Source organism: Pseudoalteromonas sp. HM-SA03 (genome assembly GCF_002289345.1).
Taxonomy (GTDB): Bacteria; Pseudomonadota; Gammaproteobacteria; order Enterobacterales; family Alteromonadaceae; genus Pseudoalteromonas.
The window spans coordinates 59,029-116,699 of the sequence record NZ_NSDG01000099.1 but is presented as its reverse complement, the minus strand read 5'-3'; the positions used below and the strand labels follow the sequence as shown (position 1 = coordinate 116,699).

The window sequence follows — 57,671 nt, the reverse complement described above, 5'->3', positions numbered from 1 at the left end:
TTCATCACTCACCACAATATTATTAAGCCCATATATCATTTTGATTGCTTCTATCATCTCAACTTTATTTGATGATTGCTCAACAATTGACTTAGCGTGCTTAAGAGTGGAAGGATCAGCATCTTGGTTTAGCTGCTCATATACCAAGCCCTTCACCTTTCCCAAGTTAATAGGCTTCTTACTCGATAACTTGTCTATAATACTGAGGAAGGAGTTCTTCCTTAGTATTATATTAAAGTGAATGGTAGCTCCTGTTTTGGAACCAGCATCTAGAGCATTCTTAATAAGCTCATAGAATGCAATAATGTCTGAACTAATTAATTCCGAGCCAAGCTCCAAAACAGTTCTTGCAGATATTCTAAACACTCATAAATCCTTAATTATTTATGGCAGATGTTACAAGCTCCATTACCCTCATCTGCAAAATACAATTCATCCATATCCAGTTCTAAACCTACATGTAGTGGATTCACCGGTTTGTTCTTTTTCTCGCGCATCTTCCTAGCTTCGTAGTCAGATTTGATTTGTGCTATTCGCTGTGGTTTTTCTAGATCTTCTAAAGACTCTCCCTGGCTCCATAAAAATGGAGACTGGTTCTCTATCGCTTTTTTTTCATATGCTTTTGCTTCTTCAAATGCTTCGGGGTGTCGCTCCTTTAGATTCACCCACTCTATTTTTTGCTGGAAAAAGCAAAAAGTACAACCACTTCTAGAGCGCCACTCATAGTATTTTGGAATTCCCAATCCTGAAGATTCGAGTAAATCAAAAACCGCAGCTTTATTGTAGTTATCCGTTCTAAACGGCATTTCAATCTTTAAATTTGGGTGATGTGATGTATAACCTTCTCGGTGCTCTTCATCTGCTCTTATTGCAACATAACTGTATACAACATCACCTTTACTTAACATTGTATTCACCCAGCGCTTAAATGGAAGTAATTTTAGTTGTTTTGTACACCACCTTGTTTGAGCAGAAGGTAAAAAGTTGCCGTATTCTTCCAACCAAAAGTCAAAACCTCTTTCTGCATTAAGCCGCTTGATCCGTTTACCTAAGAACCCTTCTAGTTTACCTAGATACGCATATACCTCAGGCAGCTCTTTTCCGGTATCAGTAAAAAAGTATTCAATATCTAATTCTGGATAATAAAGATTCATATAAATAGCCAGTGCAGCGCTATCTTTTCCGCCGGATAAACCTAGTACATGTCTGCTAGCCATGATTATCTCCTGCCTTTAACGCTTCAAGCGCTTGAGCTAATACAGCGAGTTGTGCATCTTTGCTTAACTCAGAGCCAGATAATGTTTTAACAAATTCATCAGATAACTCTCTGCATTTGGGCGCTTCTTCAGCAAATACATCGAAACGTGTCACAAAGTCTCGATCTGAAGAAGAACCGTAAACGATTGCTAACGCTTCACGTGACGAATCCCTTTTATTTACAGAGGCGATCACCTCAAGCTCTCTAAACTCTCTCGACATAACTGCAAGTTTGTTTTTAGCTTCTTGCACATCATAGTCATTCCAGTCGTCAGAAGACTTCGCGATTAACTGGCCATAAATTTCCAGAATAGCTTTGTTTGAACCATCGTTTTCTACTAAACGGTTAATAAATGCGTTAACTAACGGTTTTCCAGTATCTTTTACATTAAGTGCTCTAGTCCGTAACTTATCAAACTCATTGTGCTTGATATTTAATTGACCGCACAATAAATCCAATAACTCTGCCATTAGCTTATGATGCATAGTGGTTAGCTCAGAGAGCGAGTCTCGCAGAGCTTCTACTAATTCATCTACAGTGGAAGTTTTGAATATCCCTTGCAATTCATGAAATAAGACTTTATGTGGATCAGAAGCTTGCAAGATACAATCTCTGAACCTCATTGTTTTTAGAGATAGCTTCCTTGTTTTTTTTACCCAACCTGGTAAACCATACACTATGCGCACAAGCCCTTTTGCAACACTCAAAGCATCATTCAAGGGGTGTGCACCTATAAATTCTTGTATCACATCAGTAATTGCATTGAGTAACTCTAAGCGTTCTTCTGTAAGCTCAATACCCTTAAGCTCGAATTTACTGATATTCTGCAAACTTACATCAATATCTAAATCCGTTGGGTCTGGTAAGTAATAACCCTCTTTATACAAAGCCAACTTATCTTTATTCGATAAAATAAGTGCCCAAAGAAGAATTGGCATTAAGCCCGATTTAATACCATATGGAGGAGCAGCCCATAACTTATAAATATCATCACACGAGACGGAGTTGCTTTTGTTCGTTACCATTTCAATTGCAGCATTCCATGCTGGAAGTAGGTTTCTGTCATCTGCATTAGGTTCGCTAAGGCACCAAAACTCAGAGCTCGGCTCTCTTTTATGTATACCAGTAGCAAGTAAACAGGTCAGATATAAACCTTTTTCTGCAGGAAAGCCGTCAATGCTAAGGCTCTCTTGCTGTTCACTTGAAAGCATCCTATACATAAGGTCTTTACGAGCTTTTACGCTACTTGTGGACAAATTATCTCTGTTAACTAGCTCACTATGTATTCTTGGCGTATTGGAATAGAGCGTATCAGCAAAAGTCGATGCTAATTTAGACAGGTTACCTTCACCATTTTTAATAGCTTTCCCTTCGTGCACCCATGTCGTATTTTCTGTCGCATGAGACAATTCCGTTTCGAGCGAGTTTCGGACTGCTGATAACCTGGACTCTACCTCTTTTCTAGCTACTGGGTCTCCAGCTAACTCAGGTCGCTTATTGACTTCACCCAATGCTATAACTTCTCTAGAAAGTTCCAGAATCTCTTTTCTTCTATCAGGTACACCCAATGCAAATATAAACTCTTTTGACTCTTTCAGTTCTGAAACTTTGCAGGATAATTTTGCCAAGCTTTTATTATCCGAGTCTATCAAGAAAATGAACTGTCCAAACTCCCCAGAAGAAGGTTTGTAATTCTTTATATATTGAATAAGGCTGTTCGAGTCACAAATAGCCATACCCATCCAACGTGATGTTCCAGTCTGGTATAGATGCCTTTTCGCGATGATCGGATAAAAACGAGCCATCTCCGAGGCCTTTTTCGCCTCCAGTGATGGTGCATTCTTTATCTCTTGAGTAATAGCAGCCTCAATATCAAAATCGCTGCCCTCAAAAATGGACCAAGCACTGTTAAACTTCCTGTAAACAATCACCTTCCAAGATGAAAGCTCGCTTAAAGCTGAATCAATCTTACTGGGCTTAACATCAGGATAAATGGTGTACAAAAGAGTATTATCAGCAGCCAATCCAGACCCATTCTTAAACAAGTCAATGATTGCAATACTTTTTAGTAAAGAGGCATGAAAATGCTCACCTTTTGCTTCTACACGTTCCAATGCTTCTACGGCAATACTCCATCTATGGCTATCCAAAGATGATATGATCGCTGGCTCGACGTTTGCTTTCAAATAGTCCCAGTAATGCTCAGGTGTATAACTATGTTGAGATGTTGCTTCTGTTACCCTCAAGAATTCTTGGAAGCCATAGGGCTCCAAAGAGCCTAAAAAACCGAAAATACTTCTTTCGTTTTGTCCAAACTGTCTTTTTGATACAGGGCCTAATAACAAGGTTGTTATTGGGTGAAGAGGCCAGCATGATGAAAGAGCTTCAGCTAAGCTATCACTGACAGCGGGTCTTCTTTTGTTCAGTTCTTTACATACTAATTCACTTAATAAGCCTTCAGGCTGTATCTCTACTGGTGCATGTATTGCGTTGCCAATAAGCTTAACGACTTCATCGGCAGACGTCACAAAGGGCAAATCGACGAAACGCCCCTGAACTTTTGCCCAATCATTTTGCGTCTTCTCAGCCAGCTTTTGTGTTCTTGCATATTGCTTGAAAGCTTGGTGCAAGATCCCAATTAAAACACAATTCCCTGTCACACGAGATGACAGCTCGGCAAGCTCTTGAAAAAAGAAAATATCATCGCCTGCAGATTCAGACGACTCTAAAAACTTACCCATTTCATCTATAACGATTAAAACACCATCATATTTTGATGAGTCTGATAAGTCAGATAAATTTTGTAAAAGCTCTCTAGATGAAGAAGATTGAACACCTGTTATTTTATTAAGTGTTTCTGACAGCACTTTTGATGCAGAAGCATTTGTCCCAACAATAGGTAAAACAAGCCAGCCTTTATCCGTTACAGGAAATGCATTATCAAACTCTTTGATATCTTGAGTTTCAAGTCTATTACATGCATCAACCCTTTGCTTTTCACAACTACCAATTGCAGAAGCCAACGCCAATGATAAAATTGATTTACCTGTTCCAAAAGGGCCTGTCCACGTAAAGGCTCTTTGATTACTGTGAGTTATTTGGGTGGCCATGCTCTCTAACAGTTTTTTGGCTGTCTCATGACAAACATAACCCGAAATCGCATCTGAGCTGTCAAGGTCACTATTTATTAAAACCGATCGCTGATAATACGGCGATATCTTAACTACATCACTAAGTTTATCAGTCATACGCTTTCCTCAACATTTCTCCCATCAGTGCCTCAAAGTCAAAATCAGTTTTTGATAACTGCTTGATTCCCGCTGTATCCGTCCATTTTATTCGGCCACTTGTTAATTGTTCTAATTCAAGTAACCTCTCTATAACGGAGTCTTCATCTAGTTTAAACACCTTTCCTGGAGAAGAATCTCCATACACAACCTCATCTAATGAAATTGTATTAGAAATCTCTTTAGAACGCCCCCAATATTCTAGAAGTGCATAAGTAAATGCAGCTTTATTGAGTGAAGGCTTCGCGCCTCGATTAAATGAGTAGTGTCCAGGCTTGTCATTGCTCAACAAGTTCAGTTCCGAAAATATAGGGTCTGCGGCATCTTCATGTTTGTTGCCAGCTCTTGATACATAACCTCGTAAATTAGTGTCTATGTCTTTGCTTAATGACGTGAGTGAGACAACTTTTGATTCTTTTTCACACATAGACACGAGTTGTTCTTGTAACTCTTGTTTTGAAAAGGTGGGCGTATTAATACGGTTAAACACCCAGTAGAGCGTTGTAGCTTTTGATTCGCGTTGAGCCAGCTTCCAGTGAACTAACCAAGTTGTAGTAGGGTGTTCAGAATACGGATCTAACCCTTGCAAGCCAAAAATTTTACTTCCAAAATCAGAAACTGATACATAGCCATTTGATTTTTCTTGAATTACTTCACAGCAATGCGCCCAATGCCTCATTGAGGCAAGCATGTTTTTTCCTACACCTAACTCGGCAATTAATCTTGCATCTGAGAAACTTTTCTTTAAGATATCTCCGTTATTGTCCGCAATATCAACAACTTTCTTTAGCCACATTTGGCGGAGAGGGAAAGTTTCATGTCCACTAAATGCAAGAGTAGGTCTTTTATTATTTGTTGGTAAATTCATCATCATCCTATTGCTGGACAAATTCTCCAGATAAAAATTATTCTACTGGATATGATAGCCAGATAAAAGAAATACGCCTGGAAAAATACTCCAGTAACGGAAATATAGTCTATTTTCTCTAAAAACTGTATATATAAACAGTAAACTACTAATCGGCTATTTCTCTAGTTCTTTTAATAAACGATGCTTCCACTTTTCTAGCTGCTCCTCAGAAAATTGATTATTCCCGCTGCGGGGATGAGCAACTTCAGAATTCATAAGGGTATATTTGTTGAAGAATGATTTGTCAGGCCAATGAATGGATTTCTTGACAACCATCAGGAGTATCTTCTCTATACAATCTTTATGGCTAACTCCTGCTTTGATTTCAAAAACTTTCGTCGATAGAGAGTCTCTGTCAGAGGTATCTATTTCTAATGCATATCTTACGCGCCCATCATCTATGATTAATTTAGCTAACATGTAATGCCGTGGAGTTCCATCATTAAGTGCATGAAGCGTACATCTATTAACCTTAGGTAATGGTGCGATTTTCATTCCCTCAAAGTGAATTGATGGATAATCTGAGACGCGTTTGATTATCTCAATAAATAACAGAAATCGATCTCTTTGCTCCTGTGTTGGATTGTCTCCATCATCTAATTGATCTATGTCCCCTGGTGTTCCTGTACCACCAGTCACATCTTCACCAAGGCTAGTATCGGTAGACTCTGCATCTCCATCACTTACTACCAAACTCTTTTTTCCTGTGCGCCCCTTGCTTTCACCGCTGTACCCTAATCTCGCTTCGATAGGGTGACTATAGCCAAGTCCTTCAAGCGGCAATTGAATCAAATCATGTTGCTTATCTTCATCAGACTCTTCTTCAAGGTCTACTTCAATGCCATCATTTTTTCTAAGACGTTTTCCACCAGGACCTCGCTCATTGGTTACTGGCCTCTTTATGCTAGGATGGAAAAACTGAACTTTATTAGAAACGGAGTTAGGTAACTTTGGAATGGATGCAATTTCCCATACAAGCAGCTCATTGGACTCTCGATCGTATGGTCCAATAACATCAATTGAGACCCCACCTATTTCATAAGGTGGTTCAAAATTAAATTGCCAGCGAGAATACCCTGGAGTAACTTTGCTCTCACGGTTGAGACATTGCCAAATAGATTCATAGGACTTTTTTATACCAGGGTTTAGCAGTAGCCAAGAGAACAGATTTCGATAGCCCCCCTGAGCTATCAACTTTGCAGATATCCCTGTTTTTGGCATCGTACTGATCCTGGTTTCACCCGACTCTTCGTCTTCCTCTACATTGAAAAGCATCTCTAGACCATTAGGAACACACGCGGCACTTGCCAATTTATTCGTATGGAAAAACAACTTTCTCGCCAACTCAAATTTAGGTAGCCATACTATCCAACCATCACTCTCAAAAACAAAACATTTCTGATTGGCAACTTCTGGGACATGACAATACTTTTTGGGCATTCGGCCACATAACCCTAATGGTCTCTCCAACCAAGATTCAACGGGTGGAAGGGTGATAGGACGACTAAATGTCATGGTTTCGTAAGGCTTGTCATCTCGCTGGACAAACTTACGCCCTATACCTAGTAAACATAAAGCCTCAATGCCAAGAGAAATATCTTTATCACTGCCATCTTCTAGTCTAATTGTACTACCTATTTTCCACTGGCTACCATGAATGTTGGGGCGATAAAGGTTACCGATTGCCAACAATTTTGCCTTCTGAGGAATTTGCTTAAAAATTATTTGCATGTCTCTTTACTTCTATCCATGATAAAAACTGCTCGGTGAGTTCTGGTAATTTTTTTCTATCGAGGCCACATGCTCTTTCCAGCTCCCAGCGGGAACCATAAGTACCAGTTTGCCTAGATGAAACCAAGCGCTCCATAACCCGCCTGATCTGGTATTCAGGAATAGTCTCGGTGTATCTTTCAAAAAAGCATCTGCACAAATTGAGCTTATCAATGTGATTTTCGACTGACGCTCTATGTGGCAGCTTCAGCAAAAACCAATTCCGACTCATCCTCGGTATTCCAGAAATGCTCTGCGCTTTATTTTTAATTTTAAGCAGCCTACGTACTAACTTACGGTCACGATCTCGCCAATCGGTACAGCTGTGGTTTTCTTTAGGGAGGTGATACTTCTTATTTATTTCAGTTAGCCACTCTCTATCATATCGAAATAGCCAAGCATAAAGGCCTCCATATCCATTATTACGATGGAACTTGATACCGTTCTTGCTTTTACTAAGTACATTAACCCAAATTGACCGGTTTCTTTTTCGTTCATCTAAAGGGCAAAACTTAACTTGATTTACAGCATGGATTTTTTCAGCAGGTTCTTGATTTACAGCATCGATGATCTCTGTTATCGAGTCTGTAGGACTGAATGCGACCCACGCAAGTATATGTTCAAGGTAGCTAAACGACTTTCTATGCTTTCTGAAAAGCGATTTTAGCCAATGTAAACTCCTATTGGCGTCTATGAGTCCGTAATTTTTTAAATAGTCAGTTGAAAAATGACGAGTAAAACGATTCACCAATAATTCATGGTTGATATATTCACCTTTGCGCGCATTTACTGTTTGAGCCAAATCATGATAAAAGTGACTCCATTGCATATAATTTGGAGATGGAATATCGCCTAGTTGCAGTAGCTGTTTAATAAAATAGATAACTAATCCATGCGCAGGTAATACAGATACTTTCTTAATTTGATTTGCGCATATATCCGGAGTTGCAGGTGTAAACTCATGTCGATGCTGAGATCGAAAAGGTACTTTCGAATCCAATAGCTTACAATTATGATTCAAGCAGATTTCAACACCTCTTACTTGCCAAAGCCTAGGCCAATAGAACTCACCTAACGTCTCTTTCATATCCTTCAAACAAATAGGACAAATGCGAAACCATCTAGGTGGTTTGATTCTACCAGCACTAATCCCTGACCTTACATGAAGACTTTCGCCATGGTTCTCTTTCATAGTTTCAATTAAAAGCGACTTCCTATCACTTGGAATGAACGGTATAAATAATGGTAACAAAGTATGTTTGTATATTAGTTCCTCGATTCCCAACTTCTTTAAACTGGAGCTATTAGAAACCAAATCAATTAAATGTGAGGGTAAATCTGGTACAGCGGTTACCTTATCATCAGAAAAGTACATTCTTAAAAAGACTTTCTGATCCGCGATACCAAGGTGTACTCTGCATCGTGCCAACAAGCTGTATAGCAACTCATCAGGATACGGATTAGGGCAGTAACCAACCATCCTATTAACTTTCCTTGGCATATAGGGCTTTCAAATCGAAGACAAGTCCTCGCTTTTTCAACCCTTCATAAACTTTGTCATCTTCAACCTCAGCATAGATCCGTCTTACATCACCTGACGGTAAGTTTATCCACTCCGAACGCTTTATCTTATTTGGCTTACTCTCTAAATTTGGCTTTCTCACCTGATATTCTGTGACTTTATGCACCAAGGCGGTTATTGGTAGATCTGGGTACTCAGCCACCACACGGTCAACCATTGGAATCGCTATATCCAATGGTATTTCCATCTGTTCCATGAGCGCCAAAAGCTTTTTAACTTTGTCTGAACCTCTAACAGGTTCAGGTTTTTGCTCAATTTCCTCTTCCAAAGAAGCAACCATACTAAGCATGTTTGCTTCTATTTCTGGCATCATCAAGTCGTCATACTTTTCAATGAGATCAGCACGGCCACTCCTCAAGGCAGCAAGCATTGGATGAACAGGCTTTAGCTCGTCTTTGTAAACACGCTGTAGTAACAGTGGTGTGATTCGTTCTGCTCCTGTAACTATGGCGCGAACTTGAGCAAGTGCGAATAACTTTATGACTATATCCATAACTCCTTGAGTCAAGTCATACATTGTTTCCTCAAGCTCTTCAGTAATAGGCTCTGCTTTTTGCAGCCACTGATATTGCCATAACTTTTCAAGTAATATATTCCACTGAGTATCTTTGGGTAACCTGTCCCATAAGAGACTACCAAAGCCAGATATACGACGAGCATTCCTGAAAGTCCTACTAAAAAATTTGCTCGCTCGATGAGTGCCAACTTGAATAACTGGAACCCCAATAATGTTCACCAAAGAAACGAAAAAATTATGCATTTTCTCAGCACCGCCAGAGCGTGCTTCATTTAAGTTTTGCACCTCATCAATGATCAAAAGTCCCAAAGCATGGATATTGGCAACCTGTGCCATGTGACCCATTAAACGCGTAGGCCCCAACTTCTTTTTTCCATGAGTAACGCTATAGCGAGTCCCAAGTTTCTTATCAACGGCACTAAAAAAACTCAAGCACAACTCAACCAAATCTCCATCAGCAGGACAGTCTAGGCGCAAGTAGGTTAGCTGCGTAATATTGTATTCAGGATGGTGAATAGCCTGTCGATACATTTTTAGCACCCTTTTTAGGGCTTCAGTCTTGCCACATCCAGAGCACCCAAATAGAGAGAGACTCGTTGCAGTTGAATCTACGTCACCAAAAGCATATGCCTCAATATCTTCTTGTATTACTCTTTGAAAGCCGTTCTGTAAGTGAGAATAATAACTACCGTCAGCAGGGTTTCGACCTAAGTAGCCCTGTCGAAGCATTAGCGAAATTTTTATCTCCAGTTCCAGATGATGGTTTAGTGGTTGGAAAAAAGACCTCAATATACGGGCTATTGCATGGACTCGAGTACGGCCGTCTAGCTGTATTTCTGAAGTATCAAAGTGCGGCTTACCGCGTAGCTTAGATATGACTTCTTTAACTGAATACAATGGAGGCAAACACGACACTAATGGGTTGTTTTTGTACTCATCTAAACCTGGATCATCATAAACTGCTTCCGGTATTCCATTAAAGCTACTTTGGCTCATCGTCATCCTCGAACAAAAGGTTGCTCATATCTGGAAATGCATAGTCTTCTTCACTTTCTCCGTTGAACGGAATGACTTTACCCTGAGACTTATCAACTTTAGTTGAACCAAGCTTGAATGCTGTTCTTTGTCTTTCTTGCGCTTTTTCGGCCTGTTTATTGTTTCTAATTTGCATTCCAAGGTCCTTCTGACTTAACCCTTGTTTATCAGGCTTTGCTAACTCCGCTTTAGCAGAGATCGACTCAACCTTTTCAAGTAGTTCTCCCTTAGTAAAAGCAGAGCCCAACTTTGCGTCAGCATCAGCTTTGCGCTCCTCACGAGTGATAGCCCAAACGTCCCAAAAAGTCATTCCCCGAAAACGCCGACTGCGCTCAGTTAACTCACACACCCAGTAATCTTTAAGGCTATTATTTGGTCTTAGATAAATTCGTTCAGCATTCCGTGGATCGTAGGAAACCAAAACTTTTTCAGGCCTTGCTCCATCCATTCTATGGAACCAACCAAGCTTAAGAGCTTCACTACAAGTATAGAAACAACCGAATAAGCAAAATCCTACGTCTGACAGGGTCGCCACATCGTGTGGCATGAGGTTTACTCTAACAAGATCTTTAGGCGCGGTTCTGAGCTTACCTGTTAGGTTGGCTATACCCCAGTTCCAAAGATGAATTGGAACAGCAGGAATGTGTGTTGGCATAGATTCGCATCTATCATATTTGCTCAATGTTTGGTGATTGTTATGCCACAGTACAGAGTATATGATCATCTCTGTAAACTTACTCAATGTCATAGTAGCGTCTTGGCGATAATCATGCCCCCCTCGCTTTTTGCTCAACTCAGGCTCCACTACACCCGCCACATAGGGTTTAAACTGATCTTGTACAGTACGAAAATATCGTTCAACAATCCCCTTTGCGTCTCCTCTTCTGGCTGGGGCATTTGCTATTTCCACTGCAAATGCCTCACAAAGAGCATGAGCTTTGGTGCCATTCAACTCACCCTTATCAGCCAAAATTACATCTGGTAAGCCTTGAACAGCCCAATCTGATTCGTTGATTTCAACATCGAACTGGCGGCAATACTCAACTTTGTTTTCAATCGTATTAGCTAACGCCATCATAGCGCTGACCCAAGAAGGCCCCTCAAAGCCAACATAAAGACCCGTAATCATACGACTGAAAACATCCTTAACAACATACACGACTGGGCGGCCAACAATTTTGCTCCTATCATGCTCAGCCAGCAGATAAATATCACCAATTGTCGCGTCGATCTGATAGCGGTAACCTGGCCCCAACGTGTCGGCTGTTGAAGTGCCCATAATTGGCCTTTTATCTTTAGCAAACTCGGTTGGGTGTGTTTGTTTTTTAAGAACAGTTACATCATCGTATTCTCTTTTATAAAAATATCGAAACTGCTCAACTGTAGGCACATCAAAAGGGGTAAGGTTTGGGTTAGTAGCTTTAATTAAGTTCAAAGCACTTGCGTGAGCATCAGTAACTGACTTGTATTTTTGATTGAGTAACTTAGCCTCTATGACTTGGCGAAAAATTCGCTCGTAATCGGGGGTGATATTGCTTCCTATACCAGACCGAGTTGAACGCGGCCGACCAAGCTTTTTGTTATTTGGATTGCGTTTCTTACCCGCTCCTCCTGATTTGTTATAATCTGGAAGAAGCGCGTTTTTACACATTCCCCTTTGCCAATACCGTCGGATTAAACGGTTGGCTGTTTGATGAGTGATGCCACTGCGCTCCATGATCCTTCGAACAGCTTTACCTCTTTGTGCTGAATAAAACAGTTCAGGATTATCGATTTCATCTTTAATAGCATTCCATGCGTTCTCTCTTTTCTCCCAATGTACACTCCCTTCATCGACCTCCCTCAGTGTCGACTCAACACATGGATCATCAATTCTTATTAAATCACGGCTAATGAGTTGCGATTCTATGTCTTCGATTGTAATTGATTGAGGCCAAGCCTTGTTATCATCTATATCAATCCAAAACACCGTATCCTTAGCACACCAAAGCAGCCGTAAACGTCTATCCTCTAGCTGAAAGACTTGATTAACCGGGAACATGTATAACCTCCTCTTTACCTTCATCATGGTTGTTCAAAGTCAGCATTGAAGCTTTGACTTTTCGATAGTGAAGGCGTAAGTCGAAAAGAAAATAATGTCGGGCTAAGAGGTTTCTTAGCCAGTAGAGCGACTCTCCAGGTTCACTGTCATAAGCGACATCTAGGCTTTGCGCAACTTCGGTCATAAGTGCATTAGGTTTTTTAGAAAAGGCATAAACAAATAGGTCGAAGTAATTTTGAAGTACCTCAGGGTCCAACTCTTCAGATTGAGCAGGGTATAGCCATTGAATGTTAATAAACACTATTTTAGAAATGTCTAACTCAGTGATAATAGCCCATGGAATTTCTTTCTCTTCCCAATACTTTTGCTCGAGCGCTAAGCGCTCTATGGTGCCTGGCTTTTTTAAATCTGAACTATATTTGGCTTGAAAGGCCATCTGTGGCTTATCTGGGTCGTCAAAATCAACTAAGAAGTCGGAAGTTAAAACCTGATGCACGCCCTTGAATTTGCGATGTGATATACCATTGCAGCTAGCGATACGCACAGTGTCGTCAACACGCAAAGGAAACTGCTCACGTATATCATAAACCTGAGGAAGCCAATCTAAAGTCAGAAACACTGCTAACTCTAAATCAGATAGAAGGTGATGAATACGCTTTGATTTGTAACCAAATATGCGATGAGAACGGCCAAGTGAGGACACTTCCCATGTGTAGATGAAGGGTTTGTAATTACAACCTAGACCTTGACCGCGCCCTTCTTTAATCCTCTTATTAATCTGAGACTGGGTGAGGCCTTTAAAATTTCCTGGCATGATAAAGCGATATCAACTGATGGTATTTTGAGCATAGTCCATACCGCTATATGATGAAAGTATATTTTCAATGATGAAACTTTATTTTACGTGATGAAACTCTATTTTAATCCCACATCTGAGGCGCTTGCGCGCCTTTTCTTATTCTACCGTTACACTCTTTGCCAGATTTCTCGGTTGGTCAACATCGGTGCCTTTGATCACGGCTACATAGTATGAAAGTAGCTGTAGTGGGATGGTGTAAACCACTGGGGCGATGATGTTTTCTATGTGGTTGACGTTCATTACTCGCATGGTGTCGTCTGAGGCAAAGTTTGAGTCTTTGTCCGCGAATACATAGATGATACCGCCGCGTGCGCGTACTTCTTCAACGTTTGATTTGAGCTTTTCAAGCAGCTCGTTGTTTGGTGCAACGACGATGATAGGCATGTCTGCGTCGATAAGCGCGAGCGGGCCGTGTTTTAGCTCGCCTGCCGCATAAGCTTCGGCGTGGATGTAGGAGATCTCTTTAAGCTTAAGTGCGCCTTCCATTGCGATTGGGTATTGTGAACCACGGCCTAGGAACAATGAGTGATGTTTGTCGGCAAATTCTTCTGCAAGTAGCTCAATACCATCCGCCATCGTTAAGGTTTCTTCAAGCTTGGTTGGCAGGGTTTTGATAGCGTTGACGATTGCACTTTGGTCACGGCCTTTTTCCTGCGCGATTGACGCAGTTAGCATCAATAAGCCGACTAATTGAGTCGTAAAGGCTTTAGTTGATGCCACCCCAATTTCAGCGCCTGCTTTGGTCATAAAGGCAAGATCTGACTCACGTACAAGTGATGAGCCTGGTACGTTACAGATGGTCATCGATGCCATATAGCCTTGCTCTTTGGCAAGACGCAGTGCCGCAAGCGTGTCTGCAGTTTCGCCTGATTGTGAAATGGTTACCAGTAGGCTGTTTTCATGCACGAATGAGTCGCGGTAGCGAAACTCTGAGGCAATTTCAACGTTACAGCTTACGCCTGCAAATTGCTCTAGCCAGTAGCGCGCCACCATGCCTGAGTGGTAAGACGTACCACATGCGATGATCTGAACGTGTTTTACATCTTTAAAGATTTCATTAGCTTTGTCGCCAAATGCGTCGATACTGACGCGATCGTTGTCTAAACGGCCTTCAAGTGTATTACGTACGGCCATTGGCTGCTCGTAGATTTCTTTTAGCATGTAGTGGCGATATTCACCTTTGCCCGACGCATCCTGAGTAATGTTAGACTCAACCACTTCGCGCTCTACAGGATTGCCGTTAATGTCGAAGATTTCTACCGTTTCGCGAGTAATGCGTGCTACATCGCCTTCTTCTAGGAAGATAAAGCTGCGGGTTACAGGTAATAGCGCAAGCTGATCAGAGGCAATAAAGTTTTCACCAAGGCCAAGACCGATCACCAGTGGGCTGCCAGAGCGTGCCACAATGATTTCATCTTGATTGGCTTTATCAAATAATACCGTACCGTATGCACCTTCGAGCTGTTTTACCGCTGCTTGCACGGCAGCGAGTAATGTAGTGTGTTGCTGTCTGAGTTGATGGATCAGGTGCACCATCACTTCGGTGTCGGTGTCAGATAAAAACTCGTAGCCGTCTTCTTTTAATGCCGCGCGCAAACCTTCGTGGTTTTCAATAATACCGTTGTGTACCAGCGCAATTGCGCTGTTAGAAATATGCGGGTGCGCGTTAGCTTCTGTTACGCCGCCGTGTGTTGCCCAGCGCGTGTGCGCGATACCGGTAGTACCTTTTACTTCGGCATTTTCAAGGGCTGACTCTAGGTTCACCACTTTACCTACGGCTTTCACGCTGTTGAGTGCACCGCCTTCGCAAAGTGCGACACCCGCAGAGTCATAACCACGGTATTCAAGGCGTTTTAGACCTTCGATAAGAATTTTGTTTACTGGACGCTCAGCAACAGCGCCTACGATTCCACACATAATCTCTCCATTATTTGCACGTTGTGTGTAGTTCAGCACAGATAAGTTGTATACCACGCGCTTCGATCGCTTGGCGGAGGTCATCGGCCAAGTTGTTGTCGGTGATCAAAGTGGTGATCTGTGCCCAAGGTATTTCTAAATTTGGAATTTTACGGCCAATTTTGTCGGATTCGACCATCACAATCACTTCACGGGCTGACTTTGCCATCACACGGCTAAGCCCAATTAATTCGTTGAATGTGGTTGTGCCGCGCTCTACATCAATGCCATCGGCACCAATAAAAAGCTGATCAAAGTCATAGGATTGCAGTACTTGCTCTGCTACTTGCCCTTGAAAGGATTCTGAGTGCGGATCCCACGTTCCGCCGGTCATCAATAAAGTTGGCTCATTTTCAAGCGATAACAATCGATTAGCGATATTCATCGCATTGGTCATCACGACTAAACCACGCTTTTGTGCAAGCTCAGGAATTAGGGTTTCAGTGGTTCTGCCGCTATCGATAATGATGCGATTGTGATCTTTAATCAGCTCGGCGGCCGCTTTGGCAATGGCCGTTTTACGTACCGAGTCTTGCTCGTCTTTACCTGATGCGGTGATCTCCTTAGGAAGAGCTATCGCACCGCCATAGCGGCGTAGTAACAGGCCGCTTTTTTCTAGTGCTGTTAAATCCTTACGAATCGTAACTTCTGACGTTTCAAACTCAGCGGCGAGTGATTCTACGCTTACTTCACCGTATTCATTCACCCATGAAAGAATGGTATGTCTGCGCTGTTGAGTGTTTCGTTTAGTCATTAAATAAGTTTCGTTTCGAAATTTAAGGCGATTATAGTCGAAACTTCAAAACCTAAACAAGTTAAATTTTGCACTGAACAAATTTTAACTGGAAATATTATGAACATCAGGATACATTTCCGAATTGAGGTACTTAAAAGGATAATTAAATGAACAAAAACTTAATAACATCAATGCTTTGTTGTTCACTATTACTAGCAGGATGCGGCGGTTCAGGCGGTGACACTACACCAGTCAATCAGGATAGCGGCAAAAATGGAAATAATGGCAACACGGATTCAAATAACGGCAACACAGATTCAAATAACGATAATACAGATTCTGGAACGGATACCACGACTAAGCCAGTCGCTAAAATTCAGGCAAGTGCCTTTGGGGAGACTGGCAACGTCATTCAGCTTAGCACTACGGGAAGTGCGATCCCTGAAAATGCTGAAATAACATGGCAGTGGCAAGCCAAACCCCAAGGCAGTAACGCTCAGTTTTCTAACCCCAACGCTAAGCAAACGTACTTTACCGCTGACGTTGCAGGTATTTACATTCTAGGGCTAACAATCAAGTCAGGTAGTAACGAATCGACAACACAGTTTGAGATCCGTATAAAAGAAAAAACTACACCAAGTGTGAACACACCTCCTGTCGCCGACTTCACACTCACAAAACAGGAAATTGCCATCAACGAGCATCTACAGTTAGATGCGAGCAACAGCTCAGACTCAGACGGCGATAATCTCAGTTATAAATGGCAAGTTACTGCACCTGCTAATGTTGATGAATACACATTGGTAAGCCCTAACAATAACCTTGCCTCTTTCGCCTCTAAATTTGCGGGTGAATACACCATTACTTTAACCGTTTATGATGGTAAATCGTCACATAGCAAATCAGAAAAAGTCATCGTTATAGATAACCAACCAGCTCTTAAAGCGGTTATTTCAGCGCCTTCAGAGGTTACATTAAGCTCAATGACTTTTGTTGAGCTGAAAAGCGATGGTAGTCAGTATCAAGGCGCTGTAACACCGCTTTGGAGTTTTGACAGCAAACCGAGCGGCAGCCAAGCCGCAATGGCAACACCAAATGGATTTCTCACCTCGCTTCAATTAGATAAGGCAGGGCAATATAAAATCCGCTTTAGCCTTAAAGACAAACAGGGCCGTTTAAGTGAAGCAACCCATACCTTAACGGCCAAATTAGGCGAAGCAAACAAACCACTTGTATTCGTCGACGCGCCGGAGTCAACCAAAATCAATGAAGCCATCGAGCTTAGTGCCAAGCGAAGTAGAGATACAAGCGGAAGAACACTCTCCTTTAGTTGGACATTTAAGCCATTTGAAGCCGGTTTGACCTATTCCGTTACGAATGAAGATACCGACACGGTGATTTTTACGCCTCACGGAGAGGGGACTTACCGTTATTTTGTGGAGGTAAGTAACGGTGAGCTAAGCCAAACTGCCAGTGGCGTGATAAAGAGCCACCCTGAAAATTATGGACCTACAGCGTCTATGAGCCCACAAATATCTACAGCTGCGGAAGGGGAAACCAAAGTTTTTGTGGTATCCGCAGAAGATAAAGACGGCGATCCGCTCACTTATCGCTGGTCGCTTGAAACGAAGCCTGAGAATAGCACGGCAGTGGTCAATAATGCTGATAATCGCGCATCTATTACCTTCGATGAAGCTGGCAACTATGTGCTGAAATGCATCGTGTCTGATGGCAAGGTTGAACTAGTAGTCGCGGCATTCATCAAAGTAAGTGCTGTTCAAAATAGCGCTCCAGTAATTACGGCGCTGGACTATCAAGGTGTACTGAAAACAGATGCAGCGCTTTGGATAACTCCAACGGTTATAGATAGCGACAGCAATGCAGGCAATTTGACCTATTTTTGGAAGGTGGTTGCTCCGTCTGGTGAAGTGATTGACAGTACCGCAGCTCATGACTCGAACCTACAATTCACTCCTGTAGCATCAGGCGACTATCAGGTAAGTTTAAGTGTTGTTGATGAAAAGTCCGCTTCCGTTGCAACTAAAACGATAACACTCTCAGTAGAATAAGGTCTCTCTACTCGATAACTTGTAAGGCTTAAGCACTCACCAATGGGCGCTTAAGCCTTTTTGTTTAAACGGATATGTCGGATGGAGTTAAGTGACGGATCTCCATATTGCTGATATGCGTTCCCGAAGAGTCCTCTGGACCAATTTCATCATAGGCGGACTCAACTCTGAGGTAGGCTTGAGTTGCGCCGAGTTCCGCCAGCTTTGTCTCGGCCTCTCGCAGCGAGTTAAACGGCGTTAGTTTACCTTCGGCATGCATTAAGATATGCAAGTTCCCATCAACATCCTGACCACCAGCTAAGTAGTGATTTGAATCCGCGTAGCTAAGCACGATGGCATGAAGTTCTTTATTAGCAATTTTCTCTTTGAGTGTGGCAGCAAGCATAATGCTCTCCTCGTTTAACCGATTAATAATTAAACGGCACATGTGCGTGTTTGGTTCACCTTGGTTGTCGTGAATGTTTTGTCGCAAACCTATCGTGATAAATCACGACCTACCATCCATCACGTAGGTCGAGGTGTACCTCGATAGATTTAATCGAAGGACTTATCTTTAAAACTCATCTCTCAATTGCAAGGAACGCACATGAGCTGGAATAACCTGAGAAAAGGCAGGATATCAATCCCGTACGCAGAATACTTCATTACGTTTAACTGCCATAAACGCACGCCCTATTTTACGGATTATCGGCTGGCACGATTGTTTTGCCAATCTATCTCACATAATGAAAAAAGTTTAAGTGCAGCTGGCAAACATGGGTGTTATACCAGTTGTATTAAGTAAATGATCTATCTTGAAGCGGGGAAATAGCTTTAGTAGCAAGGCAAAAATTTTGCTATTTAGTTGTTCTAAATGAGAAATTTTTAACGAAGCTAATATGCTATTTCACCCTTCAAATTGATTAGAGAATTAATTCAATTGGTATTAATGCCAGATCACTTTCATGGCTTACTGACGCTTGGAAATGCACAACTTGGTAAGGTTGTTGGAGAATTAAAAGGCAGAATAGCTTACCTGCTAAACACAGAATTTGGCAAAGCGCGTATTACTATCATCAGCTCAGATCCACAGAAGATAGGCATACCATTGCCCAGCATATTGCTGTAAACCCACTAAGAACCAAGCTAGTAAGCCGCATTGGTGATTACCTTTATTGGAACTCACACTTTCTGTGATTGGCTGGTTAAAGGCGCTCTTCCCAACTCAGTTAACACACTTCTATACACCGACAAGTTACCTTCCGCCATCACCTCAATGGCAAATTCACTGCACATTTTAGCGCGGCCTTTACGGCCCATTTGTTCTCGTAAAATCGGGTCCTGCAATAAACGATTAAGATCTTGGATAAACTGAACTTGATTACCAACCGGAGCGAGTAACCCGGTTTCATTGTGCGCAACCGCTTCGGGAATGCCACCGGCAGCAAAGCCCACAACAGGCACGCCAGATGCGCTACTTTGTAATAACGCTACGCCTAACCCTTCCATCGATGCTGGATGTGCAACAATATCAACCGCCGGTAAAATACGCGCTACGTCTTGTCGAAATCCCACCAGCTGGACAATTTTTTGCAGCCCCAGTTCATCTATACGCGCTTGATACTGTTGCAGCTTTGGCCCTCGGCCAAACAGTAATACACGTAAATTAGGATGCTCAGCAATGAGTTGTTTGGCTGCACGCATGATCACATCTTGCCCTTTGCGCTCTATCAGCTGCGCAAAATTAGCCACAACCAAGGCATTTTGTGGTAGTTCAAACTCATCAAGCAGCCATTGCCGCTCCGCACTATTTGGTGCAAAGCGCTCGGTATCGACGGCACTGTGGACTAACTTTACTTGCTCAGAGGCAACACCTTGTGAGAGTAATACTTGGCGGATCCCCTCTGAGATAGCGATAACTTTATCGTAGGCTGGGTATTTTAATTTTGACCACCAGCGTGGCTCGGTATTGTCGACTCGTCTCGATAAAATAACAGGAACATTAAGCGACTTCGCGGCAAGTAACCCCCAAGTATCAACCCCTCGACGGCTGTGAATATGAACACAATCAGGCCGATGATGGGCAATAGTCTTTCGTAAACGCAACCATTGCATGACATCGAGATCGCCTGCCATTTTCACAGGCTCCACAACAACTTGCTTATCAACGGCTGCAATCATTTCACTATTAGGCGGGCAAACCAGTACGTTCTCAATGCCCTTTTGCTGTAACGCTTGGGTTAAATACACCACTTGTTGTGCGCCGCCATATAAGTGACGACCCGCTTCAATATGCAGAACTTTCATAGCACTTCTCCCAGTGCGCTTGACACTCTTTGTGGCGTGAGCCCCACCATACAATCAAAACGAGCCTCACAGGTTGGCCGGCGTTTGCATGGTGAGCAAGCAAGTTTATCGCTCAACACGCGACCATTTGGATTGAAGGTGTTTTCATACGGTAAGGTTGAACCAAACAATGCAATAACCGGGGTATGATGCGCCATCGCCATGTGAGTCAGTCCAGTATCAACGCCAATCACACCTTTTGCCCCCCGAATGATCTCGCTGCACTCAAGCAATGTCGTTTTCCCAGTTAGATTAATGATCCCTGGCATCTGTTTTTCTAAGCGCTCGCTATGAGCGATATCACTTGGTCCACCCAATATAATAATATGCGCACAAATAGACTGATTTACTTGTTTATACAACTCACGCCAATGCCCATCTACCCAGTGTTTCTGTGCTCTCGTTGTAAACGGGCAAAACACCACATAAGGTTGGCCTTGAGTATGCTCCAATAGCAGTGCTTCTGTATGTTGTTGTGTCTCATTCGAGGCAATGAGCGAGTATTGAAACGCCGCTTCTGGCGCACCAAAAAATTTCGCTGCAGCTCTGTATTCCGAGCTGATATCAGCAGACCAAGGCGAGGTCACTACCTTATTCATAAGCCACTGACTGCCCTCGCGACTATTGATCCCAACCTTATATTGAGCGCCACTTAGCCAAGCTAGCACGCCACTTTTAAGGAGTCCTTGGGCGTCGAGCACTAAGTCAAATTGTCGACTAGCCAACTGCTTTTTAAAGCTATTAACTAGCTTAAGTAGCGCTATGATCCCTTGTGCTTTTCGCACTTTTTGCCATTCATTACGAGGCCATAGGATCACCTCATCTAGCAATGGATTTTGTTGTAGCAAGGTCGCGCCAGCAGGCTCTGCTAACCAACTCAGTTTTGCTTCTGGGTAACGTGCCTTTAGTGCAGAAATAAGGCCTGACGCCATCACGATGTCACCAATAGCACTGAGTCGGACAATAAGGATATTGCTGTATTGCATTGTTATCTGATCACCATTGGATGTAATCGGGTACTATGAACTGGCCGTTGCGCTTGCTTTAACTGATATAAAACTTGCAATGTGGTTTTGTGTAGTGCGCCATTATGCTTTGCGATTGCAGCTTGCCCAGCCTGTATTTGTTGTGTTGTTGCAGCACTATTTTGCCAAAAGCCGATGACTTCTCTGGCTATTTGCTGTGGCTCGTTACCCTCAACAAGTGCACCAGCTTGACTCAGCGGCGCACATATATCTTCACAATTTCGTCGACTACTTCCCATTACGACGGCAGCCCCTTGGACAATGGCTTCGGCAGGGTTGTGACCACCGAGCTTAACTAACGAGCCACCGATAAAGGCAACATGGGCATCACGATAAAACGCAAATAGTTTGCCCATCGTATCGAGCAGATACACTTGCGTATTTGCCGTTAGTGTTGGCGCGAGCGAGTAACGCTGACAGCTCAGCCCACTTGCTTGCAGCAGCTGCCATACTTCATCAAATCTTTCAGGATGACGTGGTGCGATAATTAGTTGAGCTGCTGGATTTTGCTGTAACAACTGTTTGTGCGCTGCGACCACCGCTATTTCTTCGGTGTCATGCGTGCTCCCCGCAATCCATGTCAACTGAGAGGGCTTTTGCGTTGGGTCGACGTGTTTAACTTCTAGCCAATCGTACTTAATATTACCGCACATCATCAGTTTTTCAGATGGTACACCCAACTCGCGAAAAGCTTGATAACTGAGCGCACTTTGCGGCAGGATTTTATGCACCTTTGACACCATAAAGGTAAAAAGACCTAACATGTTGGCATAACGATTTTTTGATCTGTCGGTCATGCGGGCATTTACCAGCATCACTCGACTGCCTTGGTTGCGCGACTGGCGGATAAGGTTCGGCCACCACTCCATCTCAACCGACATGGTCAATACTGGATTAAAATGCGTCAAGAACGCACCAACTGTCAATTGAAAGTCCAGTGGCAAATAGGTGTGAGTGACTTGCTCCCCCCAGTTGTGCTCAATATAGTTGGAACCCGCAACGGTGGTACAAGTAAAAACAATGGGTAAATGAGGATGCTGTTTACGCAGCTCAGGAATAAGTTTAGCAATGGCGGCGCATTCACCGACGGAGACACCGTGTAAATGAATACAGGCGGGTAAACGCTTACAATCGTAGACACCTAAGCGCTGTAAAAAGTGCTTTTTATAACCCGGTTTACGTAGCCATTTTTTTAATAAGATCAGCGCAATCAAAGGTAAACACAACAACAGGATACTGTTATAAACACCAATCCAAAGTGAATTAGCTGATCTTCTACGAAGACGAGAGGTTGTTTTAACCTTAGCCATAGCTACACCTTGTTATTCAAACCTGAATTAACCCCAGTGTAACTATGGTTTTTGACACTAAATTGACAGCGAGTTATACCAACTTGCTTTATTAAGTGGTCTATTTTAAAAATTGCTATCAGCTACTCGTAACGCAGCGCTGATGAGGGGCGCCGGCTTGCAACCTTGTAGGTAACGAGCACCACGGTAAGCCAAGTAAGCAAGATCACAAGTAGGCCTGCGACTCCATAAATCCATATAGATTGATTTATCCGCTCATTAAAGCGATTAAGCCACTCACCAACTAGCCAATACGTCAGCGGGACTGCAAGTACCATACTCAATGCAGATAACCACAAATACTCTTTAGCAACCAAGCTAATTAACCCAATACGTGAAGCGCCTAACACTTTGCGGATAGCTAATTCCTTTTCTTTACGCAAGGTAGTAAATGACGCTAACCCAAATATTCCGAGTAAGGTCAGAAATATAGCTAAAGGACTAAAGATAGATAGCATGGTAAGCGTATAGAGTTCATTCTTGTGGGCCGCCAAGAACTCATCATTGAGAGACTGAACTTCTATATCACGACGATTGAGATGTACAGCAAGGACTTGTTCAATTGCAGTGATCACGTTATCTGGATCAATGCCTTCAGCGATCTTTAATACCACATTTGCAGTTTCACCATCAGCATAGCCAAGCATCAATGAAGTAGGTTGTACTGCATTATTCACGGAACCAATTCTGATATCCTCAACTACGCCCACGACCTTGGCTGTCAACTTTCGCCTTGGTACGGTAACGGTGACGCCGATTACCTCATCAAGCTTCTCATATCCCGCTAAATGAGCCATTTTCTTGGTTATCAGGATCGCAACATGCGCCTCTCCATTTTGCTGTTCACGATACCAATCTCCAGTGTAATCGCGACTAAAGCCTCGCCCAGTAATCAACTTTAACCCGAGTACATCAATCACGTCATAACCCGTATTGATTACTGCTAACATGCCGTCATAGGCTTCGCCATTTGGCCAAGTGTAATGCATCCCACCGTTAATGGCGGTTGCATAATTGGTATCGCTCAATGTCCAACCAGCCACACCTGAGATCTGGCCTAACTCATCAAGCAATGCGTTTCCTTGTTGCTGATAAATAAGCTCTGAGGGCAATTCTCGAATGATAATTCGCTGTGCTTTTTCGTAACCTACATCCAGCTGTTTTACCAGCATCATTTGTTGATAGAGCATACCGATCGCTGCTATCAGCCCTACGCCAATCGCACCTTGTAAGCATAAGGTTATTTTGCGGATCCTTGCTGATGAACGTCCTCGACTAAAATCGCCACTTAACACTTTTTTCGCGCCAAATGACGAGATAAATAAAGCTGGATATAGCCCAGAAAATAAACCAACCACTGTCAATGTAATTACAAGACCGAGCATAAATAGAGAGTTGTATACCAATGTCAGGGGCTGCGCGATTAACTGATTAAAGTGCGGCAATGCCAACTCAACGATTACAACCCCTAAAAACCCTGAAAACAGCACAATCAGTAACGATTCTGACAGGAATTGTGTGACGAGTTGCGACTTACTGGCACCTAGCGCTTTACGTATGCCGACTTCTTTAGCGCGCTTTGCAGCACTGGCAATATTGAAGTTAATAAAATTAACGCTGGCTATGATCACAAGTAAAGTACTCAGCACAACGCTCACTTGCAGTGCCAAATAAGACCCACCTTGTTTCATCTCTACGGTGCCATTGGTGTGAAAATGCAACTGGGTCAATGGAATAAACTGAAACTGGATATCTTTGAAGTTCGGGTTTTTAGCTCTTTTTTGCATCTCGCGCGTCATCTCTTGCGCTAACGCGTTGAAGTCAGCTTCTGGCTGCAACTTTAAATACACATGACTACTAAAAGGACCGCGCTGTAATTTGGGTAAGTACATCAGCACATCAAAATCAAAGTGTGTATTTGCTTCCAAATCCGCAAAAACAGCAGCCACTTCATAGCTTCCCCCATCGTATTCAAGTTGCCTGCCGATAACATCTGTATCGCCAAACAAGCGCTTTGATTCTGTCTGGCTAAGGGCGATAAGATTGGGCTGAGAAAGAGCCTGAGTTAAGTCTCCATGTAATACAGAGATATTCACAAACTCAGCCAAATTTGGCGTCGCAACATACGCCTTTTTGAACTTAAAGCGCTGATCTTTAACCTTCACGATATCCGCCATTGGTTCGCCACTATATTGTAACGATTCAATCCGACTAATAATCAACAGGTCCTTTATTTGACTGTGCTTTTGCATCAGCTGCGGCATTCTAGGGTCAATCGCACCGCGCACGCCCACACCGACAGAACGCAAATCTAAATGCACTCGGTAAACATGATTTGCATCAGGCTGATGTTTATCAACAATCAACTGACTTTGGGCAAATAAAGCCACGATAATTGCAGCAGCAATTCCAATGCTGAAACCGATGACATTGAGCAGTGTGTGTAGCTTTTGTTTTTTACTTACCCGAATTGCCGTACTCAAATATGAAGTGAGCATAGAAGATCCTTTTTAGTTATTTTTTATAAAGATATCCAGTACAAAGTCACTTGATTTTTCCACTCGCGATTGTGACTCACTTTTAAAAATGACTGCTTGTAGCAGTATATTCACACCATTCAAAAGCAGAAATGGTTGTGCCGATATTGGCGATGAAAACACTAAAGAATAAATGATGAAAGCGGCCTAAATTAGGCCGCAATTTCTTGAGTGATTACCAATTTAATTTACTCATATCGCAAGATCAGCGACGGACGCGTACTCGCGGCTTTAAAGGCAAGGGTCGCCACAGTCAACCAAGTGATACCGGCAACCACCAAGGCTGCTGCGCCATAAACCCACATTGTTTGCTCAATGCGGTCATTAAAGTTTGCAAGCCAATCACCAATGAGCCAATAAGTTACCGGATAAGCAATGGCGATACTGACTCCCACCAAAATCAGGAACTCTTTTGCTAAGATATTCACAATGCTTAGCCGTGATGCCCCCAATACTTTGCGTACAGCTACTTCTTTTTGACGGCGAACCGTTGCAAAAGATGCCAATCCAAAAGTGCCCAAACAGGTTAAGAATACAGCTAGTGCAGTGAAGATAAGTACCACCTTTGAGATACGCTCATCACCACTAAGTACCGCCCTATAACTGTCTGACAGTAGGTTGATCTCTGGTTCATACACGTTTGCGGTTTTTGCCAACACACTAATCACATCTTGTCTAATCTGTGCTAAATACTGCGGGTTAATCGTTAAGATCACTTCAGATGTTGGATTAAAATAAGTAAACCCTAATAAAAACATAATATTAGAACTCGCTTCTTGTGCATTCCCCACTTTGACGTCAGCGACGACACCAACCACTCGCATCTCTACGTTACGGCCAGTATCTTTGATAGTTTTGCCAATAATATCTGCAACATTACTGTATCCAGCTTGCTTGGCGACCGACTCAGTAATAATAGTGCCTATTGTGGTTACGCCGTTAACTCGATTTGACCAATCACCGGCAAACTCTCGGCTAAAGTCTCGACCTGCAAGTAGCGTTAACCCCAACCCTTTGACTACCTCGTAGCTTGTGCCAATAACTGGCGTTAAGGATTGCGACTGTTCACCATTTGGCCACGTTGGTACTAGGGTGTTATTAATCGAGCGAGTCAGCTGCGTATCTATCACACTGATATGTTCAACGCCCTCAATCGCCGCGAACTGTTTAACTAATGACGTTGGCGCTTTTGTAAAAGCCGCTTTAACGGGCACTTCTGAGACCACCAAACGCTGTGCGGTTTCGTAACCAAGCGGTAAATTTTGCAAATGTGCCAACTGGTACTGTAGCGTTATCGAAGCAATAATTAACCCAACCGCAAGTGCTGCTTGTACAGTTAAAAGACTTTTGCGCACCCAAATCGCGGTACTCCCACGCTGTAAATCTCCGCTTAATACGCGTTTCGCACTAAAAGATGAGATAAAAAATGCAGGATAGAGACCCGCCAACAAACCCACAATGGTGGCAACCGCGACCACTACGACACTAAACATAGATGCATAATCAATACTTAATTCACGGCCAACTAGATTATTGAAACTTGGCAATAGTAGCTCGACCAAAACACAGGCTATTGTCATTGCAAGCAATGACACGAGGACAGACTCAGATAAAAACTGTGCAACTAATTGCGACTTGCTGGCACCAAGCGCCTTGCGTACACCCACTTCTTTTGCACGTTTGGTCGACTGTGCAACCGTCATATTAATAAAGTTAAAGCCAGCGATAAGGATCAGCAGCACGCTTAAACCAACACAGATCATCACCACTTGTTTCGCACCACCCACTTTCATTTCAAACGGCGACTTTGCAGTAAAGTGAAGCTCCGTTAAGGGGTGTAATTGCAGCGATAAGCGGCCTTTAAAGTCACCGAAATAGTATTTCTCCGTCAGTGTTTTTTCCAAGGCAGTAACGTCTGTTTGCGGTGCCAATCGTAAATAAACATAGCTAGAAGTTATATCCGTATTGACTGGATCATGCTCTACAGACACTAGGTTTTTAAAGCCAAAATGCGTGTTTTCAGGTAAATCTGTAAATACTGCACCTACCGTATATTGGCCGTTTTTATGCTGTAGAGTCTCGCCAACCACGTTTGTGCGACCAAAAATACGCTGAGCTTCTGAACTACTCAATGCAATGCTATTTGGTACACTCATGGCGCGACTTAGGCTACCTGCCACCGTTTCCATATCGATAAAATTCTCGATATTTGCAGTTGCGCCATAAAGGTCATTCAGTTTAAACCCTTGATTTTTTACTGTCACATCTACTTCAGCTTCGCGAGTAAACTCCACCATCGTCAGCGCAAAAACCGCTTCAACTTGGCTATATTCAAGTGCTCGAGTGCCATTGATGTAATTAAAAATAGGAACGACCCCAAGCCCTAATTGCGAATAGTCTTGTGCAATTCGATACACACGCTCAGCATGAGGTTGCTGGCTATCGTAAGATAGTTCATTTTTTGCAAACAGTGCGACCAAAATTGCCGCGGCTAAGCCCACACTAAGCCCAAGTACATTTAAAATAAAATGCTGTTTTTGCTGCTTAAAAGCACGCAATGCCGTTATTAGATAATTCACTATCATCGTTATGCCACCTCTGCTTTTTGTGGTTGCACCACTGTGTTGGCTTTGTCTAACATCACTTGGCCATCGAGAAGGCGTACAAGTCTATCCGCGTATGACCCTTCTTTTTCTGAGTGCGTTACCATAATCACGGTTGTGCCTTCGCGGTTTAGCTCGCGTAACATCGCCATGACTTCTTCGCCGTTTTTGGAGTCCAAGTTACCCGTTGGCTCATCCGCTAAGATAAGTTTAGGGTTAATAACCAGCGCTCTTGCAACCGCCACACGCTGCTGCTGACCGCCAGAAAGTTGCTGCGGTAGGTGGTCCGCGCGGTGGTCAATGGCAACGCGTTTTAAAATCTGCTCTACACGCTGCTTACGTTCACTTTTTGAGATATTTTGGTATTGCAGCGGTAGCTCGACATTTTCAAAAACCGTCAGCTCATCAATCAGGTTAAAACTTTGAAACACAAAACCAATAGACGCTTTACGTAGCTGTGAGAGCTGTTTTTCGCTATAGCCCGCAATGTCCGTGCCCGCAAACTCAAACTGCCCAGATGACGGTGAATCCAACATCCCTAAGATGGATAATAAAGTAGACTTACCACACCCAGACGGGCCCATGATGGCGACAAACTCGCCTTCATTGACGGTGAGGTTAATATCGTTTAGCGCAGTAGTTTCAACGTCTTGAGTACGAAATACACGGTTTAGGTTAGTTAGTTTTATCATTGTTATATCCTTAGAAATTGAGTTGTTGCGCTTTGTCGAAGTTGCTATAGCTTGAGGTGATCACTTGCTCACCTTGTGATAAACCATCTAACACTTCGTAATAATCTTGATTCTTTTTACCTAAGCGAATATCACGACGCTCGGCGGTTTTGCCATCACTTGCCAACACGTATACCCAGTTACCACCAGAGCTAGTAAAGAAGGCACCGCGTTTTAGCAATAAGGCATTTTCTTTGTTACCGCCAAGCATCAGTTCTACATCTATGCTTTGGCCGCGTTTAATGTCGCTTTGGCCGCTTGGTAATGCCACTTCTACCTGAAATTGTGATTGCGTTACACGGCTATCAATTTTGCTCACCTTGGCACTGACTAAGCCACTGTCTAACATCACATTCACTGCCATATCCGGTTGTACTTGATTTAAATAAAACTCATCAAGGCGGACAACCAACTTGTATTCGTTCGGAATGTCAATTTGGCCTAACCGTGCCCCTTTGCTCTTTGATTCACCGATTTCAACATCCAGCTCACTCAAGTAACCCGATACCGGCGCTTTGATCAGTAGGTTTTCGAGATTTTGACGGGCAAATTGCAAGTTCTTCTGTAACATCTCAGCACTGTCTTCTAGCTGTTCTACTTGCACTTTACGAATTGAATTTTCCTGCGCTTGGCGCTCTAACGTCAGCTCCTTTCGGGCCTTGTAATACTGTAAATCGTCTTCAATTTCAGACAATCTGTCGGTTGCCAGCACGCCTTTTTCAACAAGTGGCTTGGATTGCTTATAACGACGTTCCAAATGGCTAATTTGTAAGTTAATTTCCAGCAAGTCACGGCGTAAATTAAGGCGACTGGTTTCCATCGTCATTTGGGTGTTTCTTAGGAAGTTAAGCTGCTCTGTTACTTGTGCTTCACGACTCATCACGTCTAGCTGTAAACTGGTATTGCTCAATCTCACTAATGGCTGACCCGCCTCAACAAACTCACCCTGCTCCACCAAGCGCTCTTCCACTTGACCACCTGCGATGGTATCTAAGTAAATCGTGGTTTTTGGTACGACTTGACCACGTAAGCTTAGTGCGTCCACAAACGCCCCCTTGCTTACGGTACTCACCGTGAGACTACTCAGCGCGAGATTTTGACTACGACCTGAAGAGGCAGTGTTATTGAATGCCAGTGCCACTGCTGCAATGCTCAGCAGTACACCACCTGCCACCGCTTTTTTAAGATGTTTTTGCAATCCTGAACGCTCTATTTTCTTATCCATAATCACGCCTCTTGTTGTTAGTCGGTTAAATCGTTTTATCGAATATGTATGACTAATATCAAGCACCGTGCCAACCTTAATTTTATTAGCAATTACAAAATGTTAGGCGTTCACCATTATATTATAAGAATAATAAGTGTCCGGAAATAGAACACATCAAAAATAACAAAGTGTCCATAAATGAACACTTTTCGTAGACGAGTTCTAAGCGATTGCGGTAGGCTAAAAGAAAAATAAAGCGATCAGGATATGAAGCAGGAAGGCACCATATTAATTGTCGACGACAACAGCGATATATTAATTGCAGCAAAGCTTTTGCTAAAAAAGCATTACCAAACCATCATCACCACAGATAACCCCTTTGATATAGAAGCGCAGATTGCTTCGCAGCAAATAGATGTGATCTTGCTCGACATGAACTTTAGCCAAGATGCCATCAGTGGCAAAGAGGGCTTTTATTGGTTAAAGAAAATTGTCGAGCAAGACCCAAGCATCGTGGTGTTGTTAATGACCGCCTATGGTGACATTCAACTTGCCGTCGATGCGATAAAAGCAGGCGCCGCCGATTTTATCGCTAAGCCTTGGCAAAACGACCAACTACTCGGTGCGGTTGCCGCCGCATTTGCGCATGCCAAAGACAAACAGCAGGTTGGTAAGCTCACTCGTCAGACGCAAGGGTTAAATCAGGCACTCAATCAATCCAGTGGTAGCCATCAATTTGCTTTTTTAGGTCAAAGCCCGGCCATGCAAAAGGTATTTAGTACCATAGAACGCGCGGCACTCACCGATGCCAACATTTTGATCACCGGCGAAAGTGGCACGGGCAAAGAGCTTGCCGCCCACGCCATTCATCAGGCGAGTATGCGTCGCGACAATACCTTTATCAGCCTAGACATGGGTGCTATCTCCGAAAGTTTGTTTGAAAGCGAATTGTTTGGTCATAAAAAAGGGGCGTTTACCGATGCGAAAAGCGATAAGGTCGGTCGCTTTGAACTCGCACACGAGGGGAGCTTGTTTTTGGACGAATTGGGCAACCTGCCAATGAGCCAACAAACAACGCTACTTGCAGCGCTACAAAATCGACAAGTCACTCCTATAGGGGGTAATAAGCCTATTTCAGTGGACATACGTCTTATCTGCGCCACCAACGACAATCTGAAACAAGCGGTTGATGAAGGTCGTTTTAGGCAAGATTTATTATATCGAATCAATACTATAGAGATCCGTCTGCCACCGCTTCGCGAGCGTGCCGTTGATATTCCACTGCTCGTAAACTACTACCTAGAACACTTTTGCCACAAGTATAAAAGGCAGCTTGAGGTAAATAGCAGCGACATGCAATGTCTACAAACCTACCCGTGGCCCGGTAATGTCAGGGAGCTCGCACATGCTATCGAACGTGCGGTGATCTTAAGCGAAAGCGAGTTTTTGGATATCAGTACCGTGATTGGCACTAACCCCACTGCTGCGCAAACCGGTAAGGAGGATACCTCGGACACCAATACACTCACTTTTGAAGGCACTTTCAACCTTGAAGAGATTGAACAACGTACGGTGCGTGCAGCGCTCAAGCATTATCAAGGCAATGTCTCAAACGCTGCAAAGGCACTCGGATTAACCCGAGGAGCAATGTATCGTCGCTTAGAAAAGTACGATTTGTAGGAAGTAAAGAAATGACCCGCCTCGCTCACCACCCCACCCTTGTTTTTTTCTTTACTATCATTGGTCTAGTCATTTCTAGTGGGCTCTCGTTATATTTGTATATACAAGGTGGATTTTCGGCAACTTGGCTGTTGATCACCCTTATTACCATCGCGTTTATTTCAACCTTGTACTTTCAATTTAACAAGCAAAACAAGCACATGGGCTTTGTACTTAAGTCTTTAGCCAATGGCGACAGCTCCTTGGGATTAAGCCAACATCACCCCATGCGGCAGCACTTAGAAGAGATCAAAACGCGGATCCAAAGCGCGCGGTTGAGCGCCGAGCAGCAGGCTCACTTTTTACAAACCTTGCTAGTGCATATCGACTTAGCGGTTTTGGTGTTCGACAGCGAGGGGAAGGTTATTGAATCAAACCCAGCGGTAACCCGGCTACTCGGTAAACCCATTAATCACAGTCAAGACTTAGACCATCTTGCGCCACTGGTTAATGAATGCGATAAGAGCTTGAAAACGATAGCAAATTGGCAATATGGCGAGCAACAAGATAACTTGTCTATACAAATAACCTCAGCGCAAATCCAAGGGCAAATTCGTAAAATTGTCACCTTACAATCCATTCGTGATGCTTTACAAAACAAAGAGCAGCAAGCCTATAAACGCCTCACCAAAGTGCTTACGCACGAGGTGGCTAACTCTATTACACCTCTGTCATCCATTGCACAAACCTGCGAGGGACTCTTGCCCGACACATTGAGTTTTGACGATGAAGAAGATAAACAAGACCTAGCCTTAGCGCTACAAACGCTGGCAAAACGCACTGAATATTTAAGCGCATTTATCGCCCGCTTTCGAAAAGTCAGCAACTTACCAAGCCCAGTGCTGCAACCTGCCCAACTTGCGCCGCTGGTAGAGGGCATTTATCAGTTACATCAACAAAGCTGTCATCAAGCGAACATAGACTTACAGCTTGATATTAGCCACTCTCAACTGGTGATGTTAGATACAGCTCAGATTGAGCAAGTGCTTATTAACTTAACCAAAAATGCCATTGAAGCGGTACAGCAGCGCAATGACGAAGACCTGCGAAACGCGCGTCAAGTGGTATTAAAGACCGGAGCAAATAACGCAGGTCAGCACTATATAGAAATAAGCGACAATGGGCCCGGCATCGCAGAACATGTCATTGATATGATTTTCGTGCCGTTTTTTACTACTAAACAACAAGGCTCGGGGATCGGTTTAAGCCTCTCGCGACAAATTATGATTAATCATGGCGGCGACTTAATTTACCTTCAGCGCGAGCAAGGTGCCTGCTTCAGATGTGTATTTGGTTAACTAACCTGAGCTTCGGTTAACTAGCTTGAGCTTTGCTTAAGAGCTTACCTTTGGTTCAAGGCAAATAATACGACAAGCCACATTGCTCCTTGAGGATTTGTGAACTTATAAAAAATCGGTAAACTAACCGTATCTAATTTAGGGAAAAGTTCGTGCTCACCGTATACAAACCTATTCTTACTATTACTGGAGTTGGCTGGACTGCCGTCATCATATTTTTAACCGCAATCGACTTACTGCACGATTGGGTTGAGATAGAAAGTGAGCGGCTGAATAACCCTATCTGGTGGGCTTTGCAGGAATGGGGGCTTTGGTATATTTACACACCAATACTCTTCTTGTGGTTAAATAAACTCGACCAACAGAATAAGGTATGTTGGCGCAACTACCTCGTTTGCTGCTCGGTTTTATTCGTGCTGAGCATGTCTATACAAGCCGGATTCGACTACTTCGTTTACTGCGATGACCTTCCCTATACCCTGTATTATTTTGCGCCATTACACCCGCTGGTGATCTACGTCTGCTTTATGGTTTGGCACAAGTTTATCCGTATTGAAAGCACTGAAGAAAACAATAGCACCGCGATAAATCAACGTTTGCTTGTGGATTTAGGCAGCGATAAGTCATTTGTACAGATCAAAGACATAGTGCATATAGTGGCTGCTAAAAACTATGTTGAAATTCACACCGAGTCGCACCAATACCTCAAGCGAGCAACCCTATCTCAGTTTGAAGCCATGCTGCCAACCGATATATTTGTGCGCACCCACCGCTCTTATTTGGTTAACTTGACCTATGTTGAACGTATCATCACCAAAGCATCTGGCAATGCCATCATCAAGTTATCAACGGGCGCGCAAATTAGCTTGAGTAAAGGTTACAAGAAAGCACTAAAGTCACGCTTCGATACACTTTCTCAGGCCGCATAACACCAGCGGGCAACGTGAACCCGCTTACGGTTTCCCGTCGATCCGTCCCATAGAACCACCTTACGTACCTAATAATTTGTTTTATATGCTTTTTTATTTTTAATAGCGCAATGGAGAGCTTTTTATTCAAAGAGGAACAATGACACGATTTCATCCCTCCACGGCGGTCTATTACGCTTTAATGAGCGTCATAAGTAGCGGCGTTTACGCCAATATGGATAACGCTAAACCGAGTGTTTATGCTGGAAGTTCACTGCAACAGTTTGCAGCACAAGATGCACTTGCAGCCATCGAGCGCTTACCGTCATTCACACTCATAGAACAAAGTGGTGAGCGCGGCCTCGGAGGCAGTTCTGCCAATATTTTATTAAATGGCATGGAGATCCGCGTAAAGTCTGGATCGGTCTCGGAGTATTTAAAACAACTTCCCGTTGACCAAATCGTTGCGCTAGAAGTGTACCTAAGTCACCACCCATTCCCTTCACTTAAGCAATATAATCAAGTTGTTAACATCATTCGTGATGAAAAAACCAATGCCTATAATTGGCAACTTGGTAGCACACTCAACGCCAGCTCCTCGACTGCCATCACGGCAATGGCGGGATTTGTATTACCTAAAGGGCAATGGACACACAGCGGTCATATTCAAGTTCAAGATGAGCCGTATAAAAGCACCAGCCAAGGTCAGCTGTTCGCGTCTAGTAATACTCTTGAAGAAAAGAGCGAAGAAACATTTAAAGAGCAAAATGAGCGAATAACGCTCTCACTTACCAGCCACAAAACCATACAGGATGGTGCCCTAACGCTCAATGTTCAGGCTGTAAAAGACAACTTGCAATCGCAATACGAATGGCTGTACCGCACACCAACTTCACCCAGCGATGTTGAATCTGCGTTTTCGCAAGAGCGCGATAAAACAAACACTAGCGAAATGTCTATCGATAGGCATTGGCAAGGTCAGCGCTGGAGCACACAACTTACAGGCTACTACTCAAAACAAAAGAATGAGTTGCACATGTTTGATGGTCTCTCTGCGCAACTTTCAACACCGAGCTTCACACAGTATAAGCGTACTGACGAGCGAGTAATTCGCCTGATGGTAAACGACGCTGTCTCGGAGTTCGGTCTTGAGGCCCGTATCAATCGCGTAAATGCCAACACACTATTGCCCGAGGAGCAGTTACACAGCAAGATAAAAGAGCTAAGTTTTGAGCCCTTTGCTGCTTTTACTTGGTCGCTTTCACCCAAATGGCGGTTATACAGCAAACTGGCAGCCGAGCAGGCAACACTTTCGACCAATAGTAGTGAGAGTGAAGATATTCAGCATCTCATCGCCAAGCCGTTGGTGCGATTAAATTATGACGCGACAAAAAGCACTCAGTTTACAACCACCTTAAAGCATGAAGTGGAACAGCTCGATTTTTCACTTTTTTTACCAGAGCTCAACGCAGGATTTGGCCGCTTACAGTTTGGCAACCTGGAAATAAAGCCAATGCAGTACACTGAACTTGCGCTGCAAATTGATATTGAAGAAGGTGAAAGATGGCGTTTTAACGTTAAACCTTTTTATCAGTGGCAAAAAGATGTGCATGAATATCAGCAAGATAATCGAGGTGAAAGCATAGTTGCAAATGCCGGGGATGCCGCGCTTTGGGGGCTAGATGGTGCAGTTAATCTAGACTTATCAAGCTGGATCAACAACAGTCAGCTCAATCTTGATTATAGTTATCGAGACGCATCATACCGTGACGCGCTCACAGGAAAACGTGCGATTAACGGGACTGTTCCACATAGGGCTAGCGTGCAATTTCGACAAAGCTTTAATCGCTTTTCTTGGAGCGCAGAGATTTCCAGCGGGGATAGTTATCGCGAATATTACCCCGATGAGCAGTTTATTGAATCAGGCTCATTGCAATTGACTTTGCAAGCGCAACTTCAAGTAAGCCAGCGAGTTAAGCTCAACCTAGAAGCTTCGCCACTAACGTCTAGATACGAATATCGACGCCTGTATTACAACGCCTCACGGGCGGGCAGCGTAAGCGCCGTGGAAACGATCCGTGAGCGTGTGCCATCTGAGTTTGCGTTCACGCTCAGTGGTAGTTGGTAGGCCGATACTAATCGCGCCTACCGACTTTCATTTATTCACCCAAAGCCACCGAACAAAGTGAAATAGTCTAAGCTATTTCATACCCATGCTTCAGATTAAATAATCCGTAAGATAAGTGGTAGCAATAGCAAACAGCCTAGTCCCCAAATAAATTTATTGCTTGTCAGCGCAGTAGTACGATACCCCATCACCACACCAAGGGAACCCAACTTTGGTACCAGCCAAAACAACAATCCAGAAAATAGCAGCGTTCCTATGATCACCAACAGGCTCTCAAGCACACCACCGAATTGATAGCGGCTCAGCCAGAGCGTCAAGGCAATAATCACGCTTTGATGCCAAAGATAAATGGGAAACACCGCTTTATTGAGCCCCGTAAGCAGGGGATGAGGACGGTTAAGATAACGCGCCGCTAATGCTAATATCAACAACACTGCACACACACGCTGTAACACCAACACAAAACTCCCAGCCCAAGTAATGAAGGTAGTGCGCGTGTCTTGCTGCAACCAGTAAAAATGATATAAAAGCAAAATAATCATGGCGTTGACTGCACAAACCCACAGCAGCACTTTACCTTGCCGAGCAAGCCAAGCCCAAAACTGATTATGCTTAGCAAGCAGATAACCTGCGAGCAGAAAAACAAACCCCTGAAACTCTCTTTTGCTATCACCGTCCAATGCTAACTGAGCCCAAAGTAAGCTTGCAAAAGCCAGCACGCTTAGTAGATAAGTTGACCAGCGCAAAATGATACAATACCGGAGCATCACTTGAAGCTTAGAATTAAAGACGATATGCAGTACAGCTAGGAGCAAAGTAAAACACCATAATTCTCGCAAATACCACAAGTGATTGACATCAACATGGGGCCAAATACCGCTTCGATACTGACTGAATAAAGGGCTGTTAAAATCAATAAACTGTTTGTAAAAATCAACATACCCAAGGGTTAATCCAGCATTTTGCCGCATTTCGGCATACAGTTGTACGGGCACAACAAGCCATATGCCAAATAACAATGGGAGTAATAGCAAAGGTGTACGAAAGAGCATGGCTGTGCATGCACCTTGTTTATCTAAAATATATCTAAGCGCAACTCCCGAGATAAACCAGATAAGCAACATGCGCCATGGTGAGATCAGTAACATCAGATATTCTAGCCAAACCGAAGTATAAGCACTTTTGTAGTGAAAACCCCAGTTAGGTACATATAACATGGCGGTGTGATAAAAAATGAGTATCGTAAATGCAATAACACGCAGCCAGTCTAGCTCTACTCGCCGATTTAAATGATCCATGTTGTTTTCTTTTTAAAAGTAAACTTCCCCCTACAGTGCGCCAATACAGCGTACAAACAAACGAAATTTGCTTAAATAACAATAGCTAGGGATAAGCCGTGGAATAGTGGGATAAAATAAGTGACCGCTTTACGTCCAGTTGCTAGAGTAAAAAGAAAAACTCAAACCATGATGTTTTCACGTACCTTTATTCAGCAATACCACCCTTTGATGGCAATGGCATTAGTCGCCCTCTTTCTGGGGACTAATAACACCTTAAATGCCATTACTCTGATCATGGATGCCAAACGAGATGCACTGCGCGATTTTGCGCTGTGGGAACCTTTCGTGTGGGAATATACCAGTGCAGCTGCCAGTCTAGCCTTAATTCCTGTCATATCTTGGTATTTAAACGCATTTCCTTGGCTGTGGCATAAACCTGTTAACGTCGCTTTTAGCTTTTTTATTGCCTCACTGTTATTTTGTTTTGGCCATGTTGGCATCATGGTGTTATTACGTGAAACGATTTATTTTAGTTTGCAACTAGATTACAACTTTCATCTTTCTTGGTTTGAACTTATCTATGAATATCAAAAAGATGCTTGGAGCTTGGTGTTCTTTATTGCACTCATAAAAGCTTATCAATTTAGTGTCTCCCATATGCTTGGTGAAGCATCTCCGATAAAACAACAAAGCGATGAAGATGAAACACTCCACAAACCTATTCATCATTTATTGGTACGTAAGCTTGGTAAAGAATTTATCGTTAGAGTTGAGGAGGTTGAGTGGTTACAGTCGTCTGGAAATTACGTCAATCTACACGTAAATGGCCGCATTTATCCGCTACGTTCAACGCTTGCTGCGCTATGCCAGCGCTTAGACCCCGTTGGCTTTGTGCGTATTCATCGCTCTTTTGCTATTAATGTGTCTAAAGTGGTGAGTATTACGCCGCTCGCCAGCGGTGACAGTGAAATCGCATTGCAAAGTGGGAAAGTATTAACACTCTCGCGAACCTATAAAACACAATTTAAGCACCAACTACGCCTTGAGTAAGTGAGCAATACGCGATTATCAAGTAACCGAGTGTTATTGCGTTAACTCCATTAATCAATGCTAAATGCTGTAACGCTAAAGTTCATTTTGTATCCATTTCATCGCTCTACACTACACAGCCGCAACAGGTAAGGTGCCTATTTTTGCATTTGCACCGAATTTATATACAATCTTATGCGGTTCAGATGCCTCATTGGACTGCATAATAAAAGGATAATAAAAAAGGCTCTATGAAAAACCTCATCACACCATTACTTGCAGCAATCCTGCTGCTAAATGGCTGTAGCCAAATACAGCAACCTCAACAGAACGAACCTACGCCAGATAACTCCGTGCAAACTGGTGTTAACAAGCCAAAAGACACGGTTAAAAACAAAGCTAAGACGGTGGTTAAAACGCCATACGACCCGCTCGCAACAGATGATTTATGGCTCCGTATTAAAGATCAGCTCAGCTTTGCCGATTCCGACGATAAGCGTGTGAAACAACGGATTGATTGGTACCTCAAGCATCCAAACTATATGGATACCATCAGTGAACGAGCGGCGCCGCTACTTTATTACTTAGTAGAAGAAGTCGAAAAGCGCGATATGCCAATAGAGCTTGCATTGATGCCGCTAATTGAAAGCGACTTTAATACCCAAGCCTACTCTCACAAACATGCTTCGGGTTTGTGGCAACTCACACCGCTGATTGCAAAACATTATGATGCCAAGATCAACGCTTGGTATGACGGCCGCCAAGATATCGTAGACTCGACCCGTGTCGCATTGGACTTTTTGCAATATCTCCACAAGCGTTTTGATGGTGATTGGTATCATGCCATTGCCGCCTATAACACAGGTGAAGGTAGAGTGCTTGCAGCCATTGAACGAAATAAAAAAGCAGGTAAACCAACTGACTTTTTCCATTTGAAGCTACCGCGCCAAACCAGTCACTACGTACCAAAGCTACTTGCGGCATCACAACTGCTAAAGCATGACTTAATGAAGTTTCCTAAGATCCCTAATCGTTCGTTAATCAGCGTTATTAAACTCGAACAACAAGCTATTTTATCTGATCTTAAAGGTTGGAAAGAAGTCGAGGTATTAAATCCAGGCTATGCACGTTTTCCTGCATTACTCGGCGGCCCTGAGCATATTGTCATCCCTACAGCGCGCGTGTCAGAGTGGCAAACCATGCTCACACACTTACCAAAAATGCCCGCGGATACATGGCAACATTATACTATCCGACGTGGTGACTCTCTTAGCACCATTGCAAAGCGCTACTCGCTAACCATCGCCGAATTAAAAGCCTTTAATCAATTAAAGAGTGACCGTATTCGTGCAGGAAAAAAGCTAATTTTGCCCATTTTAGCTGACAAACAACTGGACTATCAGGTCAAACACGGCGATAGTTTATGGCGCATTGCAAAACAATTTAATGTCAGTGTCGCTAAGCTAAAGCAATGGAATCAGCTTTCGACAGATAGGCTTAAAATTGGCGATACGTTACTCGTATTTCTGTCGCCCTAGGGCGTAATATCAGTTGGATAAATATGTCAGAACATAATAATAACTCACACTCTGAAGATTTGACCGAAGAGAGACGCAGGGAGCACTTAAACCCATCTCCACATAATTCCAGACAAGCGAGAGGCGTATTTAAACTCTCTCGCTCTAAAATGAACACCATTTTAGCCTTATGTGCGATGTTTATTTCCGCAGCGTCGTTTTACGCCACTTATCTGCAAGCAAAGGCTGCTCAGGAGCAAGTTTCCGCAGCCGAAAAGCAGCTAAAAACTGAAACTTGGCCATGGCTTCAATTTAGCTATAGCAACTTTGATTTAGACTCCACTCAAGCAACGATTAGAGTCGATATTCGCAATTCAGGGACCGGACCTGCCATAATTCACTATATTAAGTACGAGTTTGATGGCGAAAATTACTTTGATGTTACCGAACTGATGGACGCTTGTTGTAACCTTAACGCCTATCAAGCAGCGCTTAGTGATGCTCAAGACGCAGAATCAAATATCAATTATCTAAAAAAGTTTGGTTGGTATGTTTCCAGTGCACCACAGAAGATATTGCTGGCAGATGGCGACACCTTCAATATTTTCACCATGCCAAAAAGCAATTTTAATCGCGGGTTATGGGATAAAATCGATGCCCACAAATCAGTTTTTAAGGCAGAGGCCTGCTACTGTTCTATACTAAAACAGTGCTATACCACGAACGAAAAAGCAGTGATCACTGAGGTACCTCGTTGTTCAACGACGCAGACAAATTCTAGCAACGAGTAATACAGCATCTATTGCAATTTGAGGGCGAGGTACTGCATTTGTACCTAGATGTGAATGCCAATCCGACGATTGGTGTTGGTTTTCATATGCAAAGTGTTGAACAATTCTGCCAATTACCGATGCGAGATAGACGCTTCAAACGTTCTGCCGCCCTACAACAAAAGCGTCTAAAAAATGTCTTATAGAGCAAAGCAAATAATTTGAGCAGTTCTTCATTCAGTTTCTTGCCAAACAAGAAACTGGCCACCAAAAAGCCACTCCTCAAGTGCGATAAATACCAGCGTTATCAACTGACTTGGTTTGAAACTTTGGTTAAAAAACTAAAGCGTTGGCTGCCTTAAAGTTCAGCTCAGAAAAAAAGACTCGATAGGGTCGTAGATCAAGCCATGCTCATTGCGGTGAGAGTGATAGAGATGAAACTTCTTTACCGTGAGTGAGAAAGGCGTAATGGGCTTTGCAACGCTCGGCTCTGGCTTACAACTTCTAAATAGCGTGATGTGTGGTGAGAGCGGATGCGGATTGTGATAGAGGTCACATTTTTCTCCAAAAGCGCGCAATGGATGGGCTAAATCAAGCAAAGCTTGTGGTTTTTGTTCGGGCTTTAAGTAAAAAATGCCATTGTGCTGCCAGTAGCCATAGTCACCAAAGGTGAGTGTAAATTTAGGCACCGATAAACTACTAGCAAAATCACAAAGCTCGGCTACTTGTGATTCTTCCACCATAGCAAGGAATGCCAGTGTAAGATGCCAATTACTTGGTTGTGTATTGGCTTTACTCGCGCTCACACTATCCACCAGCCATTGGCCAATATGCGCTCGAGTGTCGTCATCCATGCCAATACCAAAAAATAATCGCTTTTGCATCTTACACCTATATTGATAATCTAAGGTTTAACTAACCGCTTGCCTACTAAAGTTAGCATAACCCCAGCAGAGAAGCATAATAAGCCAACAAATTGCAACCAGGCGTTTTCTACACGCTCACTAAATTTAGGGCCTTGAAAACGATAATGCCTTCTACCATCGGTTACCGATTCGGTATAAGCGCTCCCTTTATAGTCTGAGAAAAATACCGTTTTTTTGTCTAAACGTTTCGCCATGGCAAGCTTAACTTGCTCCACAAATTCAATATCGCTATTCTTACTATGAGGGACAAGAAGAAAGCGCCACTTTCTATATAGCTCGATGGGTTCACCAGCTTGCAATACACCCTGAGATTCATATTCAAACAATTTTTCACTAAAAAATATCTGTTTGTAGCCACTCCAAAATAACCCGACACCGAGAGACACTAGCAAAATAGCTAATATCGCAAGTTGCTTATATTGCTTTTGTTTTGATTGTTGATGTTGCTTATACCAATATTCAATATCTGGAATTTGGCTTAATTCTTCATGTTTCCCTTGTGTTGAAAGGGTTTGCATACACTCATCTAAGGATAAATTGAGCGCCGTTAGTAACTTTCTAAATACCTCGTTAGACGGCATGGATTTGTCGTTTTCTAGTTTAGATAAATAGCTTTGCTCAACACACATTTGCTCAGCTAGCTGGGGTTGACTTAAGCCTTTCTGTGTACGGATCTGTTTTATAAAGTGTCCTAGTGTCATCACGGTCATCCTCGTTTATTGTTGTTGCGACCCGGCACATTCTTGGCAATTCCTTGATAAATACCAAGTTGAATATTTAGGAATAAGCATGAATATCATAGCATTACGAAATATTCATGGTTTGAATTGAAGTTTTGATTAAAAAGCACAATGAACAGGCTCACGTCCAGATCAATACAATGCCTTTTGGTGCAGCCGTGCACGAAACTCACTGGGCGTACACGCCTTCAACGCTTGAAAACGACGATTAAAGTTAGAAATATTATTAAAACCACATTGATCCGATATCACACTAATGGGAGAAGCGGAGCTAATTAATAGTTTACAGGCCTTAGCAATACGCAGTTGATTGATAAATTCCGTCACAGTACGCTCCGTGCGCTTTTTAAAGAAACGGTGAAAGTGATTGGTACTCATGTGCACTTGCTGTGCAAGCTCATCGGCGCTTAATTTGTCGGTGTAATTATCATAAATATAGGTAATAACCCGGTCGAACTTGTCTTTCGCGGGGTCATGGCGGGCGTCAAAGCGAAAGCCGCTACTGGCTAAATATTGATAGTTCGATGTCGTCATCCGCGCTAACATCTCGAGCAAAAGCACAAAGCGCATTAACGGCTCAGCATCCGCAATTTGTTCAAACCACTTTTTCGCTTGCCTCGCGACTTCCACAGGAAATTTGACGCCACGGCGCGCTGCATTTAGCAATTCAGACAAGCCATGTAATTCAGGATGCTGAGCCACTAAAGACTCTAACCAGTGTGCGGGTATTTGTGCAACATGGACAACATGAACGGAGTGATCCGGATTCGGTTTTGACTGCCAAGTATGTGGTAAGTCAGGGCCCAGGATAACCAAATCTAAGTCTTCGTAAGGGGCGATATGATCACCCACGTGGCATACACCGACACTGTTAAGCGTCAAACAGATTTCATATTCCGGATGATAGTGCCAATTAAAAGGGATTTCGGGCAATTTATATAGGCAATAACGCCATGAACACCCAGGAGATGGTAGTACTTTCTCGTACATCGCTCGCATAGCAATTTCCTTTTACATTAATAAACTTATTTAAAATCGGCATGTTATAAATTTTAAAACAACTGCTCGTTACACCTAGTTTCATATCATGCAAATTCAATCACTAAACAATATTAATCTATCAAAATATAACGATTACCTAGAGTGCAGTGAAGTATTTTTGTCAAATTACTCTCATTTAAGCGTGAAAAGTATCATTAGTAGATAGAAATATACCGCTTAAAAAACACTCAAGGCGATACCCTAGCTTCTGCCAACAACAAATAGGAACAATGGGCAGAACAATGAAAACAACTAAGTTGAAGCAATTTAAATTGAATAAACTTGCCGCCATCGTGACAGCAAGTACCTTATCCCCCCTTTTACTCACCGCTGCACCATCAGCATTAGCCGAAGAACAAAGCGCAAAAGAAAATGTCGAAGTAATTGAAGTAAGAGGCATTCGCCGCTCGCTTGAAGCTTCAATGAACACCAAGCGCTTTGCAGATGGCATTGTTGATGCTATCACCTCGGAAGATATTGGTAAGTTTCCCGACAAAAACATTGGTGATGCGCTACAGCGTATTTCTGGGGTCACGGTCGACCGCCAATATGGTGAAGTAAGTGGTGTTACTATCCGTGGTACCGCGCCCGAGCAATCGCGCATTTTATTAAATGGCCAATCGGTCGCCAGTACCGATTGGTATGATTTGGGTCCATCGACACGTACTTTTAACATGGAGCTGTTATCAGCAGAGCAAGTTTCGGCAGTTAACGTCTACAAAACGCCTGAAGCAAACCTTGAAGAAGGTGCGCTGGGTGGTACAGTGAATCTTGTCACGCGTAAACCACTGGACTTAGATGCACACACTTACATGGTGTCAGCAGAAATGGGCCGCTCTACCTTGTATGATGAAAATGATATAAGTGGCTCATTTTTAGGTAGCTGGAAAAGTGACGATGAAAAATTTGGTGTGCTCGCAGCATACTCGGTTGAGAACCTGACTTCAGGCCGTCACGTTATTGAGTCCATTGGTGGCTACTATGAATATTTTGCGGCGGATCAAGATACGGGACAAGCATCTACAGTGGGCGCTTGGGCAATCGGCTCACAAGCATTTAGAGCTGAGCGCGAGCGCACCAGCGCGCAACTTACCGCGCAATTTGCACCAAGCGATAACACCGAATTTGCGGTAGACTACTTTCGCTTTGAGTTTGACAATCCACATGTAAACCATAACTTCCTTACCGTAAGTGCCCGTGGTGCAGGTGCTGTTGATGTACAAAACAACGCTGCAGGCGGTACACAACGTGCACGTATTTTGCCAGCTTACGCGAACATTATATACAACCCTACTGTTCGTAACGCCGTAAACATGGAAGTCGATGCCTTAAACTTCAGTGGTAAATACGTCGGTGAAACTTTCGAGATTAGCGGTGTTATTGGTCGCTCAACATCTGATGGTGGTACACAGTTTGGTTCCTCAAGTTGGTGGATCCCGGCAACAGATGAGGGTGGAAAAATTGGCGATCCAGCCTTCCCTAACGGTCAAAATAGTACTGATGGCGGCTTTACTTACGATGCATCCGGCCCTTATCAAATTTGGTTTGATTCGCTAGACCCAACCGATGCCTCACAGCTCAAATTTGCTCAGGAATCAAACTTCCAAACTACGGTTCAAGAGCATGAGGTGAGTTATGCACAAGCCGATATCAAGTGGATGCTAGAGCATGATTACTTCAAGAACATCAAAGCGGGTGTGAAGGTTAATAAAAACGAATTTGCACGTATCGCAATACAAAGAAATCCAGCGGATGTTGTTGGTTTTGTCCCTGATGGTAATAGCTTAGCTAACTGGAGTGATGGTATTTTTACCAATCTTCATTCGCAAACGGGCGGACATATTCTTAATTCATACGCCAAGCTCGATGAAGATAAGTGGTGGGATTTTATCACTGGCAAGTATGAGGCGGGTGAATTAATCGAGCAGCAAGATTTTGGTAAAACCTACAAAGTCGAAGAAGATATGCTCGCTATCTATGTGCAAAGTGAATTCAGCGGTGAAAACTTCCGCGGTAATATCGGCTTACGTTATGTGGATACAGAACAACAGTCCAGCGGTTATGTTGATAACACGGTCTTCGATGAAACGGTTGACTACGATAACTGGCTACCGAGCATCAACTTCGCTTATGACTACAGCGACGATATTATCATCCGTGCGGCCGCCTCCAGCGTTATGTCTCGAGTTAATTATAACGACTTAAAACCAGGTCTAGCGATTGACGCCAACTTTGGTTCTGCCACCGGTGGTAACCCGAACCTTAAACCATACGAAGCAGATCAAGCAGATATTGGCGTCGAATATTACTTTACCGAAGCTTCCTTGCTCTCAGCAGCCGTTTTTGTGAAGAAAATTGACAACGTTGTCTTTTCTACTGAAGCGATTGAATATGTAGATGGATGCGGTACCGATCCTTCTAAGTATGATCAATGCCGAGTCACACGCCCACGTAGTAACGGAGACGGTGATGTAACAGGGTTAGAACTGCAGCTTCAACATAGCTTTGATAATGGCTTTGGCTTTATTACTAACTACACCTACGTGGATAGTGAAACCACCACACCGGATAATGCAAAAGAAATGGTGCCTGGTGTCTCTGAAAACTCATTCAATGGCTCGCTATTTTTCGAAAACGAGCAATTTAGTGCACGTATCGCTTATAACTGGCGTAGTGAATGGATTGGCGTCGGTGCAGCGCAAGCCGTCCGCAACGATAGCTACCAACAATGGGATGCATCTTTGGTGTGGCATGCGATGGAAAATCTGGATGTCAGCTTAGAGGGTGTAAACCTGACCAACGAGGTAATTCAATCTTACGACACCAACTACAACTTAACGCAGAATACCATTGAATTTGGTACGCGTTATTACCTTGGCGTCAGCTATAAGTTCTAACCTCGGAGCCCCAGTCGTTTGCGGCTGGGGTCGTTTGCCTATGAAAACTCATTTGCCTACAAAAACAATACATTCACTCACCATCCTTGGCGGCGGTACCGCAGGCTGGATGTGCGCAGCTTATCTTGCCAAGCATCAACCTAATTTATCAATTACCGTAATTGAGTCATCGAGTATTGGCAGAATTGGCGTTGGTGAAGGCTCAACGCCGCATTTGCAGCTTTTTATGCAAAGCCTTGGTGTGAAAGAACGCGATTGGATGCCCGCATGCCAAGCAAGCTATAAAACTGGGATCTACTTTGATAACTGGAATGGCGACAATGGCAGCTACTTCCACCCCTTCTTCTCTGAAATGGATGCAAAAACGGCGGAAGTCTACTTTGTCAACGCCAATGCCAGACGTCGTGGTAGTGAATATATAGATAAGCCAGAACATTACTTTTTAGCGGCTGTACTTGCCGACAAGCAACAAGCACCACTGCCACAGCGTCCATTACCAAAGGCGCTTGAGTACGGCTATCACTTTGATGCGCAAAAACTTGCGGATTGGCTAAGGGCATTTAGCCTAGCGCGAGGCGTAAAACATATTCACAGTACGGTGAGTAGCGTACAGCATCACGCCCAAGAAATTATTGCACTAACACTTGAGTCGGGTGCACAGGTGAAAAGCGATTTTTACGTCGATGCCTCGGGGTTTAACGCCTTGCTGATAGAGAAAACGCTCAAAGTGCCCTTTATTTCGTTTGCAGATCAGTTACTCAATGATTCAGCTGTCGCGATTGCCAGCGATAAAATAAACCCGCTACCTTCAAGCACTTCTGCTATCGCGATGCCATGCGGCTGGCGCTGGCAGATCCCGCTACAAGGTAGAACCGGACATGGTTACGTATACAGCAGCGCACATACCTCCCCCGACAAAGCAGAGGCTCAACTGCGTCAAGCCGCGCAACTTGATAAAGGACAAGCCAAACATCTCACCATGAAAGTGGGCATGATGGCACGCAGTGTTGAAGGCAATGTGTTTGCTATTGGCCTCGCGCAGAGCTTTATTGAACCACTCGAAGCCACCGCGCTGATGGTCACAGGTTATAGCATTGAATTATTGAATAGACTGCTTTCGCAACAACTTGAGGCACAAGCCATCAATCAGCAACTGTCAGATCTAGTGCTCGGTATTAAAGAGTATGTACTGGCACATTACGCCACCAGCAAACGCGCAGATTCACAGTATTGGCAAGATGCGAAAATCGCAGCACTGAGCTTAAACGAGCTCGATGAGCTGCTCACACACTGGCGTAGCGGTGGTGATTTTGATGCTTGGCTCAACCAACACAGGATGCACTCTCCCTATATTCGTCCCAGTTGGTATTGCTTACTTGGCGGCATGGATCATCGCGATAGCACCTGCCAAATGCCCTTTGATCAAGCACCACAGCATATTGAACAGGCGGCCAAGGCCTATCTTACGAAACTTAGTGATGAGCATTTTACTGCCCATACAACTGCACTGGAACAATTACAGCGAGCACAAGCGTTCCGTGCATAACCCAATTGCGGGTGATGGTGAGATTCCCCTTGATCTTTTTGTTTGTCTGCCCACAAGCGAGATCGCCACGCCATCACCCGCTCCCTAATGAAGGTGGAAATACAACATGAAAAAAAGCTACCTAGTGATTGCCTTAGTATTGGCAACCTTTTTTACGGTGTCCTTTATCACCAATATTTTAGGCGCGATTTTTCCAGCATTAATAGAAAGTTACAGCATAGGTCTAACGCTTGCGGGGTTTTTCCCGTTCGCCTTTTTTATCGCTTATGGTGTGATGTCTATTCCAGCGGGGCTGCTAGTTCAGCGTTTTGGAGAAAAAGCCGTTATGCAGCTCGCATTTACCCTTGCTGCAATTGGCGCAACGACCTTTGTGCTAATGCCAACGTTTGCCATTGCCATGGTTGCGTTGTTTATGCTCGGCTGTGCCATGGCACTACTGCAAGTGGCTATCAATCCCCTATTACGGGCTAGCGGTGGTTCAGAACACTTTGCCGTGCTTTCGGTGTTTGCGCAGTTGATGTTTGGTGCTGCCGCAACACTCGCGCCTCTGGTGTATAGTAAACTACAGTCCCAAGTCACCACCGCAGAGGGGTTTGGCGGGGCGCTGTCTGGTGTTATCCCAGCAGATAAAACCTGGCTAAGTATCTATGCGGTATTCGCTATCCTAAGCGTCGTGATGCTATTACTCTCGCAATTTACGCCATTTAGCTCGGTACCTGAGCAGAAAAAGCAGCAGTTGAGCTGGTCACAAAGTATCGGTTTTTTTAAAGATAAAACCGTATTGAAATTTTTTGCCGCCATCGCCGCTTATGTTGCACTAGAACAAGGTGTCGCGAACCTTATTTCCGTGTTTTTGCAGCAATATCATGGCCTAGACCCAGCCACCGAAGGCGCAAAAGTAGTGAGTGAATTCTGGTTATACTTAACCTTGGGATGTTTACTTGGACTGGCACTACTTAAACTCATTGATGCACAAAAGCTTTTGATTTTATTCAGCTTTGGGGCTGCTATCGCGCTCCTAAGTGCGTTATTTGGTAGCACTACCGTGGCGCTTATTGCTTTTCCAATGGTGGGATTCTTCCTCTCCATTATGTGGTCGGTCATCTTTGCTCTGGCATTAAATTCATTCAAAACCGGCCATGGCGCAATCACAGGGATTTTATGTACCGGGATCATTGGCGGTGCTTTTATGTCTCCCATCATAGGTTTTGCGGCAGAATTGAGTAATAACTTACAACTTGCTGCCCTGCTGTTACTACTGCCACTTAGCTATATTCTGAGTGTTGGTGTATGGGCTAACCCTTTGATTAAAAATAAAACTTTTGGCAATAGTCAAAAGACGCTGTCTCAACCTCTAAATGAAAATAGTTAAATTACGATGAATCACTCTTTGTTATGTATTGACTTGGGAGGCACCAAAGCGCTTGTGGCTTCGGTTGCCCACACTCAGGTCGAGCAGGTACGCCAATATGCGGTGCCTAGTCAGGCTAACTTGGACCAAGTTAATGCCTTTGTTATCCGTTTAATCGAAGAAAACCTAACAGCCGAAACAACCGGTATTGCGATTGGCGTACCAAGCACACTGGATGTGTGCAGCGGCACCGTGCTGACAACACAAAATATTCCTCATTGGCAAAATGTGCCTCTGAAGCAATTGTTAGAACAGCACTTTTCTTTGCCCGTTGTTGTCCATAATGACGCAAACTGCTTTGCATTTGGTGAATACTTATATGGTGGCTACCATGCCAACAACCTCATTGGCGTATGCCTCGGCACAGGCATTGGTGCCGGTTTTGTATTTAACGGTAATTTATATACGGGTAACCATAGTGCTGCAGGAGAGCTAGGCAACTTAAGCTATCTTGATGGAATTATTGAAGATTATGCGTCAGGACAGTTCTTTGGGCGACAAGGAATTGAAGGGAGGTGGTTGGCCGAACAAGCACGCAGTGGCGACCCATTTGCACTACAACAATTTGAGACTTTTGGCAGTCACGTTGGTCATGCACTCGCGCAAGTAGTCATGGTGCTGAATCCAGATGTCATTGTACTTGGCGGCTCCGTGACGCATTCATATGACTATTTTCACGCTGCACTTGAAGCCAAGATGCAGCAGCTGCTTGGCAATGCTTTATATCAATCCGTTCGTGTCATTCCAAGCACCTTAAATCACGCGCCACTTTTAGGGGCATACGGATTGTTTCAACACAATAAAATTAACCATGATAACAAGGAACTAGCCAATGAAGTTTAATCGGCTTATGGCCCTACTTTTTGGGATGTCGTCACCCCTTTATGCGCTCGACCAAACAACAGTAAACTGGTTAAGCCAAAATCTTGATGTGAAGTACACCTTGCTTGATAGCAAGCCAAGCACCTGCCCCAAAGCACAACAAAAGTGTTATTACTCAGAGCTGAGCTTTAGCGTAACCACTGAAAATACTAAGGCAAATAGTGACTTTGCTATCTTTTTTAGCCAGCTAATGCCGATTTTCCATGTTGAGGGCGATAACTTTGCCATCACCCATATCAATGGTGATATTCACAAAATCACGCCAGCAGCAGGGTTTAGTGGGTTTTCAAGTACCCCCACTACAGTGCGCTTTTATACCAAGGATTCTCAGGTTACGCGCTCGGAGTTTATGCCAAATTATGTTGTAACGGACGCGCAGCTTAAGCTCACCCCACAAGTGATCAAAAGCACGCAAACTCAGCGCGATAAAGACACAGGACTTGAGCTACAACCTTATTTGACGCCATTTGATACGCTCAACCAGCTGCAAACCAGCAGTAAAGATGACACGCCATGGATGGGCAGCGAATACTTATATCAACATCAAGTGAAGCCTACGCTTGATGCTGCAACTGGGCTGATACCAAAACCTAAACAACTGACTGTGCTGTCCGATAAACGACTCAATCTAGCAGCTGGAATTAATCTGCAACTTTCGGGCGTTTCAGCTGATGCTATCGCCATGGCACAACAGCGACTCAATACCCTTGGGGTAAAAAACACCAAGGACGGACTTGTAGTTAATGTCGCTGTAAAGTCAAATAAGCAATCAAGTCCACATTATCAACTGACGGTCGCCGAAAATAATATCTCAATCCAAGCCAATAACAGCGCCGCTGCATTTTATGCGCTACAAAGCCTTGCAGGACTGTTGGATATTAATGATTTGAGTATTCCCATGGTGGATATTATTGATACACCAAGGTACGACTTTCGTGGTTTACACGTCGATGTTGCCCGCAACTTCCGCTCCAAAGCCTTTATTTTGCAAACCATTGAACAGATGGCGGCGTATAAGCTAAATAAACTGCACCTTCATTTAGCGGATGATGAAGGCTGGCGCTTAGCCATCGACGGTCTTGATGAACTCACGTCTGTCGGCGCTTATCGCTGTTTTGATTTGACCGAAACTCGCTGCCTATTGCCGCAATTAGGCGCTGGGAATAATAAAAACGCGCAAGTGAATGGCTTTTACTCTGCAGAGGATTATATTGAGATCCTGCGCTATGCCAAGGCGCATCATATCGAGGTGTTACCCTCATTAGATATGCCTGGTCACTCACGCGCTGCTATCATCGCTATGGAGGCGCGATATAAAAAGCTGATGGCACAAGGCAAATCAGAGGATGCGCAGCAATATCGATTAGTAGAAGCTGCTGACAAGACGCGTTACAGCTCCATTCAACATTACAACGACAACACGCTAAATGTCTGTATTGCAAACACTTACACCTTTATCGACAAAGTATTAAGCGAAGTAAAAGTGCTGCATGACCGTGCAGATGTACCACTCAACACTTACCATATAGGTGCAGATGAAACCGCAGGTGCTTGGCTAGAGTCGCCGGCTTGTAAAAAATTGCAGGCAAGCGTGAAAGATTTTACCAACTTTAACGGTTACTTCATTGAACGGATCGCAAAGTTACTAGATAAAAAAGGAATACAGGTTGCAGGGTGGAGCGACGGTTTAGGTGATGTACGTGCTGCGAATATGCCAGCAAACGTACAGAGCAATGCTTGGGCGACATTAAGCGAAAACGGGCACGCGGTCGCGCATCGCTTCGCCAATCAGGGCTGGCAGGTTGTCTTGTCTAGCCCTGATGTGACCTACTTTGACTTTCCATATCAATCTCACCCAGAAGAGCGTGGTAATCACTGGGCAAGTCGTGCTATCGAAAGCAAAAAGATGTTTGAGTTTATGCCAGACAACCTTCCTGCGCACGCAGAGATCTGGAAAAATACCAATAACCACGCCTACGTAGCCAACGACAGCGACTCATCACTAAACAAAGGGGTTAAGTTTGCTGGGCTCCAAGGGCACTTATGGAGTGAAATGCTGCGCAGTGATGCACAAGCCGAATATATGCTTTATCCACGATTATTGGCCCTTGCAGAGCGTGCATGGCACCATGCAGAGTGGGAATTACCGTACCAAGCCGGGCGTATATACAGCCAATCTAGTGGATATTTTACTGCAAAGTTACAAACGCAGCGGGAAGCTGATTGGCAACGATTCGTGGCTATTTTGGGCTACCAAGAACTACCTAAATTAGCACAAGCCGGAATTGAATTTCGCATTCCCGTCGTCGCCGCAAAACAGCTATCTGGAGCAAAGCTCGACGCTTTTACCGCCATTCCGGGTTTTGTTATCGAAGCACAGCTTGAAAACGGCAACTGGGTGCCCTTCAATGCCTCACTTAATCAAGTACAGGCGCTTAGAGCGGTGCACCCAAGCTCCGGTCGCAAAGGACGAGCTTTGAGTGTAGAAAATAACGAATAAGATCGACATGTCATGCTAAGCCCTACTTAACCTGAGGTTGGATAAGGAATTAGCTAACTCATTGTTTTTAATACTACATTAAATTATACCCTTATCTAGCCAGACAGTTTTAGGGATAACAAGGCGAATTTACGCACCAATAGCTGGCTATTGGAAGTGAATTCAACGCAGTTAGCACTAAAACTGGCTGCTAGAAAGGCATTAATTATTCGAAGCTCAGGTTACTTAGTGCTTAGCATCTCTATCACCATAATCAGGCGCAAAATAAACATTGAGAAAATGTAATTAATAGCAAAATGTTGAAAAAGTAATAAATATGTTTTAGCTTGGTTGATGTGTTACTTTTTTGTTCATTAAAGAATAAATCAGATGACATAACTACAATATAATGAGCTCAATCAGAGCCTATAATTTAGAAGGAATACTGAAATGAAATTATCGTTAAACAAGAAGAAAATCAAAGCTCTATCAGCTGATAAGCAAACTGTTCCAGCAGTAATGACTCCACAAGTTGCAGGCGGCGCGCTTCGTTTCAGCCAAGACAGGCTAACGCATTGTGTCGCCAATACATGCGGTCGCCATACTTGCCCTGATATTTACTAATCAAGAGTAAATAATACTGTTCAGTGCCTCCTTGGAGGCACTTTAAGGTTTACTTAAATTTAACTTGTTTGTCGCTTTTCGTATAAATGCGCGACTCAGGTTCAGTCCACTCGCCATTTTTCAAGTATTGCGTCGACACCGTAAATTGACCACTCTCAAACTTACTGGTTGACTTCACCTTTGTAATACCATCTTTGTTATTAATAACCTCTTCGTATGCCACAAACTCAGTCTGGCTCAGGACTTCCATCGTTCCTTGGGTATAAAATCCAGCAGTCGTAAAATAGTAAAACACTAGGCTGTTTTTACTTTTATCCCAGAAAATTAATGACTCTCCACCGTAAACGCCATCGTTGATTGAATGTAAGGTACGAATGGCCGTGCCATTTAAAGCCCGTTCCCAGCGACTTACATCCTGCATCTTTGGCTTACCTGAAGGCACATCAAAGTCCGACTGCCAAGTACCTAGATAGGGTGTAAACACCGAAAGTTCTTCATTTAATTTTTCATTAGCCCAAGATAGCGTACTGAATACCACCAATATAGCGAGCCCGAATTTTTTCATCATTTTTATTTCCGTTGGTTGTGTCTCACTCAGTATAAATCTTCATGCGTAGGTTGCGTACTTAAGGTGAACCAGCCGTTCCCTCATTGGTAAAAAAACATTGCAAACACACACTTTAAAACAATAATCATACAATAAATTAGCACCATAACTGCAATAAGGAAAATGGGGAACGTTACCCTGTCTAGAGTAGTTGTTGCAGCACCAACAGAACATGCTTGATTATCTTATTATTGGCGCAGGCCCAGCAGGGGTCAAAGCCGCTTACTAACTAGAACAAAGTGACTTACCCTACCTCATGTTGGAGTCTGGTCAACACGCAGGGTGTTTTTTGAAATATTCCCAATTCACTGGAAACTAATTTCAATTAATAAAGTATTTATCGGTTCGACAAACCCTAAGTTCAACTTACGACACCACTGGAACTCCATTTTAACTGATGGTTACTGGCCTAACTTTTCCAGTTTTAACCAGTATTTTTCCCCAAGTACTGATAACTTAGTCAAATATCTCAACTATTATATTGACCAAAATCAGCTAAATATCGTCAGTCGAGATGCTAAAACAAAAGCATCATGATACTGCGCTAGCATCCGACCGACACTTAGGTACGCCAGAAGCAATTGGCAGCGCTATCCTGAACCGTATCAACGAGACAAGAGCGGTATGGCACAGTATTACAAGCACTGCCGAGTACCTCCCTATCATTGCAGATAACATTAGACTTTGGTACGCCAATTAAAGGCGACCCATTCAGTCAGGTTCGAGTGCATAAAGACAACGTGACCGACGCTAAACTAAGTAAATTCTTACACCACATCATTGAACTTTGAAGTAATAGAGGCTCATCATATTATTGAGGGCTCATAAACGGGCTGGACTGACGTAGAAGCGCATGTTAAGCCACTTCAACATTTCACCTGTAAGTATTACCAAATACTTACAGGTGAAAAAGGTTAGCAACTAAGCCAACCTTTTCATCCTCTAAGAGACTTTAGACTCAGAGAAGTACTTTCGTCTCAACATATCATGAATAACAAATTCCTGCTCTCGACCATAGGCTTTAAACATACGGTTGTTATGCATATGCAAAAGAGAGCCAAGTAATGATTGTATACTCAAATTAAGTGAACCTGACTTTTCTAATGTCAAAATTTCCTTCACCACTGGCTCTGCCTGCTTCTGCCACGCTTCTAACAGCGCCAACATCGCTTGTTGCGTCTCATCACATTGCGCTAGGCTCGCAATATTAAGCTTCACGAAGTCATCATCAAGTTGCGTTTGATGATCGCGATAACGATTACCAAGCTGCTTTCTCAGCGCACTACTTTCATTGAGTTCTTTACCAAACCCTGCGCGCAATGCAGAGATCAGTGATAGCTTTTGTTCCGCATCATAATTAAATAACGTCAACAGCCGGTTAGTACAAGCCAAAGCGACGCGCCAACGGACATCTTCTCCGAACTCTTCAACGAGCTGACAACTTTTCGCAATAAGCTCACTGTCAAACATGAACAAGCTTTCGATCAAAGTCATCGATTGCGGACCGCCGTAGCGCTCGACCTCTCGCTCATAGGTCATTAATTCAACTTTATGCAGCTGAGAGCTCTCTATCATAGGCGACAATAGCTGATTGAGTTTTGGCAATAACTCACCACAAAGTACCGCAGGCTCGCCTTGGAAGCGTAAGCGTAAATGCCAATCCGGATCGCTATAACGAATAAAGAACCACTTATCGAATAATGCACTATTTTCCTCAATAAGCGGCAATAACTGCTCATAAAGTAGCTGCTCAACAATGGTATTACCTGAATATATTTTTAAACTAAGCCACTCGGAGCCTGCACTGAAGCGCCGAGAGATTGGTGTGGCGGTAATATTTTCTAGTGGCTTTTCTGCAAAGTGCGTATGAGGAGTCGCATTCTCATTAAGTAAAGGAACAATGATTTCATTAGTGTAGTGGCGACCTTGTGCATCCGTTACACGCGGTGTCAGTTGAGATGCCAATACTTCGCTGAGCTCAACCGTATTGCGGCTTTTGGTTTCCATCAGCAACACTTCTACCATCGCACTTTGGCTTAAGTTCAAAGTTAAAACATTATCTCCTGCGGCAAAACTTACCCAATCATCTAACAAATACTTATCTTTGAGCTGCTGAAGCTTATTTGCGTCGATGTGTTGATTAACCAATAACGCTTCTAGTTCTTTGCGTTCAATACGCCATGTTTTCTCATGCAAAATCAGGTTATCTAGCATGATGCGCGGCACATAAGTTGCGTTTCTTAGGCTCGAAGGCAGTGAAAACTTGGGCGTTTCACTTTCTTGATGCTGCAGCATACAAAGGAATTTATAAGCGCTCAAGCTTCGAGCAGAAAAGTTATGTGCACTCGACAAACGCGGAATAATGCGTTTATTTAGTCGCTTACTCCAGAGTTTAACCTGCTGGCTTTCAACCCAAACATACAGATCACTTAGCGGGATCTGGTATTCAGGATCTAGTGAACTGTCCGCCATAAAAACGATTTCGTATTGTCGTAAATGTGGCCTCGCAATCACGTTACCTGGTCTTCCCTCGGGCATATGTACAATTTCTGCGAAGATAACCTCTTCACTGTGACTATGTTCTTGCTCTAAATGATGAATAACCGATTCTTTTAATGTCTCATCAAGGTGACAGAAGCGACCCAAAAGATTGGCTGCCGACGGTCCATAGCAGCCATTGAACTTGAACATTGGGTTCGACTTTTCGTCCTCAAACAAACTCAACATCACAGCCATTGAACGTGGCAAGTTAAGCTCTACTTTACCCTTCACTTTTTGCTTCAATTCGCTATTGGTCAGAACCACACAGCTTTTGCCTAAATTACTTGGCAGTGTCACAGCCTGCTCAATAATGTGATCCAGTTCGGTATACTCAGGAGAGCTAGATTGTCCGCTACTCGCTCGACCCAACTGTAAACCACCTACTAGCGGGGCATCATAGCCAGTTTCAGTGGAGACACTAATACCCGACTCATCATCCAACACCATATCCAAAGGTACAAATTGACCTTCAAACCGCGTGTTGAACTTATTAATAAAGTTTTCAAGTGGGTTATGCTTAGCGCTGTGATTTAAGCTCGCAATCAATTGCAGTTGCTTATTCACTCTTGCAACTTCTTGCTGTGACATTTCACAATGTAAAAAAGCGCGGTAAGTATCTGATTGGAAAAGTTTGTTTTCTTGAACTTTAACCGGTAGCTCAGAGAGGTATTTAAAAATGGCTTGGTATTGCTCAGGCTTCGCCTCACCCGCGCTATCCATCACCGCAAGGTCATGGATCGCTTGCTCCAACTTGGCGTAAACTTCTACAGGCGCAACGTTTTTCAACGCTTTTATCAACGCAATGTCGGGGCTTTCACCTGTAAGTGGTAATGGAATATCGGGAATTAATACACCTTCACTGATGAGTTCTTCAAGGTATGCACTAACTTCTGCATATTCTGCTTCACTATAGCGCAGACAAAATTGCTCAATGAGCTGAGAAAAACTTAGCTTTTGTTTAGCCAGTTCCAGCATAGTGATGAAGTACTCATCACTATCAACCGCACTCAGGCGATATTGCATGGTGTCATCAGAGAGGTAAGTTTCAATGTAACGGCACTGATCTGCTATAAAGTAATGAGATGGATTAGGTAAATAGGACAAACTATCCGATTTTGCTTCCGTTTCGGCTAAATGAGAGCGAACAGCTGACAATAGAAACATATCTAAGCGAGTTTTGCGGGAATCATGCTCTGCGTTATCACTCACAAGTCGAGTTTCTGAGCCAATTTTACCCGTATGGATCCCCGAAAAAAGACCAAAAGGTGTAGGTCGCGAAGACATTCGAATAAGGTATCGCAATAGCGCCAATGCAACTTTTTTCCCCTGCTTGGAGTTCGGTTTTTCACGCCACTGCTCCAAACGCTCTAGCAGAGATGGGCTTGCAACGTACAAAGCTTCTATCACTCCAGGTGTGGCAAGCCAGGTACTTAACATCGCATTACTATCTTGCTGATTGAACAAGGTTTCAATCGGAAGTTTTGGTGTTCGTAGAACAAAAAAGGAGTCTGTTGTTATTTTAACTGGCATA

At 43.5% G+C, this 57,671-nt stretch carries 42 protein-coding genes (1 of these 42 running past the window's edge); 17 read left to right on the top strand and 25 right to left on the bottom strand.

What is annotated here, in order from left to right; translation table 11 throughout:
• From CKO50_RS19210 to CKO50_RS19160, 11 genes are all read right to left on the bottom strand, one after another.
• On the bottom strand, window positions 1-366 hold the 5' portion of the coding sequence (locus CKO50_RS19210) for a sensor histidine kinase (protein WP_095729460.1). 1,992 nt of this gene lie to the left of the window's left edge; only the first 366 of its 2,358 coding nucleotides appear in the window; its start codon is at window positions 364-366; its stop codon lies off the left edge, out of view.
• A gap of 14 nt (window positions 367-380) precedes the next feature.
• The gene (locus CKO50_RS19205; protein WP_095729459.1) at window positions 381-1,217 is read right to left on the bottom strand and encodes a phosphoadenosine phosphosulfate reductase family protein; all 837 of its coding nucleotides are present in this window, start codon (window positions 1,215-1,217) and stop codon (window positions 381-383) included.
• Entirely contained in the window at window positions 1,210-4,506 is a 3,297-nt protein-coding gene (locus CKO50_RS19200) for an ATP-binding protein (RefSeq protein WP_095729458.1), read from the bottom strand. Before CKO50_RS19200 ends, CKO50_RS19205 begins: the two co-directional genes overlap by 8 nt.
• Window positions 4,499-5,419 carry a DUF4007 family protein gene (locus CKO50_RS19195; RefSeq protein WP_095729457.1) on the bottom strand — a complete coding sequence of 307 codons (921 nt, stop codon included), beginning with the start codon at window positions 5,417-5,419 and terminating at the stop codon, window positions 4,499-4,501. Before CKO50_RS19195 ends, CKO50_RS19200 begins: the two co-directional genes overlap by 8 nt.
• A gap of 150 nt (window positions 5,420-5,569) precedes the next feature.
• The gene (locus CKO50_RS19190) at window positions 5,570-7,186 is read right to left on the bottom strand and encodes a Tn7-like element transposition protein TnsE (protein ID WP_095729456.1); all 1,617 of its coding nucleotides are present in this window, start codon (window positions 7,184-7,186) and stop codon (window positions 5,570-5,572) included.
• Complete coding sequence (locus CKO50_RS19185) at window positions 7,170-8,705, bottom strand: TniQ family protein (protein ID WP_176474712.1); 1,536 nt, start codon at window positions 8,703-8,705, stop codon at window positions 7,170-7,172. Before CKO50_RS19185 ends, CKO50_RS19190 begins: the two co-directional genes overlap by 17 nt.
• Window positions 8,706-8,709: 4 nt before the next feature.
• Window positions 8,710-10,320 (bottom strand): ATP-binding protein, encoded by a 1,611-nt coding sequence (locus CKO50_RS19180; RefSeq protein WP_095729454.1) that lies wholly within the window; start codon window positions 10,318-10,320, stop codon window positions 8,710-8,712.
• Entirely contained in the window at window positions 10,307-12,400 is a 2,094-nt protein-coding gene (locus CKO50_RS19175; RefSeq protein ID WP_176474711.1) for a Mu transposase C-terminal domain-containing protein, read from the bottom strand. Before CKO50_RS19175 ends, CKO50_RS19180 begins: the two co-directional genes overlap by 14 nt.
• Entirely contained in the window at window positions 12,387-13,214 is an 828-nt protein-coding gene (locus tag CKO50_RS19170) for a TnsA endonuclease N-terminal domain-containing protein (RefSeq protein ID WP_095729453.1), read from the bottom strand. Before CKO50_RS19170 ends, CKO50_RS19175 begins: the two co-directional genes overlap by 14 nt.
• A gap of 141 nt (window positions 13,215-13,355) precedes the next feature.
• Window positions 13,356-15,176, bottom strand: coding sequence for a glutamine--fructose-6-phosphate transaminase (isomerizing) (gene glmS, locus CKO50_RS19165; RefSeq protein ID WP_095729452.1), 1,821 nt, complete (start codon window positions 15,174-15,176; stop codon window positions 13,356-13,358).
• 10 nt (window positions 15,177-15,186) lie between these two features.
• Window positions 15,187-15,969, bottom strand: coding sequence for a DeoR/GlpR family DNA-binding transcription regulator (locus CKO50_RS19160; protein WP_010377680.1), 783 nt, complete (start codon window positions 15,967-15,969; stop codon window positions 15,187-15,189).
• Between the two features lie 149 nt (window positions 15,970-16,118).
• Between CKO50_RS19160 and CKO50_RS19155 the strand changes: the two genes are divergently transcribed.
• Window positions 16,119-18,020 carry a PKD domain-containing protein gene (locus CKO50_RS19155; protein ID WP_095729451.1) on the top strand — a complete coding sequence of 634 codons (1,902 nt, stop codon included), beginning with the start codon at window positions 16,119-16,121 and terminating at the stop codon, window positions 18,018-18,020.
• Window positions 18,021-18,084: 64 nt separating this feature from the next.
• Here CKO50_RS19155 and CKO50_RS19150 read toward each other — a convergent pair whose 3' ends face one another.
• A complete protein-coding gene (locus CKO50_RS19150; RefSeq protein WP_095729450.1) occupies window positions 18,085-18,405 on the bottom strand; it encodes a DUF6482 family protein in 321 nt (106 codons plus the stop codon).
• Between the two features lie 543 nt (window positions 18,406-18,948).
• On the opposite strand from CKO50_RS19150, the gene CKO50_RS19145 reads away from it, so the two are divergent.
• Window positions 18,949-19,128 carry a transposase gene (locus CKO50_RS19145; protein ID WP_235368541.1) on the top strand — a complete coding sequence of 60 codons (180 nt, stop codon included), beginning with the start codon at window positions 18,949-18,951 and terminating at the stop codon, window positions 19,126-19,128.
• A gap of 53 nt (window positions 19,129-19,181) precedes the next feature.
• Here the strand turns inward: CKO50_RS19145 and CKO50_RS19140 are convergent, their stop codons facing one another.
• The 7 genes from CKO50_RS19140 to CKO50_RS19110 form a co-directional block, all read right to left on the bottom strand.
• Entirely contained in the window at window positions 19,182-20,306 is a 1,125-nt protein-coding gene (locus CKO50_RS19140) for a glycosyltransferase (RefSeq protein WP_095729449.1), read from the bottom strand.
• Entirely contained in the window at window positions 20,303-21,331 is a 1,029-nt protein-coding gene (locus tag CKO50_RS19135; protein ID WP_095729448.1) for a glycosyltransferase family 9 protein, read from the bottom strand. Before CKO50_RS19135 ends, CKO50_RS19140 begins: the two co-directional genes overlap by 4 nt.
• Before the next feature lie 2 nt (window positions 21,332-21,333).
• Window positions 21,334-22,680, bottom strand: a complete 1,347-nt coding sequence (locus CKO50_RS19130; protein WP_095729447.1) for a 3-deoxy-D-manno-octulosonic acid transferase — start codon at window positions 22,678-22,680, stop codon at window positions 21,334-21,336.
• A 122-nt stretch (window positions 22,681-22,802) separates the two neighbouring features.
• The gene (locus CKO50_RS19125; RefSeq protein WP_095729446.1) at window positions 22,803-25,217 is read right to left on the bottom strand and encodes an FtsX-like permease family protein; all 2,415 of its coding nucleotides are present in this window, start codon (window positions 25,215-25,217) and stop codon (window positions 22,803-22,805) included.
• A gap of 227 nt (window positions 25,218-25,444) precedes the next feature.
• Entirely contained in the window at window positions 25,445-27,841 is a 2,397-nt protein-coding gene (locus CKO50_RS19120) for an ABC transporter permease (RefSeq protein ID WP_095729445.1), read from the bottom strand.
• A gap of 2 nt (window positions 27,842-27,843) precedes the next feature.
• Complete coding sequence (locus CKO50_RS19115) at window positions 27,844-28,551, bottom strand: ABC transporter ATP-binding protein (RefSeq protein ID WP_095729444.1); 708 nt, start codon at window positions 28,549-28,551, stop codon at window positions 27,844-27,846.
• Between the two features lie 10 nt (window positions 28,552-28,561).
• Window positions 28,562-29,815 carry an efflux RND transporter periplasmic adaptor subunit gene (locus tag CKO50_RS19110; RefSeq protein ID WP_095729443.1) on the bottom strand — a complete coding sequence of 418 codons (1,254 nt, stop codon included), beginning with the start codon at window positions 29,813-29,815 and terminating at the stop codon, window positions 28,562-28,564.
• A gap of 249 nt (window positions 29,816-30,064) precedes the next feature.
• On the opposite strand from CKO50_RS19110, the gene CKO50_RS19105 reads away from it, so the two are divergent.
• The 4 genes from CKO50_RS19105 (at window position 30,065) to CKO50_RS19090 (ending at window position 35,850) form a co-directional block, all read left to right on the top strand.
• Window positions 30,065-31,477, top strand: coding sequence for a sigma-54 dependent transcriptional regulator (locus tag CKO50_RS19105; RefSeq protein WP_095729442.1), 1,413 nt, complete (start codon window positions 30,065-30,067; stop codon window positions 31,475-31,477).
• 11 nt (window positions 31,478-31,488) lie between these two features.
• On the top strand, window positions 31,489-32,814 hold the full coding sequence (locus CKO50_RS19100; RefSeq protein ID WP_095729441.1) for a PAS domain-containing sensor histidine kinase: 1,326 nt from the start codon (window positions 31,489-31,491) through the stop codon (window positions 32,812-32,814).
• 152 nt (window positions 32,815-32,966) lie between these two features.
• Complete coding sequence (locus CKO50_RS19095; protein WP_095729440.1) at window positions 32,967-33,743, top strand: LytTR family DNA-binding domain-containing protein; 777 nt, start codon at window positions 32,967-32,969, stop codon at window positions 33,741-33,743.
• Window positions 33,744-33,882: 139 nt separating this feature from the next.
• Window positions 33,883-35,850 carry a TonB-dependent siderophore receptor gene (locus tag CKO50_RS19090; RefSeq protein ID WP_095729439.1) on the top strand — a complete coding sequence of 656 codons (1,968 nt, stop codon included), beginning with the start codon at window positions 33,883-33,885 and terminating at the stop codon, window positions 35,848-35,850.
• Between the two features lie 95 nt (window positions 35,851-35,945).
• On the opposite strand, the gene CKO50_RS19085 is transcribed toward CKO50_RS19090, so the two are convergent.
• A complete protein-coding gene (locus tag CKO50_RS19085) occupies window positions 35,946-37,148 on the bottom strand; it encodes an acyltransferase (protein WP_095729438.1) in 1,203 nt (400 codons plus the stop codon).
• A 168-nt stretch (window positions 37,149-37,316) separates the two neighbouring features.
• On the opposite strand from CKO50_RS19085, the gene CKO50_RS19080 reads away from it, so the two are divergent.
• From CKO50_RS19080 to CKO50_RS24895, 4 genes are all read left to right on the top strand, one after another.
• A complete protein-coding gene (locus tag CKO50_RS19080) occupies window positions 37,317-38,180 on the top strand; it encodes a LytTR family DNA-binding domain-containing protein (protein ID WP_095729437.1) in 864 nt (287 codons plus the stop codon).
• A gap of 230 nt (window positions 38,181-38,410) precedes the next feature.
• Window positions 38,411-39,697 (top strand): LysM peptidoglycan-binding domain-containing protein, encoded by a 1,287-nt coding sequence (locus CKO50_RS19075; protein ID WP_095729436.1) that lies wholly within the window; start codon window positions 38,411-38,413, stop codon window positions 39,695-39,697.
• 23 nt (window positions 39,698-39,720) lie between these two features.
• On the top strand, window positions 39,721-40,467 hold the full coding sequence (locus tag CKO50_RS19070) for a hypothetical protein (protein ID WP_095729435.1): 747 nt from the start codon (window positions 39,721-39,723) through the stop codon (window positions 40,465-40,467).
• Window positions 40,468-40,478: 11 nt separating this feature from the next.
• Window positions 40,479-40,652 (top strand): hypothetical protein, encoded by a 174-nt coding sequence (locus CKO50_RS24895; RefSeq protein WP_255230481.1) that lies wholly within the window; start codon window positions 40,479-40,481, stop codon window positions 40,650-40,652.
• A gap of 159 nt (window positions 40,653-40,811) precedes the next feature.
• Here CKO50_RS24895 and thpR read toward each other — a convergent pair whose 3' ends face one another.
• The 3 genes from thpR to CKO50_RS19050 form a co-directional block, all read right to left on the bottom strand.
• Window positions 40,812-41,330: an RNA 2',3'-cyclic phosphodiesterase gene (thpR, locus tag CKO50_RS19060; protein ID WP_095729434.1), complete on the bottom strand. Its 519-nt coding sequence runs from the start codon at window positions 41,328-41,330 to the stop codon at window positions 40,812-40,814.
• A gap of 20 nt (window positions 41,331-41,350) precedes the next feature.
• A complete protein-coding gene (locus CKO50_RS19055; protein WP_095729433.1) occupies window positions 41,351-42,073 on the bottom strand; it encodes a helix-turn-helix domain-containing protein in 723 nt (240 codons plus the stop codon).
• 171 nt (window positions 42,074-42,244) lie between these two features.
• Window positions 42,245-43,111, bottom strand: a complete 867-nt coding sequence (locus CKO50_RS19050) for an AraC family transcriptional regulator (protein ID WP_095729432.1) — start codon at window positions 43,109-43,111, stop codon at window positions 42,245-42,247.
• 284 nt (window positions 43,112-43,395) lie between these two features.
• On the opposite strand from CKO50_RS19050, the gene CKO50_RS19045 reads away from it, so the two are divergent.
• The 6 genes from CKO50_RS19045 to CKO50_RS24105 all read left to right on the top strand — a co-directional run bounded on the left by CKO50_RS19045 (window position 43,396) and on the right by CKO50_RS24105 (window position 52,992).
• A complete protein-coding gene (locus CKO50_RS19045; RefSeq protein WP_095729431.1) occupies window positions 43,396-46,050 on the top strand; it encodes a TonB-dependent receptor in 2,655 nt (884 codons plus the stop codon).
• Between the two features lie 40 nt (window positions 46,051-46,090).
• The gene (locus tag CKO50_RS19040) at window positions 46,091-47,596 is read left to right on the top strand and encodes a tryptophan halogenase family protein (RefSeq protein WP_095729430.1); all 1,506 of its coding nucleotides are present in this window, start codon (window positions 46,091-46,093) and stop codon (window positions 47,594-47,596) included.
• A gap of 106 nt (window positions 47,597-47,702) precedes the next feature.
• Entirely contained in the window at window positions 47,703-48,968 is a 1,266-nt protein-coding gene (locus tag CKO50_RS19035) for an MFS transporter (protein ID WP_095729429.1), read from the top strand.
• A 6-nt stretch (window positions 48,969-48,974) separates the two neighbouring features.
• Window positions 48,975-49,850, top strand: a complete 876-nt coding sequence (locus CKO50_RS19030; protein ID WP_095729428.1) for an ROK family protein — start codon at window positions 48,975-48,977, stop codon at window positions 49,848-49,850.
• Complete coding sequence (locus tag CKO50_RS19025) at window positions 49,840-52,389, top strand: family 20 glycosylhydrolase (protein WP_095729427.1); 2,550 nt, start codon at window positions 49,840-49,842, stop codon at window positions 52,387-52,389. The genes CKO50_RS19030 and CKO50_RS19025 overlap by 11 nt, the downstream gene beginning before the upstream one ends.
• A gap of 429 nt (window positions 52,390-52,818) precedes the next feature.
• A complete protein-coding gene (locus tag CKO50_RS24105; RefSeq protein WP_017218574.1) occupies window positions 52,819-52,992 on the top strand; it encodes a hypothetical protein in 174 nt (57 codons plus the stop codon).
• A 49-nt stretch (window positions 52,993-53,041) separates the two neighbouring features.
• Here the strand turns inward: CKO50_RS24105 and CKO50_RS19020 are convergent, their stop codons facing one another.
• Window positions 53,042-53,560, bottom strand: coding sequence for a hypothetical protein (locus tag CKO50_RS19020; RefSeq protein WP_095729426.1), 519 nt, complete (start codon window positions 53,558-53,560; stop codon window positions 53,042-53,044).
• Window positions 53,561-54,113: 553 nt separating this feature from the next.
• Here CKO50_RS19020 and CKO50_RS24890 point away from each other — a divergent pair.
• The gene (locus CKO50_RS24890) at window positions 54,114-54,299 is read left to right on the top strand and encodes a hypothetical protein (RefSeq protein WP_255230472.1); all 186 of its coding nucleotides are present in this window, start codon (window positions 54,114-54,116) and stop codon (window positions 54,297-54,299) included.
• A gap of 242 nt (window positions 54,300-54,541) precedes the next feature.
• Here the strand turns inward: CKO50_RS24890 and CKO50_RS19010 are convergent, their stop codons facing one another.
• A complete protein-coding gene (locus CKO50_RS19010; RefSeq protein ID WP_095729425.1) occupies window positions 54,542-57,670 on the bottom strand; it encodes a lantibiotic dehydratase in 3,129 nt (1,042 codons plus the stop codon).
• Window position 57,671: the final 1 nt, after the last annotated feature.

Coding starts and splice junctions, on each gene's coding strand:
- CKO50_RS19160 (WP_010377680.1), bottom strand. CDS start 15,969: ATGACTAAACGAAACACTCAACAGCGCAGACATACCATTCTTTCATGG.
- CKO50_RS19130 (WP_095729447.1), bottom strand. CDS start 22,680: ATGGCTAAGGTTAAAACAACCTCTCGTCTTCGTAGAAGATCAGCTAAT.
- CKO50_RS19080 (WP_095729437.1), top strand. CDS start 37,317: ATGATGTTTTCACGTACCTTTATTCAGCAATACCACCCTTTGATGGCA.
- CKO50_RS19170 (WP_095729453.1), bottom strand. CDS start 13,214: ATGCCAGGAAATTTTAAAGGCCTCACCCAGTCTCAGATTAATAAGAGG.
- CKO50_RS19195 (WP_095729457.1), bottom strand. CDS start 5,419: ATGATGATGAATTTACCAACAAATAATAAAAGACCTACTCTTGCATTT.
- CKO50_RS19150 (WP_095729450.1), bottom strand. CDS start 18,405: ATGCTTGCTGCCACACTCAAAGAGAAAATTGCTAATAAAGAACTTCAT.
- CKO50_RS19155 (WP_095729451.1), top strand. CDS start 16,119: ATGAACAAAAACTTAATAACATCAATGCTTTGTTGTTCACTATTACTA.
- glmS (WP_095729452.1), bottom strand. CDS start 15,176: ATGTGTGGAATCGTAGGCGCTGTTGCTGAGCGTCCAGTAAACAAAATT.
- CKO50_RS19110 (WP_095729443.1), bottom strand. CDS start 29,815: ATGGATAAGAAAATAGAGCGTTCAGGATTGCAAAAACATCTTAAAAAA.
- CKO50_RS19035 (WP_095729429.1), top strand. CDS start 47,703: ATGAAAAAAAGCTACCTAGTGATTGCCTTAGTATTGGCAACCTTTTTT.
- CKO50_RS19180 (WP_095729454.1), bottom strand. CDS start 10,320: ATGAGCCAAAGTAGCTTTAATGGAATACCGGAAGCAGTTTATGATGAT.
- CKO50_RS19030 (WP_095729428.1), top strand. CDS start 48,975: ATGAATCACTCTTTGTTATGTATTGACTTGGGAGGCACCAAAGCGCTT.
- CKO50_RS24890 (WP_255230472.1), top strand. CDS start 54,114: ATGCTAAAACAAAAGCATCATGATACTGCGCTAGCATCCGACCGACAC.
- CKO50_RS19200 (WP_095729458.1), bottom strand. CDS start 4,506: ATGACTGATAAACTTAGTGATGTAGTTAAGATATCGCCGTATTATCAG.
- thpR (WP_095729434.1), bottom strand. CDS start 41,330: ATGCAAAAGCGATTATTTTTTGGTATTGGCATGGATGACGACACTCGA.
- CKO50_RS24105 (WP_017218574.1), top strand. CDS start 52,819: ATGAAATTATCGTTAAACAAGAAGAAAATCAAAGCTCTATCAGCTGAT.
- CKO50_RS19205 (WP_095729459.1), bottom strand. CDS start 1,217: ATGGCTAGCAGACATGTACTAGGTTTATCCGGCGGAAAAGATAGCGCT.
- CKO50_RS19135 (WP_095729448.1), bottom strand. CDS start 21,331: ATGCAATACAGCAATATCCTTATTGTCCGACTCAGTGCTATTGGTGAC.
- CKO50_RS19190 (WP_095729456.1), bottom strand. CDS start 7,186: ATGCAAATAATTTTTAAGCAAATTCCTCAGAAGGCAAAATTGTTGGCA.
- CKO50_RS19010 (WP_095729425.1), bottom strand. CDS start 57,670: ATGCCAGTTAAAATAACAACAGACTCCTTTTTTGTTCTACGAACACCA.
- CKO50_RS19120 (WP_095729445.1), bottom strand. CDS start 27,841: ATGATAGTGAATTATCTAATAACGGCATTGCGTGCTTTTAAGCAGCAA.
- CKO50_RS19050 (WP_095729432.1), bottom strand. CDS start 43,111: ATGCGAGCGATGTACGAGAAAGTACTACCATCTCCTGGGTGTTCATGG.
- CKO50_RS19175 (WP_176474711.1), bottom strand. CDS start 12,400: ATGTTCCCGGTTAATCAAGTCTTTCAGCTAGAGGATAGACGTTTACGG.
- CKO50_RS19045 (WP_095729431.1), top strand. CDS start 43,396: ATGAAAACAACTAAGTTGAAGCAATTTAAATTGAATAAACTTGCCGCC.
- CKO50_RS19185 (WP_176474712.1), bottom strand. CDS start 8,705: ATGGTTGGTTACTGCCCTAATCCGTATCCTGATGAGTTGCTATACAGC.
- CKO50_RS19125 (WP_095729446.1), bottom strand. CDS start 25,217: ATGCTCACTTCATATTTGAGTACGGCAATTCGGGTAAGTAAAAAACAA.
- CKO50_RS19020 (WP_095729426.1), bottom strand. CDS start 53,560: ATGATGAAAAAATTCGGGCTCGCTATATTGGTGGTATTCAGTACGCTA.
- CKO50_RS19070 (WP_095729435.1), top strand. CDS start 39,721: ATGTCAGAACATAATAATAACTCACACTCTGAAGATTTGACCGAAGAG.
- CKO50_RS19085 (WP_095729438.1), bottom strand. CDS start 37,148: ATGGATCATTTAAATCGGCGAGTAGAGCTAGACTGGCTGCGTGTTATT.
- CKO50_RS19145 (WP_235368541.1), top strand. CDS start 18,949: ATGCCAGATCACTTTCATGGCTTACTGACGCTTGGAAATGCACAACTT.
- CKO50_RS19040 (WP_095729430.1), top strand. CDS start 46,091: ATGAAAACTCATTTGCCTACAAAAACAATACATTCACTCACCATCCTT.
- CKO50_RS19105 (WP_095729442.1), top strand. CDS start 30,065: ATGAAGCAGGAAGGCACCATATTAATTGTCGACGACAACAGCGATATA.
- CKO50_RS19090 (WP_095729439.1), top strand. CDS start 33,883: ATGACACGATTTCATCCCTCCACGGCGGTCTATTACGCTTTAATGAGC.
- CKO50_RS19075 (WP_095729436.1), top strand. CDS start 38,411: ATGAAAAACCTCATCACACCATTACTTGCAGCAATCCTGCTGCTAAAT.
- CKO50_RS19025 (WP_095729427.1), top strand. CDS start 49,840: ATGAAGTTTAATCGGCTTATGGCCCTACTTTTTGGGATGTCGTCACCC.
- CKO50_RS19115 (WP_095729444.1), bottom strand. CDS start 28,551: ATGATAAAACTAACTAACCTAAACCGTGTATTTCGTACTCAAGACGTT.
- CKO50_RS19100 (WP_095729441.1), top strand. CDS start 31,489: ATGACCCGCCTCGCTCACCACCCCACCCTTGTTTTTTTCTTTACTATC.
- CKO50_RS19140 (WP_095729449.1), bottom strand. CDS start 20,306: ATGAAAGTTCTGCATATTGAAGCGGGTCGTCACTTATATGGCGGCGCA.
- CKO50_RS19055 (WP_095729433.1), bottom strand. CDS start 42,073: ATGACACTAGGACACTTTATAAAACAGATCCGTACACAGAAAGGCTTA.